Source organism: Pseudomonas sp. TE12234 (assembly GCF_054061835.1).
In genome coordinates this window covers 1-55510 of the sequence record NZ_JBSSEP010000020.1, presented here as the reverse complement: position 1 = coordinate 55510, position 55510 = coordinate 1, and the positions used below count along the sequence as shown (strand labels likewise).

Annotated in this window: 55 protein-coding genes and 3 pseudogenes (1 of these 58 cut by a window edge); 23 read left to right on the top strand and 35 right to left on the bottom strand. The window is 61.5% G+C overall.

Going from position 1 to position 55510, the window contains the following annotated elements:
• From ACVWYU_RS25275 to ACVWYU_RS25260, 4 genes are all read left to right on the top strand, one after another.
• A protein-coding gene (locus ACVWYU_RS25275) for an SDR family oxidoreductase (protein ID WP_457373972.1) crosses the window boundary here: on the top strand, window positions 1-510 show its 3' portion. Its footprint begins 279 nt before the window's first position; only the last 510 of its 789 coding nucleotides appear in the window; its start codon lies beyond the left edge, outside the window; the stop codon is at window positions 508-510.
• Window positions 511-749: 239 nt separating this feature from the next.
• On the top strand, window positions 750-1271 hold the full coding sequence (locus ACVWYU_RS25270) for a cupin domain-containing protein (RefSeq protein ID WP_248915107.1): 522 nt from the start codon (window positions 750-752) through the stop codon (window positions 1269-1271).
• A 160-nt stretch (window positions 1272-1431) separates the two neighbouring features.
• Complete coding sequence (locus tag ACVWYU_RS25265) at window positions 1432-2103, top strand: class I SAM-dependent methyltransferase (protein WP_457373971.1); 672 nt, start codon at window positions 1432-1434, stop codon at window positions 2101-2103.
• Window positions 2104-2270: 167 nt separating this feature from the next.
• On the top strand, window positions 2271-2468 hold the full coding sequence (locus ACVWYU_RS25260) for a hypothetical protein (RefSeq protein WP_247256793.1): 198 nt from the start codon (window positions 2271-2273) through the stop codon (window positions 2466-2468).
• 49 nt (window positions 2469-2517) lie between these two features.
• Here the strand turns inward: ACVWYU_RS25260 and ACVWYU_RS25255 are convergent, their stop codons facing one another.
• From ACVWYU_RS25255 to ACVWYU_RS25245, 3 genes are all read right to left on the bottom strand, one after another.
• On the bottom strand, window positions 2518-3576 hold the full coding sequence (locus tag ACVWYU_RS25255) for an NAD(P)H-dependent flavin oxidoreductase (RefSeq protein WP_457373970.1): 1059 nt from the start codon (window positions 3574-3576) through the stop codon (window positions 2518-2520).
• Window positions 3577-3681: 105 nt separating this feature from the next.
• Window positions 3682-5199 (bottom strand): CoA-acylating methylmalonate-semialdehyde dehydrogenase, encoded by a 1518-nt coding sequence (locus tag ACVWYU_RS25250; protein ID WP_457373969.1) that lies wholly within the window; start codon window positions 5197-5199, stop codon window positions 3682-3684.
• A gap of 139 nt (window positions 5200-5338) precedes the next feature.
• Complete coding sequence (locus ACVWYU_RS25245) at window positions 5339-6016, bottom strand: MOSC domain-containing protein (protein WP_457373968.1); 678 nt, start codon at window positions 6014-6016, stop codon at window positions 5339-5341.
• 113 nt (window positions 6017-6129) lie between these two features.
• Here ACVWYU_RS25245 and ACVWYU_RS25240 point away from each other — a divergent pair, with 113 nt between their 5' ends.
• A complete protein-coding gene (locus ACVWYU_RS25240) occupies window positions 6130-7017 on the top strand; it encodes a LysR family transcriptional regulator (RefSeq protein WP_090323195.1) in 888 nt (295 codons plus the stop codon).
• A 156-nt stretch (window positions 7018-7173) separates the two neighbouring features.
• Here ACVWYU_RS25240 and ACVWYU_RS25235 read toward each other — a convergent pair whose 3' ends face one another.
• The 5 genes from ACVWYU_RS25235 to ACVWYU_RS25215 form a co-directional block, all read right to left on the bottom strand.
• Window positions 7174-8166, bottom strand: a complete 993-nt coding sequence (locus tag ACVWYU_RS25235; protein ID WP_457373967.1) for an NAD(P)H-dependent flavin oxidoreductase — start codon at window positions 8164-8166, stop codon at window positions 7174-7176.
• A gap of 3 nt (window positions 8167-8169) precedes the next feature.
• Window positions 8170-8724, bottom strand: a complete 555-nt coding sequence (locus ACVWYU_RS25230; RefSeq protein WP_248915113.1) for a cytochrome b — start codon at window positions 8722-8724, stop codon at window positions 8170-8172.
• 59 nt (window positions 8725-8783) lie between these two features.
• Complete coding sequence (locus ACVWYU_RS25225; protein ID WP_090323199.1) at window positions 8784-10457, bottom strand: cation acetate symporter; 1674 nt, start codon at window positions 10455-10457, stop codon at window positions 8784-8786.
• Window positions 10454-10768: a DUF485 domain-containing protein gene (locus ACVWYU_RS25220; protein ID WP_457373966.1), complete on the bottom strand. Its 315-nt coding sequence runs from the start codon at window positions 10766-10768 to the stop codon at window positions 10454-10456. Before ACVWYU_RS25220 ends, ACVWYU_RS25225 begins: the two co-directional genes overlap by 4 nt.
• 215 nt (window positions 10769-10983) lie before the next feature.
• Window positions 10984-12219, bottom strand: coding sequence for an MFS transporter (locus ACVWYU_RS25215; protein WP_390955593.1), 1236 nt, complete (start codon window positions 12217-12219; stop codon window positions 10984-10986).
• Window positions 12220-12469: 250 nt separating this feature from the next.
• Here ACVWYU_RS25215 and ACVWYU_RS25210 point away from each other — a divergent pair, with 250 nt between their 5' ends.
• From ACVWYU_RS25210 to ACVWYU_RS25190, 5 genes are all read left to right on the top strand, one after another.
• Window positions 12470-13498, top strand: coding sequence for a D-cysteine desulfhydrase family protein (locus ACVWYU_RS25210; RefSeq protein WP_457373965.1), 1029 nt, complete (start codon window positions 12470-12472; stop codon window positions 13496-13498).
• A gap of 242 nt (window positions 13499-13740) precedes the next feature.
• Window positions 13741-14403, top strand: a complete 663-nt coding sequence (locus tag ACVWYU_RS25205; RefSeq protein ID WP_457373964.1) for a glutathione S-transferase family protein — start codon at window positions 13741-13743, stop codon at window positions 14401-14403.
• Window positions 14404-14639: 236 nt separating this feature from the next.
• Window positions 14640-16016: a pyridoxal-phosphate dependent enzyme gene (locus tag ACVWYU_RS25200; RefSeq protein ID WP_457373963.1), complete on the top strand. Its 1377-nt coding sequence runs from the start codon at window positions 14640-14642 to the stop codon at window positions 16014-16016.
• A complete protein-coding gene (locus tag ACVWYU_RS25195; protein WP_247256782.1) occupies window positions 16013-17191 on the top strand; it encodes a trans-sulfuration enzyme family protein in 1179 nt (392 codons plus the stop codon). Before ACVWYU_RS25200 ends, ACVWYU_RS25195 begins: the two co-directional genes overlap by 4 nt.
• Window positions 17192-17341: 150 nt before the next feature.
• Window positions 17342-17848 (top strand): PaaI family thioesterase, encoded by a 507-nt coding sequence (locus ACVWYU_RS25190; RefSeq protein ID WP_457373962.1) that lies wholly within the window; start codon window positions 17342-17344, stop codon window positions 17846-17848.
• Window positions 17849-17884: 36 nt separating this feature from the next.
• Here ACVWYU_RS25190 and ACVWYU_RS25185 read toward each other — a convergent pair whose 3' ends face one another.
• Together ACVWYU_RS25185 and ACVWYU_RS25180 are read right to left on the bottom strand one after the other, a co-directional pair.
• Window positions 17885-18454 (bottom strand): nucleotidyltransferase family protein, encoded by a 570-nt coding sequence (locus ACVWYU_RS25185; protein ID WP_457373961.1) that lies wholly within the window; start codon window positions 18452-18454, stop codon window positions 17885-17887.
• A gap of 80 nt (window positions 18455-18534) precedes the next feature.
• A complete protein-coding gene (locus ACVWYU_RS25180; RefSeq protein ID WP_457373960.1) occupies window positions 18535-19200 on the bottom strand; it encodes a M24 family metallopeptidase in 666 nt (221 codons plus the stop codon).
• A 621-nt stretch (window positions 19201-19821) separates the two neighbouring features.
• Here ACVWYU_RS25180 and ACVWYU_RS25175 point away from each other — a divergent pair.
• On the top strand, window positions 19822-20142 hold the full coding sequence (locus ACVWYU_RS25175) for a DUF2388 domain-containing protein (RefSeq protein ID WP_390955586.1): 321 nt from the start codon (window positions 19822-19824) through the stop codon (window positions 20140-20142).
• A 76-nt stretch (window positions 20143-20218) separates the two neighbouring features.
• Here the strand turns inward: ACVWYU_RS25175 and ACVWYU_RS25170 are convergent, their stop codons facing one another.
• Complete coding sequence (locus ACVWYU_RS25170) at window positions 20219-21133, bottom strand: pyridoxal-phosphate dependent enzyme (RefSeq protein WP_090323214.1); 915 nt, start codon at window positions 21131-21133, stop codon at window positions 20219-20221.
• A gap of 269 nt (window positions 21134-21402) precedes the next feature.
• Between ACVWYU_RS25170 and ACVWYU_RS25165 the strand changes: the two genes are divergently transcribed.
• The gene (locus ACVWYU_RS25165) at window positions 21403-22062 is read left to right on the top strand and encodes a methyltransferase family protein (protein WP_457373959.1); all 660 of its coding nucleotides are present in this window, start codon (window positions 21403-21405) and stop codon (window positions 22060-22062) included.
• A gap of 200 nt (window positions 22063-22262) precedes the next feature.
• Here ACVWYU_RS25165 and ACVWYU_RS25160 read toward each other — a convergent pair whose 3' ends face one another.
• Window positions 22263-23198: a Ppx/GppA family phosphatase gene (locus ACVWYU_RS25160; protein ID WP_247254954.1), complete on the bottom strand. Its 936-nt coding sequence runs from the start codon at window positions 23196-23198 to the stop codon at window positions 22263-22265.
• Between the two features lie 403 nt (window positions 23199-23601).
• Here ACVWYU_RS25160 and ACVWYU_RS25155 point away from each other — a divergent pair, with 403 nt between their 5' ends.
• Window positions 23602-25314: an amidase gene (locus ACVWYU_RS25155; RefSeq protein WP_457373958.1), complete on the top strand. Its 1713-nt coding sequence runs from the start codon at window positions 23602-23604 to the stop codon at window positions 25312-25314.
• 148 nt (window positions 25315-25462) lie between these two features.
• Here ACVWYU_RS25155 and ACVWYU_RS25150 read toward each other — a convergent pair whose 3' ends face one another.
• The 7 genes from ACVWYU_RS25150 to ACVWYU_RS25120 form a co-directional block, all read right to left on the bottom strand.
• Window positions 25463-26365 carry a SphA family protein gene (locus tag ACVWYU_RS25150; RefSeq protein ID WP_247254960.1) on the bottom strand — a complete coding sequence of 301 codons (903 nt, stop codon included), beginning with the start codon at window positions 26363-26365 and terminating at the stop codon, window positions 25463-25465.
• Between the two features lie 123 nt (window positions 26366-26488).
• A complete protein-coding gene (locus ACVWYU_RS25145) occupies window positions 26489-27550 on the bottom strand; it encodes an NADH:ubiquinone reductase (Na(+)-transporting) subunit F (protein WP_247254961.1) in 1062 nt (353 codons plus the stop codon).
• A gap of 10 nt (window positions 27551-27560) precedes the next feature.
• The gene (locus tag ACVWYU_RS25140; protein ID WP_248916428.1) at window positions 27561-27920 is read right to left on the bottom strand and encodes a phenol hydroxylase subunit P4; all 360 of its coding nucleotides are present in this window, start codon (window positions 27918-27920) and stop codon (window positions 27561-27563) included.
• A gap of 121 nt (window positions 27921-28041) precedes the next feature.
• Window positions 28042-29577 (bottom strand): aromatic/alkene/methane monooxygenase hydroxylase/oxygenase subunit alpha, encoded by a 1536-nt coding sequence (locus tag ACVWYU_RS25135; protein WP_090323224.1) that lies wholly within the window; start codon window positions 29575-29577, stop codon window positions 28042-28044.
• 50 nt (window positions 29578-29627) lie between these two features.
• Window positions 29628-29900 (bottom strand): MmoB/DmpM family protein, encoded by a 273-nt coding sequence (locus tag ACVWYU_RS25130; protein WP_457373957.1) that lies wholly within the window; start codon window positions 29898-29900, stop codon window positions 29628-29630.
• Window positions 29897-30892: an aromatic/alkene monooxygenase hydroxylase subunit beta gene (locus ACVWYU_RS25125; RefSeq protein WP_457373956.1), complete on the bottom strand. Its 996-nt coding sequence runs from the start codon at window positions 30890-30892 to the stop codon at window positions 29897-29899. The genes ACVWYU_RS25130 and ACVWYU_RS25125 overlap by 4 nt, the downstream gene beginning before the upstream one ends.
• On the bottom strand, window positions 30889-31191 hold the full coding sequence (locus ACVWYU_RS25120) for a phenol hydroxylase subunit (RefSeq protein WP_247254965.1): 303 nt from the start codon (window positions 31189-31191) through the stop codon (window positions 30889-30891). The genes ACVWYU_RS25125 and ACVWYU_RS25120 overlap by 4 nt, the downstream gene beginning before the upstream one ends.
• 384 nt (window positions 31192-31575) lie before the next feature.
• Between ACVWYU_RS25120 and ACVWYU_RS25115 the strand changes: the two genes are divergently transcribed.
• Entirely contained in the window at window positions 31576-33255 is a 1680-nt protein-coding gene (locus tag ACVWYU_RS25115; protein WP_247254966.1) for a sigma-54-dependent Fis family transcriptional regulator, read from the top strand.
• 274 nt (window positions 33256-33529) lie between these two features.
• On the opposite strand, the gene ACVWYU_RS25110 is transcribed toward ACVWYU_RS25115, so the two are convergent.
• Window positions 33530-33991, bottom strand: coding sequence for an HvfA family oxazolone/thioamide-modified RiPP metallophore (locus tag ACVWYU_RS25110; RefSeq protein ID WP_090323233.1), 462 nt, complete (start codon window positions 33989-33991; stop codon window positions 33530-33532).
• Between the two features lie 275 nt (window positions 33992-34266).
• Window positions 34267-35238 (bottom strand): metallophosphoesterase, encoded by a 972-nt coding sequence (locus ACVWYU_RS25105; RefSeq protein WP_457373955.1) that lies wholly within the window; start codon window positions 35236-35238, stop codon window positions 34267-34269.
• Between the two features lie 474 nt (window positions 35239-35712).
• Here ACVWYU_RS25105 and ACVWYU_RS25100 point away from each other — a divergent pair, with 474 nt between their 5' ends.
• Complete coding sequence (locus tag ACVWYU_RS25100) at window positions 35713-36273, top strand: lipid-binding SYLF domain-containing protein (protein WP_090323235.1); 561 nt, start codon at window positions 35713-35715, stop codon at window positions 36271-36273.
• A gap of 51 nt (window positions 36274-36324) precedes the next feature.
• Here ACVWYU_RS25100 and ACVWYU_RS25095 read toward each other — a convergent pair whose 3' ends face one another.
• The 3 genes from ACVWYU_RS25095 to ACVWYU_RS25085 all read right to left on the bottom strand — a co-directional run bounded on the left by ACVWYU_RS25095 (window position 36325) and on the right by ACVWYU_RS25085 (window position 38265).
• Window positions 36325-37038 (bottom strand): tRNA (adenine(22)-N(1))-methyltransferase, encoded by a 714-nt coding sequence (locus ACVWYU_RS25095; RefSeq protein ID WP_457373954.1) that lies wholly within the window; start codon window positions 37036-37038, stop codon window positions 36325-36327.
• A 206-nt stretch (window positions 37039-37244) separates the two neighbouring features.
• A complete protein-coding gene (locus tag ACVWYU_RS25090; RefSeq protein ID WP_457373953.1) occupies window positions 37245-37913 on the bottom strand; it encodes a DUF3313 domain-containing protein in 669 nt (222 codons plus the stop codon).
• 40 nt (window positions 37914-37953) lie between these two features.
• Complete coding sequence (locus ACVWYU_RS25085; protein ID WP_457373952.1) at window positions 37954-38265, bottom strand: hypothetical protein; 312 nt, start codon at window positions 38263-38265, stop codon at window positions 37954-37956.
• A 152-nt stretch (window positions 38266-38417) separates the two neighbouring features.
• Between ACVWYU_RS25085 and ACVWYU_RS25080 the strand changes: the two genes are divergently transcribed.
• A complete protein-coding gene (locus ACVWYU_RS25080) occupies window positions 38418-39143 on the top strand; it encodes a response regulator (RefSeq protein ID WP_457373951.1) in 726 nt (241 codons plus the stop codon).
• The gene (locus tag ACVWYU_RS25075) at window positions 39140-40474 is read left to right on the top strand and encodes an ATP-binding protein (RefSeq protein WP_247254973.1); all 1335 of its coding nucleotides are present in this window, start codon (window positions 39140-39142) and stop codon (window positions 40472-40474) included. Before ACVWYU_RS25080 ends, ACVWYU_RS25075 begins: the two co-directional genes overlap by 4 nt.
• 26 nt (window positions 40475-40500) lie before the next feature.
• Here ACVWYU_RS25075 and ACVWYU_RS25070 read toward each other — a convergent pair.
• The 4 genes and pseudogenes from ACVWYU_RS25070 to ACVWYU_RS25055 form a co-directional block, all read right to left on the bottom strand.
• Window positions 40501-41037: pseudogene (locus tag ACVWYU_RS25070) on the bottom strand (methyl-accepting chemotaxis protein); the annotation flags it as partial.
• 324 nt (window positions 41038-41361) lie between these two features.
• Window positions 41362-42255, bottom strand: a pseudogene (locus ACVWYU_RS25065) (PDC sensor domain-containing protein); the annotation flags it as partial.
• A 480-nt stretch (window positions 42256-42735) separates the two neighbouring features.
• A complete protein-coding gene (locus ACVWYU_RS25060) occupies window positions 42736-43080 on the bottom strand; it encodes a hypothetical protein (RefSeq protein WP_247254979.1) in 345 nt (114 codons plus the stop codon).
• A 124-nt stretch (window positions 43081-43204) separates the two neighbouring features.
• On the bottom strand, window positions 43205-43738 hold the full coding sequence (locus ACVWYU_RS25055) for a winged helix-turn-helix transcriptional regulator (RefSeq protein WP_457373950.1): 534 nt from the start codon (window positions 43736-43738) through the stop codon (window positions 43205-43207).
• 99 nt (window positions 43739-43837) lie between these two features.
• Between ACVWYU_RS25055 and ACVWYU_RS25050 the strand changes: the two genes are divergently transcribed.
• Together ACVWYU_RS25050 and ACVWYU_RS25045 are read left to right on the top strand one after the other, a co-directional pair.
• A complete protein-coding gene (locus tag ACVWYU_RS25050) occupies window positions 43838-44461 on the top strand; it encodes an isochorismatase family cysteine hydrolase (protein WP_457373949.1) in 624 nt (207 codons plus the stop codon).
• 10 nt (window positions 44462-44471) lie between these two features.
• The gene (locus ACVWYU_RS25045; protein ID WP_457373948.1) at window positions 44472-46037 is read left to right on the top strand and encodes an aldehyde dehydrogenase (NADP(+)); all 1566 of its coding nucleotides are present in this window, start codon (window positions 44472-44474) and stop codon (window positions 46035-46037) included.
• A gap of 7 nt (window positions 46038-46044) precedes the next feature.
• Here the strand turns inward: ACVWYU_RS25045 and ACVWYU_RS25040 are convergent, their stop codons facing one another.
• From ACVWYU_RS25040 to ACVWYU_RS25025, 4 genes are all read right to left on the bottom strand, one after another.
• Window positions 46045-47133 (bottom strand): GGDEF domain-containing protein, encoded by a 1089-nt coding sequence (locus ACVWYU_RS25040; RefSeq protein ID WP_457373947.1) that lies wholly within the window; start codon window positions 47131-47133, stop codon window positions 46045-46047.
• A gap of 82 nt (window positions 47134-47215) precedes the next feature.
• Complete coding sequence (locus tag ACVWYU_RS25035; protein WP_457373946.1) at window positions 47216-48121, bottom strand: hypothetical protein; 906 nt, start codon at window positions 48119-48121, stop codon at window positions 47216-47218.
• 222 nt (window positions 48122-48343) lie between these two features.
• Window positions 48344-48541: a YbdD/YjiX family protein gene (locus tag ACVWYU_RS25030; protein WP_247254983.1), complete on the bottom strand. Its 198-nt coding sequence runs from the start codon at window positions 48539-48541 to the stop codon at window positions 48344-48346.
• Between the two features lie 14 nt (window positions 48542-48555).
• The gene (locus tag ACVWYU_RS25025) at window positions 48556-50613 is read right to left on the bottom strand and encodes a carbon starvation CstA family protein (RefSeq protein WP_247254984.1); all 2058 of its coding nucleotides are present in this window, start codon (window positions 50611-50613) and stop codon (window positions 48556-48558) included.
• 341 nt (window positions 50614-50954) lie between these two features.
• On the opposite strand from ACVWYU_RS25025, the gene ACVWYU_RS25020 reads away from it, so the two are divergent.
• Both ACVWYU_RS25020 and ACVWYU_RS25015 read left to right on the top strand, forming a co-directional pair.
• The gene (locus ACVWYU_RS25020; protein WP_090323257.1) at window positions 50955-52316 is read left to right on the top strand and encodes a cache domain-containing protein; all 1362 of its coding nucleotides are present in this window, start codon (window positions 50955-50957) and stop codon (window positions 52314-52316) included.
• 34 nt (window positions 52317-52350) lie between these two features.
• Window positions 52351-52983 (top strand): response regulator, encoded by a 633-nt coding sequence (locus ACVWYU_RS25015; protein WP_457373945.1) that lies wholly within the window; start codon window positions 52351-52353, stop codon window positions 52981-52983.
• Between the two features lie 345 nt (window positions 52984-53328).
• On the opposite strand, the pseudogene ACVWYU_RS25010 reads toward ACVWYU_RS25015, so the two are convergent.
• From ACVWYU_RS25010 to ACVWYU_RS25000, 3 genes and pseudogenes are all read right to left on the bottom strand, one after another.
• A pseudogene (locus ACVWYU_RS25010) lies at window positions 53329-53811 on the bottom strand (FAD-dependent oxidoreductase); the annotation flags it as partial.
• A 105-nt stretch (window positions 53812-53916) separates the two neighbouring features.
• Window positions 53917-54258, bottom strand: a complete 342-nt coding sequence (locus tag ACVWYU_RS25005) for a hypothetical protein (RefSeq protein ID WP_390955566.1) — start codon at window positions 54256-54258, stop codon at window positions 53917-53919.
• A gap of 86 nt (window positions 54259-54344) precedes the next feature.
• Entirely contained in the window at window positions 54345-54563 is a 219-nt protein-coding gene (locus ACVWYU_RS25000; RefSeq protein WP_090323265.1) for a hypothetical protein, read from the bottom strand.
• A 165-nt stretch (window positions 54564-54728) separates the two neighbouring features.
• On the opposite strand from ACVWYU_RS25000, the gene ACVWYU_RS24995 reads away from it, so the two are divergent.
• Window positions 54729-54971: a hypothetical protein gene (locus tag ACVWYU_RS24995; protein ID WP_390955564.1), complete on the top strand. Its 243-nt coding sequence runs from the start codon at window positions 54729-54731 to the stop codon at window positions 54969-54971.
• A 13-nt stretch (window positions 54972-54984) separates the two neighbouring features.
• Window positions 54985-55335, top strand: a complete 351-nt coding sequence (gene osmE, locus ACVWYU_RS24990; RefSeq protein ID WP_390955563.1) for an osmotically-inducible lipoprotein OsmE — start codon at window positions 54985-54987, stop codon at window positions 55333-55335.
• Window positions 55336-55510: the final 175 nt, after the last annotated feature.

Below are 55510 nucleotides of genomic sequence, written 5' to 3'. Positions count from 1 at the left end.
CCTCCCGGGGATTTCCGCGACTGGAACCGTGACGTCTGGCTCAAGGCGCTGGATGCCAACATGCTGACCCCTATCGAGTTGATCAAGGCTACGGTAGACGGTATGGCCGCACGCGGGTTTGGCCGCATCGTCAACATCACCTCGAGCGCGGTGAAGTCCCCCATCGAAAGCCTGGGTCTGTCCAATGGCGCACGCAGTGGCCTGACCGGGTTCATCGCAGGACTGGCCCGACAGGACACCATTGCCAGTCGCAATGTGACGATCAACAACCTGCAACCGGGCTCATTCGACACCGATCGGCTGCGTGACAACCTGGTCGCGGCGGCCGATGAGTCGGGGCAGGACAGTGAGGCATTCCTCGATGAATGCCGCAGCGAAATCCCTGCCAGGCGCTTTGGCTCACCCGAGGAGTTCGGCGCGCTGTGCGCCTTCGTCTGCAGCAGCCATGCCGGCTACCTGACGGGGCAGAACCTGTTGATTGACGGCGGGGCCGTTCGTTCCAGCCAGTAATAATGGCCGACAACACAGCGATGCCGGCGAAGGACTTGATCACGCCGGCATCGACTGCGTAGCGGCATGCTTGACACCGTTGTTGACACAACGCCTTCGCCGGCAAGCCGGTTCCTCAAGAGATCCAGGGGTTTCTGCACCTTTTCAGAGTATTTGTTGAACGACCCGAGAGCCCTGGATGTCACTCCTGAATGGTGACTCTAAATAAAAAGGGCTCTTGAAGTCGCGGAGGATCTCCGATGGACAGGTCGCAAGCTGTCGATACTCCCTTGCAAACCCTGCTGCTGCAACGCAACGGTTGGGTGCCGAACAACCCTCGCCTGCCGGTGCTGATTTACATCAAGGCGATTGCCGCTGAAGGCAGTGACCCGGCGGCCTTGTTCGAGGAAATATTCAACGCCAATGGCTGGCCGCCGCAATGGCGCGACGGAATTTACGATTATCACCACTACCACACTCAGGGCCATGAAGTGCTGGGCATCGCCAGCGGCTACGCTCACGTGATGCTCGGCGGCCCGGAAGGTCGGGTATTGGAAGTCAGCGCCGGCGATGTCTTGCTGTTGCCCGCCGGCACCGGCCACTGCAATCTGAGGGCCAGTGATGACTTTCTGGTGGTTGGAGCTTACCCACCGGGCCAGCACGCCGATATCTGTCGCAAAGCACCGAGCCCCGAGCAACTGCGAAACATTGAGCAGTTGACGTTTCCGGAGCAGGATCCAGTGCCGGGCCAACCGGGCGCGGTCAGGCGTTATTGGATGTGAGCTGCGCGCACAGGTAATCCCCTTGCTTGTGCGCGTCATTGAAGAGGCGACTACAGTTTCAACGGACGCTGCGCCGTCGGCTCAGACGCCGCCAGCCCGACGCGGACAGGGCAACGTCGCCTCACCCGCCCTTTCACCATCAACTGCTTCGGACAACGAAATGCCCGCCCCGGAATCCACTCTGCTGCAAAGCTGGAACCACAACGCCCAGGCCTGGATCGAAGCGATCCGCACCGGCGCCATCGAAAGCCGCCTGAATGTCACCAACCAGGCCATCGTGCTGGCGGTGCTCGGCCGCCAACCCGAACGCGTGCTCGACCTGGGCTGCGGTGAGGGCTGGCTGTTGCGCGAGCTGGAAAAACGCGGCATCGACGCGGTCGGCGTGGACGGTGATGCGACGCTGGTCGAGGCGGCACGAGCGGCGGGCACTTCGCAGGTGCATCGGGCGACCTATGAAGAATTGGTGCAAGCCAGGGTAGACATCGGTCGCGACTACGACCTGATCTGCGCCAACTTCGCCCTGCTGCATCAGGACATTATTCCCCTGCTGGCCGCCATGAACGCCCTGCTCGCCCCTGGCGGCGCGCTGGTGATCCAGACGCTACACCCCTGGGCCGTGGCCGCCGGCGACTATCAGGACGGCTGGCGGGAAGAGACTTTCGCCAGTTTCAAAGGGCCGTGGCAACCCATGCCGTGGTACTTCCGCACCCTGTCCAGCTGGCTCAATGCACTGGATATGGCCGGCTATCGCCTGGCCAGCCTGCAGGAGCCGCAGCACCCACAAAGTCCGGTGCCGCAGTCGTTGCTATTGGTGGCCGAACAGCGGCAGTGAGCTGCCTTATCACATCCCGGAACAGTGACTGTCCCGACAAGTCACCGAGGGCCTGCCAACCGCTGGCTTACTTGTCATAAATTGTCTCAGTTAAGCCAAATGAAAGGATTGAATTAGTTACAACCTGGCGTTATTGATTAGTTTCAAACAACTACAAGGAAGTCATCATGTCAGGCGCAAAACCAAAGGCACTCACCGCTGGCCGGGCCCTGAACGCCAAGGCTGGCAAACGTTTTGTCGCGGTATCCGCGGACATCGAATTGATTGCGGCGCGTGGCCCGAGTCCGGCAGATCTGTACCTTGAAGAAGAATTCAACAACCTTTCGAAATACAATTCCCAGAACCGTGCAACCGGCAGTCAGTAATTCAGGCGGCGTTCCGCCGATGGTCGTTAAGGATAACGCGTGCTGACCGCTAAACAACGCAGCACTTCATCTGCGCCACCAGCCAATTCACCAATGCCGCCGCGGGCATTTCCCGAGCCAGTGGCGCGCCCTGCCCGGCCCATTGCACGGCAAACTCCGTGTTGCCCATGGCGTTTGCCGCCGCATTGAGGGCTTTGTTGGCGTCGTAGGTCAGCGGATAGTCCGGCAGCACCGTGGCACTGGCCTCCAGCGAGGTGAAGTTGCGATTGACCATCCCCCGGGCAGGTCGGCCGGAAATGACGCTGGTGACCCGAGTCTGATGGGCCCGCGGGCCTTTCAAGGCCTCTCGATAAGCGCTGTTGGCGGCAGACTCGGGGCAGAGAATGAACGCCGTCCCCAACTGCGCGGCACTGGCACCCAATTGCATCACCGCGTTGATGCCAGCGCCGTCCATGATGCCGCCCGCGGCGATGATCGGCAGTTCGCAGGCGCCACTCAGCAGCCGCACCAGGGCAAATGTGCCCATCTCGCTGTCCTCCCGCGGGTCGAACACCCCGCGATGCCCGCCGGCTTCGTAGCCTTGCGCCACCAGCGCATGCACACCGGCGCGCTCTGCCATCTGCGCCTCGGCCAGACAGGTCACGGAGCACAGCAGAATGATGCCGGCCTCCTTGAGCGCGTCGATGGCCGGTTGCGGCGGCAAGCCGAAATGGAAGCTGACCACCCCCGGTTTTTCTTCCAGCAGCATCTGCAACATGGCCGGGTCTTCGACGAACGAGGTGTAGATCTCACGCAGCGCCGTCGGCGCAGTCGCATCGAATTCGCTGAAAAAAGGCGCAAGAACGCCCAGCCACTGCGACTCCCGAACAGGGTCATGCTCGGCAGGTCGATGGCAGAACAGGTTCACGTTAAACGGCTTATCCGTCAGAGCAGCCGTCTCGCGCAACATGTCGCGTGCCTGCCCGACGCTGCTTGCCCCGATACCAATGGAACCCAATCCACCCGCATTCGATACTGCCGCCGCGAGCCTGGGCGTGGAGACACCGACCATGGGCGACTGGAGGATGGGCCGTTCAATGTTCAGCAGGGACAACAGTGAATTGGACATAGTGCGTACCTTGGAAAAAATCGGGAGCGAGGAGTTCGCCCCCCGGGACAACGGACGGCGTGCAAGCCCGCGCCTACACGCCCTCCAACCCAAAAACGTCAATCCTTACCTGGAGGTCGGCATGGCGAACTCGGCGCCCTTGGCGATGCTGTTCGGCCAGCGCTGCATGATTGATTTCTGCTTGGTGTAGAAGCGCACCCCCTCTTCGCCATAGGCATGGGTATCGCCGAACAGCGAGCGCTTCCAGCCGCCGAAACCGTGCCAGGCCATGGGCACGGGGATCGGCACGTTGATGCCGACCATGCCCACCTGAATGCGGCTGGCGAATTCACGGGCGATGTGGCCGTCACGGGTGTAACACGCGGTGCCGTTGCCGAATTCGTGGGCATTGACCAGGTCGATCGCTTCGGCAAAGTCCTTGACGCGCATGCAGGCCAGCACCGGGCCAAAGATTTCCTCCTGGTAGATCTTCATGTCGGCGGTGACATGGTCGAACACCGTGCCGCCGAGCCAGAACCCTTCGGCACAATTCGCACCGGCCTGCCCGCCGTCAAAACCACGACCGTCGACCAGCAACTCGGCCCCTTCCCGAATACCCTGCTCGATGTAGCCGGTAATGCGCTGGTGCGCCGCTTTCGAGACAATCGGGCCCATCTCGGCCGCGAGGTTCATGCCCTCGAGGATCTTCAGCGTGCGGGTTCGCTCCACCAGTTTCGGCATGACTTTGTCGGCAACGTCACCGACGAACACCGCCACCGAGATCGCCATGCAACGTTCGCCAGCGGAGCCGAAAGCCGCGCCGATCAGTGCATCGACCACCTGGTCGATATCGGCGTCGGGCATCACCACCATGTGGTTCTTCGCCCCGCCCAGCGCCTGCACGCGCTTGCCGTGGCGGGCACCGGTCTCGTAGATGTGGTTGGCGATCGGCGTCGATCCGACAAAGCTCACGGCCTTCACATCCGGATGTTCGAGCAGCGCGTCGACTGCTTCTTTATCGCCCTGCACCACGTTGAACACGCCATCGGGTAACCCGGCCTCCTTGAACAGCTCGGCGATCAACAGCGAGGGCGAAGGGTCGATCGGACTCGGCTTGAGCACGAAGGTGTTGCCGCAGGCGATGGCCACCGGGAACATCCACATCGGCACCATCACCGGGAAGTTGAACGGGGTGATGCCGGCGACCACCCCCAGCGCCTGGCGCATGGTCCAGTTGTCGATGTTGGTCGAGACCTGCTCGGTGTAGTCACCCTTGAGCAACTGCGGAATGCCGCAGGCGAATTCGACCACTTCGATACCGCGCGTCACTTCGCCCTGGGCGTCAGTGAAAACCTTGCCGTGTTCGCGGGTGATCATCCGCGCCAGGGTGTCGCGATGCTCGTTGAGCAACGCCAGGAACTTGAACAGGATGCGGGCGCGGCGTAGCGGCGGCGTTGCCGACCAGGCCGCAAATGCAGCCGCTGCCGACTGTACCGCGGCGTCGACTTCCGAGACATTGGCCAGGGCCACCTTGCCGATGACCGAACCGGTGGCGGGGTTGGTGACGTCCTGGGTGCGACCGGAGTGACCTGGTGTCGTGCGGCCGTGAATGTAGTGGGCGATCTCTGCTGGCTGGTTGCTCATGGCGGGTGTCCCCTGGTGATGGATAAAAGCCATCTCTTGTTGTTGTCAGGTGCCAGGCGGGCGGTCTGCGTGTCTGGCAGGGCCAAGGTAGGCCCGCCAGTGAATCATGTAAAATGATGATTAATGATCTTATGGATCACTAATCGTGAGAGCTTTTCCGCAGCCAGTTCGCCCGTTGTGTCAGGCGCCGCTGCCAGTCGTCCGCCAGGCCAAGGGTTGCCGCCAATGCCAGCAGATCGTCGATCACCGGCCGATGCGACAACTGCACTTGCCAGAACTGGTCGATGGAAAAGCGTTCGGTGTGCCTTTCCAGCAGTTCGAACCGGTCCCCCGCTTCGATGAAACCCGGCTGGAGAACCCGGTAATACCACCCGGTGATTCGCTCCCTGGCGACAAACATCGACATGTGCTCGGCATCGAAACGGTGATTGATCTTCCAGCACGGACTGCGCGGCTGGGACACCTGCACCAGGCTGCTGCCGATCCGGAATACGTCACCGATATGCACGCTGTATTCGCTGAGCCCAAGGGCCGAAATATTCTCGCCCAGACTGCCCGCCACCAGTTGCCCGGCGCTGTGGGCAAAGGCTTGCGCCAGTCGCTCGTAATGCTGCGCCGCATAGTGATGCAGCGCTTTTTCCGGGCCGCCGTGCACCCTCGTATCACCGTGCTGGTCGCCGACAATGCCGTGCAACTCCACACGGGCCGGGCCTGTGATTCGGCGTTTGAACAGGCCTGTGCGTTGACCTTCGGGCTGCAACACTTCCAGCCCTCCGGCAAAGACATGGTCGATTCTGGAAGTCAGTGTCATTGTCATCGTCGAATCGGGCTCATCAGTTGGTTTCGCGCACTTTACTAACCGTCGTAAACGGCCGTAAAGTGATCGATAAGCATGCACTCAATCACTTTTTATGATGCCTGGAGACGTTCATGGAAATGCGCCAACTGAAAATTTTCTGCGCCGTGGCTGAACTGGGCAGCTTCACCGCCGCTGCGGTGCAGGTGAATACGGTGCAGTCCAACGTCACCATGCGCGTGAAAGAGCTGGAGGCCGAACTGAACCGGGAACTGTTCATCCGCAAGAAGTCCGGGGTGGTGCTGACCTCGGCGGGTGAGACGTTTCTCGGCTATGCGCGGCGCATCCTGCAACTGACCGATGAAAGTCGCAGCGCGCTGATGGACACCGGCAGCCCGACCGGTTTGCTGCGCCTGGGCTCGATGGAAACCACCGCCGCCATCCGTTTGCCGCAAGTGCTGACCAAGTACCGCGAGCAATATCCTGACGTCCAGTTGTCGCTGCTGACCGGTACGACAGTGGAGCTGATCAAGGCGATTGAAGCCCATCGCCTCGACGGCGCCTTCGTCGGCGGCTTCCACCAGAATTCGGCGCTGGCCCAGGAAGAAGTGTTTTCAGAGGAACTGGTGCTGGTCAGCAGCAATCACTTCGAAACGCTACCCGCGCTGATCGAGAAAATGCCCCAGCAAACCGTGCTGGTGTTCCGCACGGGCTGCTTCTATCGCTCGACCCTGGAAAACTGGTTCTATCAGGTCGGCCTGGTGCCAAACCAGATCATGGAGCTGGGCACCCTCGACGGCATCCTCTCCTGTGTCGCCGCCGGCATGGGCGTCACCCTGTTGCCCAAGGCCATCGCGGAAAGTTGCAGCGTACGGCATGCGATTCGCTGCCACACGCTGCCGCCAGAGTTCGCCAAGGTCTCCACCGTATTCATCCGCCGCAACGATTCGATGATCACCTCGGCCATGAGCGCCTTCATCGGCCTGGCACAACAGCAAATAGCCCGCCCGGCTGTGGTGTAAATCGGCCCTGTATAGCGGCCTCAACAAATACCCCCGGCAGGAGCCAGCCTGCTGGCGATGAACTCCAGTGCGCCGCGCTTATCCAGATCACACGCGTTATCGTTGACGACCATCGCTGCGATGCGCCGACCCGACAAGCCGGCGCCCACAGTGGGATCAGCTATGCATCCGGAGTTCCGGCTCGACCAATGACCAGGGATGCACCGGGTTTGTCGTCACCGGCAATCCGAGCACCAGCTCCGCCACGCGCTCGGCAGCGGGCACGACACTGTGGATCTTGCCCACCCCCTGCCCCGCGTACAACGACAGCTTTTTTGCCATTCGCGGCTTGTCGATGGCGCGGGCGCCGCCACCGATGAAGCGCAGCAGGTTCCACTTGTCGCGGTTGGGTATTACCCGGTGCGGCGTGCCCCAGGTCCAGCCGAACGAGTAGCCGGTTCGGTACTCGGTGTCATCGGTGGTCGCCTCGACGATCTTCTGTTTGTACAGCGGATGGGCATTTGACTCCTCGGTGGCGATGAACGCCGTGCCCACCACCACCCCGCCAGCGCCGAGCGACATCAATGCGCTTACATCCTCGCCGTTGACGATACCGCCAGCCGCCAGCACCGGCCGGCCCTCGCAGACGGCCAGGATCGACGTCAACAACGGCATGATGCCAATCGTGCCGCGATTCAAATGCCCGCCACTCTCACTGCCCTGGGCCACGATGATGTCTGCGCCCTGAGCGATGGCAATTTGGGCCAGCTCCACCGACCCCGCTTGCACCATGACCACCAGCCCGGCGTCTTTGGCCCGGGCAATCATGTCGGCGGCATACTTCTCGGCGTAGAACAGGGACAGCAGTTTGGGCTTCTCCTTGAGGATCACCTGAAACTGCGCCTCGAACACATCCGGCCCGCCAAACTGCGGCACCAGGTTGACGCCAAAGGGCTGATCGGTAAGCCCGCGGGTTTCCTGGATCCAGCGGCGCAAGGCCAACGGTGGCAAGCGCAAACCGCCAATCACGCCCATGCCCCCGGCATTGGCCACCGCAGCGACCAGTGGCGGGCCGGAAATCGCCGCCATCCCGCCGAGGAAAATCGGGTACTTCACGCCGCAGAGCCGGGTGATGGCGTTACCGGCAAAATCGAATCTGGCTTCGTTCATGACTCACAGCTCCACATGTTTTCCAAGCATCCGCTTGAGCGTGTTGTTCTTCAGGAGAAAGTGATTCTTGACCGCACCGAACACATGCAGGGCAAGGCCGGCGAGGAAGGCTGACGCACCGATGTTGAACAGCAGGTCGACGACGTCCTTCAACACCGCGTTGACCGGCAGCAATGTCGGCATCGACCATCCGCCCGGCAGCGTCACCCCCTCGCCGGCAGCGGCCCGCGAAGCCCACACGGCCACCGGCAGCAGCACCATGGCCAGGGCGAGTGCCACCGCCACCGAGCGGCTGATGATCACTTCGATGGGATTGGGCGTGCCCACGGGCAGTGGATGGTAAGAGGTGATCCGGGCCCAGAAGCGGTAGATCGAGACGAGGAACAACATCAGGCCCAACAGGTTTTGCACCCTGCCGAGCTCTGTCCGCAGTGCCTCGCCGGAGGCGTGACCGATGGCCAGTTGCAGGCCGAAAATCCCCAGCAGCGCGAACGCGACGACCCAGTGCAGGGCGACGGTGACAGGGGAAAATCTCAGGCCATTGTCTTTTAGTTGCATGGCTGACTCCGTTTGCAAAATGCGCAAAACAGCAAAGGTATGGGTTGGGCGAATACGCCTCAGTGGCTGACCGCTTGCGATGCACCGAGCCCGGTCCGGGCGCGGATCAACTGATCATCGAAACGCGCTCGCTCAAGCGCTGCGCCGTGACTGCGATCGGTCACCGACCCCAGCCAGGTGAAGAAGAACGCCACGTTCATCGAGATGATGGCCGGGTAGTCGTACGGGAAAATCGCCTCGGGATTGCCCAGTACCTTGACCCATACAGCGGGCGAGAGAATGACCAGACTGACCGCGCTCACCAGGCCGGCGACGCCGCCGATCAATGCGCCGCGTGTGGTGAGCCCTTTCCAGTACATCGAGAGCACGAGGATCGGAAAGTTGACCGAAGCCGCCACGCCAAAGGTCAGCGCCACCAGAAAGGCGATGTTCTGATCCTTGAACAGAATCCCCAGCACCACGGCGACGATGCCGATGCCCACCGAAGCGATGCGCGACACACGACGTTCATCCCCGGCATCGGCACGGCCCTTTCTGATGACCATCACATAGAGGTCATGGGAAATCGCCGAAGTGCCCGCCATGGTCAATCCGGACACCACCGCCAGAATTGTCGCGAAGGCGACGGCGGAGATGAAACCGAGCAACAGATCCCCGCCCACGGCTTTGGCCAGGTGCATCACCGGCATATTGCCGCCGCCGATCAGCTTGCCGCCGACAATCCCCGACTCGTAGAAGGCCGGGTCCTGGCCGACGATGACGATGGCGGCCAGGCCCAGCACGGCCACGATCAGGTAGAAAAAACCGATGAAGCCCGTGGCGACGAATACCGACTTGCGCGCCTGTTTGGCGTCCGGAACGGTGAAGAAACGCATGAGGATGTGTGGCAGCCCCGCCGTGCCGAAGACCAGGCCCAAGGACAGCGAGATCAGCGACAGCGGGTCGGCCACCAGTTTGCTCGGCAGCAGAATCCGCTCGCCGTCGTGGTGCGCGGCCACCGCTTTCTCGAACAACAGATCGAAGGAAAAGCCGAACTTGCTCAACGCCAGAAACGCCAGCAAGGTGCCGCCCAATAACAGCAAGCCGGCCTTGATGATCTGCACCCAGGTGGTCGCGACCATGCCGCCAAAGGTCACATAGACCGCCATCAACAGCCCCACCGCGATGACCGCATAGTTGTAGGGCAGGCCGAACAACAGCTGGATCAACTGCCCTGCCCCGACCATCTGCACCACCAGGTAGAAGCACACCACCGTCAAGGAACCAAAGGCTGTCATGGTGCGAATGCGGTTCTGATCGAGGCGGAACGAGGCGATGTCCGAAATGGTGATGCGCCCCAGATTGCGGATGCGTTCGGCAAACAGAAACAGCAGCAACGGCCAGGCCACAAAGAAGCTGATCGAATACAGCACCCCATCGAAGCCATTGAAGAAGATCATGCTGGTAACACCCAGCAGTGCCGCTGCCGACATGTAGTCGCCCGCCAGCGCCAGACCATTCTGGAACCCGGTGATGCCACCGCCCGCGTTGTAGAAATCATCCATCGATTTGGTCTTGGAGGCGGCCCAGTAGGTGATGCCCAGGGTCGTCACGACGAAGACCAGGAACATGCTGATCGCCGTGATGTTGATCGGTTGCTTTTCGACGTTCTGCAAAACGTCGGCGGCCATGGCGCGAGCCGCGAATGCGCTGAGCAGGACTGGAAGGACGAGGTTGCGAAGGAGGTGTTTCATACGATCACCCCCGCGCGGATTTCTGCGGTCAGTTCATCGAACTCACCATTGGCCCGAAGGATGTAGAGCCCGGTGAACAACCAGGCTCCGATGATGAACGCCATTCCCAGCGGCCAACCGATGTTGATGATGCTGGTGGCGGAAAGCTTCGTCGCCAGAAGGCTGGGCGCAAAGGCCGCGACGAGGATAAACGTGAAGTACGGCACAAGGGTGGCGGCGGTCAGGCCAGCGACGAACCGTCGCTGCCTTGAGACCAAATCCTTGTACCGGGGGTGGTTACGGATTCTGGCTGATTCAGATGCATGGTTCACGTTGACTCCGTGGAGCAGTGGTTGCGTTATTGTTGTTCCACAGCCTCAGATTCGAAGACTCGATCCGCCACTGGCTGCGGTGTCTGTGCACCCTCAACCTATGCCCGCACAATGATCATGTAAAATGATCAATTGTGAATCTCGTGATCGCTTTTGGTGAACCAACTAAACCGCGATGCCTCCTGCTTCAGGCCTTCGCACAGCGCCTGTCCAGGCTACCTTTGAGCGGGCGTTTGTTGCGTGACAGCAGGCGAAGCCTTCACCCAGCCGTTGATCCCGGCACACAGCACCAACAGGGCGCCCGTCACCAGAAACACGTGATGCAAACCGAAATGCGCGCCGATCTGGCCACCGATCAGGGGCCCGATGACCTGTCCAGAGAACTGTGCCGACTGCAGATAACCCAGGACTTTGCCGGTGTTGTGCTCCGCCACCGAATGCCGGATCAGCTTGGCAATGGCCGGCAGCAGCCCGGCAATGCTCATGCCCATCACGCCGCGCAAAATCGCCAGTTGCCACCATTGCGTGACGAACGCCTGGGGCACCATGACCACGCCCGTCACCAGCAAACAGCCGATGATGACGTTCCAGCTGCCGACGCGGTCGGCCAGCGCCCCCAGGCGAGCGGCGGTCAAGATGCTGCCCAGTGCGGAACAGGCCATGATCACGCCGGCAATCCGCGCCTGGTCATCCAGTGCGACGCCAAGGTGACCGATATAGACCGTGATGATCGGCTCGATCGACATGTTGGCCAGCAGCACCATCATCGCGGTGATCAGCAGTGCAGCGATGATCGGCCAGCGTGAACTGACACCTGGCGTCTGGGTTTCTTTGCCCCGGCGAGCACCGTCCGTGGCGCGATCGAAGTCTTCGCGAATGAGCACAATCGTGGTGATCGCCGCCACCGCGATCATCGCGCCACCGACGAAAAACGTGCCGCGGATGCCGACCAACCCAGGCAGGAATCCCCCCACCAGCGGCCCGATCAGGTTGCCCGACAGCGCCCCCGTCGACAGCACGCCCAAGGCCCAGCCGGCCTTTTCCTTTGGCACCTGGGAGCCGATCATCACGATGGAAGCCGAGGCGTAGCCACCGATGAGCCCCGCGATCAGGCGCAGCAGCACCAGATCGGTCACGTTGCGCGCCAGCCCGATCATCGACATCACCACCGCCATGCCAATGGCCGCCCGGATCAGCATCGGTTTTCGCCCATACCGATCGGCCAGTCGTCCCCAGAGAGGCGCGGTGATCGCCGTGCCGAAAAACGTCGCCCCGAATGCCACGGCCGACCATTGCACCACGTCGGCCTGGGAAGTGACGCCCAGCTGTTGCACATAAAGCGGCAGGAACGGCAGCAACATGCTCAGACTGACCAGCGTGGTAAAGGAGCCAAAGACACAGACGGCCAGGTTGCGACGCCAATATGAAAGGTTGCGATCGGCATAGTTCACGAAGGGCACTCCGGTGTCGTACTTGAATTGAAATTTCGGTTCAAGCGGACACTACCCGCGCCCAAGCATCTTCAAAAACGAATTAATTTGATCGGAGCTATCGGTATGAGTGATATGCAGAGCCGGCGTGGGCTGCAGCGCTAATTACACGGTGTATCAACTGAAATTCCACGGCACGCATTTATCTTCGCAGGAGGGCTTAATACAGTGACAGACCCCCTCCGTTCCTTCATTTCACGAGCGAACCCGCATGCCCCATGACTTGAGCCACCTCGACACCGCACTCGCGGCCTACCCCCGGGCGACGCTGCTCGAAGGTCCGACACCGATTCAGAAACTGTCTCGATTGAGCCGTCTGCCCGAGATGAACGGCTGCAATATCTACGTCAAGCGAGATGACCTGACAGGCCTCGGCGGCGGCGGAAACAAGCTGCGCAAACTGGAGTTTCTGCTCGGCGAAGCACTGGCCGAAGGGGCCGACACGCTCGTGACCTGGGGCGGTTTTCAGTCCAATCATGCGCGGCTGACCGCTGCCGTCGCCGCCCAGCAGGGACTGGCCTGCGAACTGATCCTGACGCCGTCGGCGGTGCGCAGCGACGAGGACTTTTGCCACAACGGCAATGTCGTGCTGGACGCTCTGTTTGGCGCGACGGTTCACCGACTTGCCCCCGGCGCCGCGCCCGATGTCTTTGCGGCGCAGCGGGTCGAAAAGCTCAGGCAACAGGGGAAAAAACCCTTTGTCATGCCATTGGGCGGGTCCAGTCCCAGAGGGAGCCTGGGTTACAGCGCCTGCGCGGCCGAGATCCTGCGCCAGGCCGATGCGCTCGATGTGCATTTCGACCGGATCATCGTGCCCAATGGCAGCGCCGGAACCCATTCGGGCCTGTTGGCCGGCGTCACCCTCGCCCACTCATCAACACAAATCGCCGGCTATACCGTGCTCGCTGGCGAAGACCAGGCGGCGACCACAACCCTGGAAAAAACCCGCCAGGTTCTGCAACTGCTTGACCCCGGCGCCACGCTGGCCGAAAGCTCGGTCAGCGTGGACGGCAGCCAGCGCGGCGACGCGTATGGCGCACCCACCGAAGCCATGCTGGAGGCAGTGCGGCTGCTCGCATCCCACGAAGGCCTGCTCGCTGATCCCGTGTACGGTGGCAAGGCCTTCGCCGGCTTGCTGGCGGCGGTTCGCGCCGGCGAGTATCCGGCAGGAAGCAACCTGCTATTTGTGATGACCGGTGGCCTGCCCGGCATTTTCGCCTACCGCAGCGCCTTCGAATAACCGGGCGTCTGTAGGCGCCAGCTTGCTGACGATGGACTCATGTGCGTCGCATTCAACCGGTCTGAACGCGTTTACGTTAACGACCATTGCCAGCAAGGCGCTGCCGAGAGGGATGCTGAATTGGCTGACGCCTTCGCTGGCCGGGCGGTTGTTGATCGTCCGAGCTGTTCGTCAGCCAGCCGCGCGAGTTTGCCGACCCTGGCCAATACTGCAGGGGTCGCCCTGCAAGCCGGAGCTCAAAGATGCCGCTGACTCTTTACTACCATCCGCTGTCGTCCTACTGCCACAAAGTGCTGGTCGCGCTCTACGAACAGGCCATCGAATTCGAAAAGAAGATCATCGATCTCACCAGCGAGGCAGATCGATCAGTGCTCCAGGCGCTCTGGCCCCCGTGCAAATTCCCGGTCATCCGCGATCGCGCGCGCCAGCGCAACCTGGCGGAGTCGAGTGTCATCATCGAGTACCTGGACCACTTCCATGCAGGCCCACACCCGCTGATTCCCGGTGATTGGGACACGGCGCTGGAGGTGCGCCTGTGGGACCGTTTCTTCGACCTTCATGTGCAGACCCCGATGCAGCAGATCGTTGCCGATCGCCTGCGTGCGGCCCATGGAGACCTGACCCGCGAGCGCGCTGCGCTGATGACCGCCTACGGCATGCTCGAACGCCAGTTGGCTGGACGCACCTGGGTCGCCAGCCCGGACTTCAGCCTGGCCGATTGCGCTGCCTGCCCGGCCCTTTTTTATGCCAGCACCCTGCTGCCGTTTCCCGAGGATTGCCGGCACTTGCAAGCGTATTTCGAACGATTGACCCAGCGACCATCGTTCCAGCGGGTCATCGACGAAGCCCGGCCTTACTTTTCGCTCTATCCGTTTGAGAAGGCCATACCGCAGCGATTTCGTTAGGCGCTGACGCCCGCCCGCGCGATGATCCTCCTCTCCCAAAAAGCCGCCCAAACACAGGGAATTCCCCCACCGTCGGGGGCCTTCGGTATTGGCAGACGGCATGACCGACTGGCCGTCTCAGGTTGCGGCTCAGGCAATCCCGGCCTAAGGTCCAAACGAAGATTTGCCGCGAATGGCGCGATGGCGCGCCACTGGTTTCTGTCTTTCCAGTGCGAATTTCCACAGGAGGTGACGACATGCCAAACGACTCCCGCCCCGCCGTACTCGAACTGATCGGTAATACGCCCCTGGTGCGTGTCAGCCGTTTCGATACAGGCCCGTGCACCCTGTTCCTCAAGCTTGAATCGCAGAACCCCGGTGGGTCGATCAAGGACCGTATCGGCCTGGCGATGATCGATACCGCCGAGCGCGATGGCCGCCTGCGGCCCGGGGGCACCATCGTTGAAGCCACCGCCGGCAATACCGGCCTCGGCCTGGCCCTGGTCGGTCGCGCCAAGGGTTACCGGGTGGTGCTGGTGGTACCGGACAAAATGTCTACGGAAAAAGTCCTGCACCTCAAGGCCATGGGCGCCGAAGTGCACATCACCCGCTCCGATGTCGGCAAGGGCCATCCCGAGTACTACCAGGACGTCGCCGCGCGGCTGGCAAAGGACATTCCCGACGCGTTCTTCGCCGACCAGTTCAACAACCCGGCCAACCCGCTGGCCCACGAATGCAGCACCGCCCCGGAGATCTGGGCACAGACCCAGCATGATCTGGACGCCATCGTGGTCGGCGTCGGTTCGGCCGGCACCCTGACCGGGCTGACGCGTTTTTTCAAACGGGTGCAGCCCGAGCTGGAGATGGTACTGGCTGACCCGGTCGGCTCAGTGATGGCCCAATACAGCCGCGACGGCACCCTGCCGACGCCCGGGTCATGGGCGGTGGAAGGCATCGGCGAAGACTTCATTCCATCGATTTCCGACCTTTCCAGCGTGCGCCACGCCTATTCGATCAGCGACGAGGAAAGCTTCGATCATGCCCGGCAACTGCTGCGCGCCGAAGGCATCCTCGGTGGCTCCTCGACCGGCACCTTGCTGGCCGCGGCGCTGCGTTACTGCCGCGAGCAGACCAAGCCGAAACGGGTGGTCAGCTTCGTCTGTGACACCGGCACCCGCTACCTGTCGAAGATCTACAACGACCAGTGGATGTCCGATCAGGGCCTGCTGCAGAGCAAGCGCTACGGCGACCTGCGCGACGTGATCGCGCGGCGTTTCGAAGATGGCCGGGTGATCAGCGTCGGTCCCGATGACACCCTGCTCACCGCCTTCCAGCGCATGCGCCTGGCGGATGTGTCGCAACTGCCGGTGCTGGTCGATGGCCAGCGGCTGATCGGGGTGATCGACGAGTCCGACATTCTGCTGCGTGTGCACCAGGACGCTTCGCACTTTCGCGTGACCGTGGCCAGCGCGATGACCGACAAACTGCAAACCCTGCCACCCGACGCCAGCCTGGCCGAACTGCAGGCCGAGCTCGACCGCGGCCTGGTGGCCATCATCGCCGACGCCTCGGGCTTTCATGGCCTGATTACCCGGTTCGACATGCTCAATCACTTACGGAGATCCCTTGCATGAGTCAGCACGATAAAGACGCCGCACCACAGGGCTTCGCCACCCGGGTGATCCACGCGGGGCAGGCGCCGGACCCTTCCACCGGGGCGCTGATGCCGCCCATTTATGCCAACTCCACCTATTTGCAGCAAAGCCCCGGCGTCCACAAAGGCCTCGACTACGGACGCTCGCACAACCCGACGCGCTGGGCACTGGAGCGTTGCGTGGCCGATCTCGAAGGAGGCACCCAGGCCTTCGCCTTCGCTTCCGGGCTGGCGACGATCTCCACCGTGCTGGAGCTGCTCGATGCCGGCTCGCACGTGGTCTCGGGCAATGACTTGTACGGCGGGACGTTCCGCCTGTTCGACAAGGTGCGCCAGCGCAGCGCCGGGCATCGTTTCAGCTTCGTCGACTTGACCGACCTGGCGGCGTTCGAGGCGGCACTGCAAGACGACACCCGGATGGTCATGGTCGAGACACCGAGCAATCCCCTGCTGCGCCTGTCCGACCTCGCCGCCATCGCCCGCATCTGCCGTGCACGCGGCATCATCTGCGTGGCCGACAACACCTTTGCCAGCCCCTATATCCAGCGCCCGCTGGAGCTGGGCTTCGACATCGTGCTGCACTCGACGACCAAGTACCTCAACGGCCACTCCGACGTGATCGGCGGCATCGCGGTGGTCGGGCACAACCCTGAACTGGCCGAGCGCCTGGGCTTCTTGCAAAACGCGGTGGGTGCGATTGCCGGCCCGTTCGACGCCTTCCTCACCCTGCGCGGGGTCAAGACCCTGGCGCTGCGCATGGAGCGTCACTGCAGCAATGCGCTGGAACTGGCGCAATGGCTGGAACGCCAGCCGCAGGTCGCGCGCGTTTACTATCCGGGCCTGGCGTCGCACCCGCAGCACGAACTGGCGCGGCAGCAAATGCGCGGTTACGGCGGAATGATCTCCCTCGACCTCAACACCGACCTGGCCGGTTCCAGGCGTTTCCTCGAAAACGTCCGGATCTTTGCCTTGGCCGAAAGCCTGGGGGGTGTGGAAAGCCTGATCGAGCACCCGGCGATCATGACCCACGCCACCATCCCCGCTGACACCCGTGCGCAGTTGGGTATCGGTGATGCGCTGGTGCGCTTGTCCGTGGGGGTCGAGGATGTCGAGGACCTGCGCGCGGACCTGGCCCAGGCACTGGCGCGGATCTGACCGATATGAAATAACAGGCACCACTTTTGTGGGAGCGAGCCTGCTCGCGATAGCCGGTGCGAGTCATGCGCTGAGCGCCGGCACAACCCGCTATCGCGAGTACGCTCACTCCCGCAGGTTTTACCGTTTTCATTTCCGGAAGATCGATCCATGCCCAAGCTCGACCTCTCACTGCAAGACACCGCCGCGCCCGAAGGCGTTTGTTTCGGTTGCGGCAGCAGCAATCCCCACGGGCTGCACATCAAGAGCCATTGGCATGAGGATGGCGTGCATGTGATGGCCGAACACCTGCCCGATGCCATGCATTGCGGCTGGCCGGATCTGGTCTATGGCGGCCTGATCGCGATGCTGGTGGACTGCCATTCAAACTGGACGGTGATGGCTTATCACTACCGTGAGGAACAGCGTGAAGTGGCCAGCCTGCCGCGCATCAATTGCGTCACGGGCAACCTGGGCATCAAGTTCATCAAACCGACGCCCATGGGTGTACCGCTGACCCTGCGGGCCAAAGTGGATGGTGAAGTCGGGCGCAAGACCCGGGTTATCTGTGAGGTCTATGCCGGGGACGTGCTCACCGCCATTGGCGATTCGATTTTTGTTCGGGTCGATACCGGGCAACTGGCCGCCGCTGCCCACGGGCAACAGACAAGCCAATAGACGCACTCCCCCGCGCTAGCGCCCTGTTGCAGTCGCTCAGGACGGCTCAGGCGCAACGATCTTCAGCCAGGGCCAGCGAGTCTGATAACTCTTGGCCTTCTGCACGAACAACTCTGGCTGGGGATTCTTGGGATTGATGCGCAGCAGGCCGTGCTCGGTGTCGGCCAGGCCATGGGGCGCATAGACCTCGCCGGTTTCAACATCCAGGCCGATACAGGTCCCGGCGACCAGGTAGCGATCAACCCCGTCCCTGGCCGATTGAAGCTGCGGATAAGCCCCGCCAAACCGCTGGCTGTACCAAAGATGGACCCGCGCCTGATTCTTCATCTCGACGTTGGCTTCCAGGTCGCGGAACAGATGCTGCGCAGCAAGGATGACCTCATTTTCGGCCTCCCACGACAGGTCCTCATCGAAGTAAAAAACGTCGTAGTCTTTCACTCCCCACGCGGCAGGACGCTGCGCCTGCCGGTTCCACACGGCCTGGAACAGGCAGCCGGCGGTAAGCAGGCATTGATTCAAACCCAGTGCAGGCAAACGCGAGGTGATTTCAGCGTTGATCGGATTGGTCATGGCGATGCTGACCAGGCTTTCGACAGTCAATGTCATGTGCTTCGTCCCTTGGAAATCGCTTCAGTGGCGGCCAGCGACAATAGCGCAATTTCCCGGGACGCAGGTTCACTCGACGGTCAAATCAGCAAATCCTCGTAGAACGCGCCGAAGGGACGCTCGGGGTGGGCGATCTGAATCTCCAGAATCCACAGGCCAGTGGTCGGGCATTGATCCAGATCTCCCAGATCACCGCCCCGGTATATCGCATGGGGAAAATCGCTGACCCGATGACCCTTGATGTCCAGATTGAGCGTCCAGCCCATGGCCTTGGCTTGAGCGGTGGCATAGTCATACAGCGCCACGCCGGACACCCGCTCGCTGCGCCAAAAGCTCTCGACCCGGTCAAACAGGTCCTTGGCGGCCGAAGCACAGGCGATCATTTGCGGGTCGGAGCCGGTGGTGAATGTCGCGCCGGCATCCCCTTCGTGGCCCTGCCAGACCACCCCAATGTCGATGAAGAAAATGTCCTCTTCACCCAGCTGCGGGTCGCCGTCGGAGCGTTGCTTGAACGTCTTGAGCGTATTGGCGCCGAAGCGCACCAGCAGTGGATGCCAGATTCGATCCATACCCATTTCGGACAGGACCTGCTTGCCGCGCAACTGCGCCTCGGACTCGCGCATGCCCGGCGTGATGACACTGGCAATCTGCTCAATGGCCTTCCAGGTCATCTGCTGCGCATGGCGCATCGATTCCAGTTCGTAACGTTCGCCTACTGCTTCTTTACCGTTCAGGGCCATGGTCATGAGTCATTCCTTGTTTAAGACCGCGCATGTGATCGCTGTATATCTTTTTATATTGCGATATTCAAGATCAAACAGGCAGGCATGGCTCGGGCGATCCCCGACCACACCTTGCAGCCCTCAATGCGGGGTCATGACATTGACGTGCCTCAGGCCGGTGAAATCGTTGCCAGCACGCCGATCAGGATAGTCAGCACCAGAAAACCACCGAGAAAAATCGCCATCTTGCCCATAAGGTCACCTCCGTTTCGAATAAGCGGTGCAACCACTGCTGCGACTGCGGACCGTGCCGTTATTGTGGGGCGCAGGCCGAGTGCATTACAGAGGCAGAAAGCGCAGAAAAATACGGATCAGATCAAGGAGCCCCGCAAACGCACAACCTGAGCCCGCTTGCTGTCGATCGGCGCCAGTACGCCGCGTTTAACCAGGCTACACGCGCCATCGTTGACGACCATCGCTGGCAAGCCGGTTGCTACCGCGCTTGAGGTGAACACACGCCCCGGAAAACGATTATCCGCACCACACCGGCGTGAATGGTCATCCTCAGGGAACTCCTGACAACCGCCGTGCATCCTAAAATATGAGGGACTTCCTTTTTGCTTCACGCTTTGAGAGGACACCGTCATGCGCCGTCTGATTATCGTTTCGTCTCTGTTGCTGTGTTTACCCTTCGGCTCTGCAATGGCCAAGGTGGACGCAGGCGATGTCGCCACCTCAGCCGGGGTTTCCGCATCGCTGTACTCGACGTTCAAGGACCACAAACTCATGATTCCTGCCCGGGATGACGCCTCCAGCTTCGTGGCCAGTGGTGGTGCGATTCGCGGCGCTTATCTGGAATCGGTTCTCAAACAGCTCCGGCAGGAGCACCCCGACCTCAACAACGCAAGCGACGAAGACCTGGCTCGCGCCATTCTCGTCCAGGAAGGCGTTCCAGCCGGTCAATAACGACGGCCAACCTTAGCGGTGGGGCTTGTGAAACCTGGACAGCGTTTCCGGCCCTGCCTTGCTTTCAAGGCTGAGCTCAAGAGAGCCGCGCCCAGCCGGCCACCAGTGCCGCGCTGATGCTGACCCCGCCGCACACCACAACCACCACGTCCCGGGCTTCGGCAATTGCCGGATGATCCAGGTAGGCAATGGCCAGCGACACGCCACACGCCGGTTCAACCAACTGCCGCAAATCACTGGCGTAACGCACCACGCCCATGATCGCTTCCTCGTCTTCCAGCACCACGCACTCATGGGGGAAAGCGAGGATGTGCTGCACCGGCCACGCCGCCACTTGAGCGGCGCCGAGCGAGGTGGCGACCGTGTCGATCCGTGGCAAACGCACGGGATGCCCCGCCGCCATGGCCGCGGCGAACGATGCCGCGCCCCGGGTTTCGCAGGCGATGATCCGGCAATCGGTGCGCCGATGGCGGATCAACCCGGTGAGAATGCCCGCGAGCAAACCGCCGCCGCCCACCGAGGTCACCACGGCGTCGACCTGCGGACAGTCTTCGAGGATTTCATCGATCATCGTGCTGTGCCCTTGCCACAACACCGGATGATCGAATGCCGGCACGTATTCGCTGTCCGCACCCTGAGCGAGTTCCTTGGCCCGTTGATTGGCCTCGTCCCAGACTTTGCCGTGGACGATCACCTCGGCACCGGTTTTACGGATCCGTGCGCGGGTGCTTTCAGGAGTCGTATGCGGCACCACGATGCAGGCTTTCAACCCCAGGCTGGCGGCGGCCACGGCAGTGGCGAATCCGGCGTTGCCCCCGGACGGGCACACGACTCTGGTTTTGCCCTGGGCCGCGGCCTGACTGCACAACAGCCCCATGCCGCGTAGTTTGAATGAACCACTCGGTTGAAGGTTTTCCAGTTTGAGCCAGATGCGGCGGGTCGTGGTCGAGAGGCCAGGATGCAGAATCAACGGCGTTCTGATGTGAAGCATGGCGGCTCCTGTTACGCGCCGCCCACTCGTCGAAGGGTCCACGGGGCAGCGGTGAACGATCCTTATCCAAGCTTAGTTCACCCTGACCCGAGGCTGGCTTTTCAGCGATAACGTGGCGCCGCCCTGACGTTGCCGAACAACCCGGAAAAGACCTGGCGCTGGCGATGGTCGAAAAGGACCATGCGAGGCGCATCGATGCCGCAGATGCTATCGCCGGCAAGCCAGCTCCTACACTGAAAGAAAGGACGTTACCCTCAGTGGAGTTGCCAATGAAAATTTCCGCCAGACTGGCGTTTTTCGCCATCGCGTCCACCCTTGCCTACCTCGGGCTGGCAATAGGCGGGCTGGGTGGTTTCGCCGCGTTTTTCTCCCATCCCTCGCTGGTGCTGGTGGCGCTTGCCACGCTGGTCATGGTCATCGCTTCGCTGTTCACCGAGGTCAACCTGAGCTCCGGCGAACGCGAGGACCGGGCCAACCGCTGGGTACTCCCGGCATTCGGGGTCATTGGCTTGTTGAGTGGTTATCTGCCGGCCTACAGCGACCGCATCGACTTCTGGACGTTCGGTGGCGAGGGCGTGCGCTGGCTGGGGGCCTTGCTGTTCATCCTCGGCGGCGCCCTGCGAATGTGGCCGGTATTCGTGCTCGGCAAACGCTTCAGTGGGCTGGTGGCGATTCAGCCAGGGCATCGGCTGGTCACCGACGGAATTTATCGCAACCTGCGCAACCCCAGTTACCTGGGCATGTTGATCATTGCCGTGGGCTGGGCACTGGCGTTCCGTTCGGGGCTGGGCCTGCTCCTGGCGGCGCTGACGCTGATCCCGTTGATTGCGCGGATACAGGCGGAAGAGGCCCTGCTGCGGGCGCAATTCGGGGCTGAATACGAGGCTTATTGCGCGCGCAGCTGGCGGTTGATACCAGGGGTCTACTGAAGCGACTTGCGAAACCACCTTCGCTGGCAAGCCCGCGCACAAGGGACCGTGCCCGGACATTGGCAACGCAACACCGTCAGGAGCGAGCTTGCTGGCGATGTTCCCGAGCACGCCGCGTTGACCCAGATCATGCGCGTTATCGTTAACGACCATCGCTGCGATACGGCGACCCGACAAGCCAGCTCAGGGGACCGAGGTGATCAGTGTCTGGACATCAACCCATGCAGCACACCAAACCTCAACCCGGGTTCGGACGGCGTCATGTGGGAGACACCAAACACCTTGAACGCCGCCAACATGAGCACCAGGCCGCCCGGCAGGATGCTCAGGCGATGAGCCTGCAAGCCGGCCAGCTTGAGCTGTTTGACATGCCCCACTTCCAGCAGGCGCACCGACAGGCGCAAGAGGCCGCCATAGGTCACGCCGCTTTGACCGTAGTCGTTCAACCCGTTGGCCTTGAGCACCTTGGCCAGCATCCGCGCCGTGCCTGATGAGCCGATGACCTGCTGCCAGCCCTGGGCACGATAACGGCGCGCAACCCTTTCGAACTGCAGCGTGGCGACTCGCTCGGCTTCCAGCAGCGCCTTCGCGCTGATGGTGCCGCCCGGAAAGTAATGCGCCCCCACGGTGCCGCTGCCCACGGCAATGCTCTCGGTGAGTAAAGGCTGTGCGCCCTTGCCCAGGATCAGCTCGGTCGAACCGCCACCGATATCCACCACCAGGCGCATGCGCTGGGTATCAGGAAGGGTATGGGCGACGCCGGCGTACACCAGTCGGGCCTCTTCTTGCCCGGAAATGACATCGATGCGAAACCCCAGGTGCCGCTCGGCACTGGCCAGAAACAAGGGTGCGTTGTCCGCCTGGCGAACCGCGCTGGTCGCCACCGCCCGCACTCGCCCCGCCTCGAAGCCACGCAATTTTTTGCCGAAGCGCGCAAGCGCCTGCCAGCCTCGATCCAGCGCCAGTTCGTCCAGCGCCCCGCCCTGAAAACCCTCGGCCAAACGGACGGGTTCACGCAGGGTTTTCACTTCCTGGATCATGAACTGCTGATTGCGCTTGACCGACTGGCCGATCATCAGGCGAAACGCATTGGAGCCCAGATCAATAGCGGCAAAGAGTGAGGCGTCGCCTTTCATGGTGGGGATTCCTGGCAAATCCGACAGCCCTTGGACCGCTCAACGCGGACCGCGAGGATGTTGCCACGGGCTCGGTGACAGCCAGATGACACCGGGATTATTTTCTGCTGAATGTCATTGTCACCAGGCCGTCACCTCTTCGGGGCAAGCGATCAGCCACGGAGGGCGTTACCGATCCTCGTTCAGCCCCCTGAATCAGCACACCCCCCATCACAGCGATTGCCCTCCCCCCGACTTGGTGCAAAATACAGCGCTCAGCCACAAAAACAGACCGCGTCGCGGAACGCCGTGCAACGAGAACCGATATGAACACCCATTTTCAGAAAAGCGATGTCGCTGTGCCCAAGACCTGGTGTGATGGCCATCATCACTGTGTCGCCCATCAGCAAGCGGCGGTGGCAGCATGATCGAGGTCACTGAAGTTTCCATCGCCCAACTGCGCGCTGCGCTGGAGTCCGGCCAGACCACGGCGGTTGAGCTGGTCCAGGCTTACCTCGCCCGGATTGATGCATACGACGGCACCGACACGCCCACCGCCCTCAATGCGGTCGTGGTGCGCAACCCCGAAGCGCTCGCTGAAGCGCAGGCCTCCGACGCCCGTCGAGCCAAAGGCCAGACGCTGGGGCCGCTCGACGGCATTCCCTACACGGCCAAGGACAGTTATCTGGTCAAGGGACTGACGGCGGCTTCGGGCAGCCCGGCCTTCAAGGACCTGATTGCCTATCGCGACGCGTTCACCATCGAGCGTCTGCGCGCTGCCGGGGCGATCTGCCTGGGCAAGACCAACATGCCACCGATGGCCAATGGCGGCATGCAGCGTGGCGTCTATGGCCGTGCCGAGAGCCCGTACAACGCCGACTACCTCACGGCCCCTTTCGCCTCGGGCTCGTCGAACGGCGCCGGCACCGCCACCGCGGCCAGCTTCGCAGCCTTCGGCCTCGCCGAAGAAACCTGGTCGAGTGGCCGTGGTCCTGCGTCGAACAACGGTTTGTGTGCCTATACGCCTTCACGCGGGATGATTTCGGTGCGCGGCAACTGGCCGTTGACGCCGACCATGGACGTGGTCGTGCCGTTCGCCAGAACCATGGCCGACCTGCTTGAGGTCCTCGACGTGGTGGTGGCGGAAGATCCCGACACCCGTGGCGACCTGTGGCGCCTGCAACCCTGGGTGCCGATTCCGAGCGTTGCCTCGGTGCGTCCGGTCTCCTATCAGGAACTTGCCGTGAAGTCCGACACACTGGCAGGCAAGCGTTTCGGCGTTCCGCGCATGTACATCAATGCCGATGCCGAAGCCGGCACCAGCGATGCACCGGGTATCGGCGGGCCGACCGGGCAACGCATCATCACCCGTGACTCGGTCATCGAGCTGTGGCAACAAGCGCGCAAGGCCCTCGAAGCCGCTGGCGCCGAAGTGCTCGAAGTCGATTTTCCGCTGGTCTCCAATTGCGAAGGTGATCGTCCCGGTGCGCCGACCGTGTTCAACCGTGGCATCGTCTCCAAGGAGTTCCTGCACCACGAGCTGTGGGACCTGACGGCCTGGGCCTTCGATGATTTCCTGCAAGCCAACGGCGATCCGAAACTCAACCGGCTGGTCGACGTCGACGGGCCGCTGATTTTCCCGCACGACCCGGGCACACTGCCCAATCGTGAGGGCGACCTGGCCGCCGGCATGGACGAATACGTGAGGATGGCCGAGCGTGGCATTACCCCATGGGACCAGATCAGCACGGTGCCTGACGGCCTGCGGGGTCTTGAACAGACCCGCCGCATCGACCTCGAAGAATGGATGGATCGCCTGGGCCTCGACGCGGTGCTGTTCCCGACCGTCGCCGACGTGGCGCCGGCCAATGCCGATGTCGACCCGCAGTCAGCGGATATCGCCTGGAGCAACGGCATCTGGGTGGCCAACGGCAACCTCGCCATCCGGCACCTGGGCGTGCCGACGGTCACCGTACCGATGGGTGTGATGCCCGACATCGGCATGCCGGTCGGCCTGACCTTCGCCGGTCGCGCCTATGACGATTCGGCCCTGCTGCGTTTTGCGTCGGCGTTCGAGTCGACCGGGTCCAAGCGCCTGATCCCGCCGCGCACCCCGCCGCTGTCCGCAGAAAAATAAAGTATGGGATCGTTCACCACATGTGTGAACACCCAGGATCCAAATGTGGGAGCGAGCCTGCTCGCGATGGCGTAACGTCAGTCGATGATGTCTGTCGGCCATGCAAGCGTCATCGCGAGCGGGCTCGCTCCCACAGGGATGTGACCAGTCAGAACGGCACGGTCAGCTTCATCCAGTACGCATTGCCCTGCGCCCGGTTGCGCACTTCGGTTTCCTGCTCCCATTTCCCCGTGACAAACCAGCCCTCCTTGCTGGTGTATTTGATCGACGGCCCGATGGCCAGCGCCCGGCCCTTGTTGTCTTCAATCGTCTCGCCGTTCTGGCGGTCATCGGTGGTCTGTCGGTAGTAGTAGCCACCCACGCCCAACACCCAACCATTACCCAGGCCCCAGCCGACGGCATAGTCGACGTGAAACTCCTGCCCCGAACGGTAGTTGGTCGCCGGGTTCTCGCGGTTGAAGTCGTACATCACCTTGGCATCGAGGTTGAGCCCGCTCGGGTCGACGTAGGACATGGCATAGACCGGTTCAATCACCCAGTAGTTACGCCCGGTGTTGGCCAGGTCACCACGGTCATAGCTCCCGGTGGGGGCGATCATGTCCAGGGCGAGGATGCTGTGGAATTTATCGCTGTGGTGAAAGCCCAGTGCCGGCCCGAAGATCACGTCCCCCAGGCCTTTTTTGCTTTGCGACTGACCGTTGAGATCGACCTTGAGGTCCACCAGCGGGACGATCGCGTGCAGCGCCACGCTGGCACCGAACAAGGTGTAATCGCTGACCCAGATCAGCCGTGGCGTGATGGCGTTGGCGCGCACGCGAAAATCCACCGGGAGTTTCTTGCCGTCGTTGCCACGCAGGTTATCGGCCTCATAGTGATTGACGAAAAGTTGTCCGTAGAAGCCCGGTGGCGGCATCGCCCCGGACATGTAGTTTTCCGCGCCCAAAGGGTAGGACGTGCCTCCGCCTTCAGTGGCGTGCACCGGGACAGAGAGCGCCGCGCTGACGCTGGCCAGGGTGGAGATCACGAGCAGCTTGTTTGTTCTGCGAGTCATTCGTTTCAACCTTATTGTTGTTATCGGTCGGGCACGCCCTGCCCGCTCGTAGTGTCGAGAAGGCAGGTTCCATTACTGGTTGGAGCGAGCAGGCTCGCTCCCACAGTGGATCGGGGGGCGGTTTCAGATGCGTTTGAACAACGCCGAACGCTGGCTTTGTTCACTGCCGTCGGCGGCGCTGTAGAAGCGCTCCATGAAGATGTCGCGTTCGAACAACCGCCCCTGCATCAGGCAGGTGATGGCCGAGTCGATCATCACCGGCGGCCCGCACAGGTAAGCCTTGCGGTTGTTGAAGCGTCCGTCGAAATGCTGCTTCGCCGCGTCATGCACGTAGCCCTTGAACCCCGTCCAGTCGGAGTCCTCGTCCGCCTGGCTGAGCGCCGGCACATAGGTGAAGTTGGCGTATTCCCGTGCCAGCGCCTCGAACAGTTCGCGGTTGTAGAGTTCGGCGCGGTTGCGCGCGCCCTGGAACAGCACGATCTGGCGGCTGTCGCCGGCTTCCAGCAGGTCGAGGATCATCGACTGCGGGCTCGATAAACCGGAGCCGCCGGCGATGAAGATCAGGTCGCCACTTTGCGAGGTGCGCACAAAAAACTGGCCGTACGGCCCGGACAGATCCACCGTATCGCCGACCTTCAAGTCGTCGTGAATCTTGCCCGTGGCCAGGCCACCGTCGACCCGCCGAATATGAAGTTCAACTTCATCGGCACGGCTCGGTGGATTGGCCAGGGAAAAGGCCCGCGTGCCTTCGATGCCGGGCAATTGCAGGTTGATGTACTGCCCCGCCTGAAAGGCCATGGGCCGGTCCAGCTTGAGGTGCACGCCCTTGATGGTCGGCGACAGGTCGACCAGCGCGCTGACCACCGCGCGGTAGTCCTCGACCGGATGCCCGAGGAAATCCGGGTCGGCATCGATATCGGCCTCGATCACCATGTCGCTTTGCGGGATGGCACAGCACGCCAATACCTTGCCCTCATCGCGCTCCATATCCATCAGCGCAAAAGACGAAGCCGCGCCGAGGTCCGCCTCGCCTTCCAGCACCTGGACCTTGCAGGTGGCGCAAGTGCCATGACCGCAGGCAAACGGCAACCAGACGCCCTGGCGCAAGGCGGCCTGCAGGATGGTCTGGCCCTCTTCCACTTCGATCTGCTCACCGGTGGGTTCGATGGTTACTTGGTAGCTCATCGCCGTGTCCTCAGTTAAAGCTGCCGGCAAGGCCGTTCAAGCCAGGGGTATCGAGGTGCAGCAGGCTCTTGTGATCGATGCCGTTGGCGATCAGGCTCGCCCCAAGGTCCGGCGTGAACGGCCGGTCGTTGAGGCGCCACAGGGCCTGGGCGAAATCGACCCGAGGCGCATCCGGGTGCCGGGCAATCGAAGGCTTGACCACCTGCTCGAGGAAGTCGCTGAACGGCATCGCCGGGGGCAGCGGAAAGGTAAACGGGGCGCAGAACATCAGGTGTCTTTCCCAGCACAGGTACACCAGTTGCAGGCCATGGAAATTTTCCTGGCGGTCCAGGGGTTGGGCGTCGTAGGCGCCGATGGCAGTCACAGGCATGATCTTGTCCTTTTTGTTATCGGTTAACTGCAGGAGCCGGCTTGCCGGCGAAGCGATCTAACGGCCACCGAAACAGGTGAATGCTCCGGCGCCATCGCGAGCAGGCTCGCTCCCACAAGGGTTAGGGTTTCGAGGTGGCCGGCGCGCTATTGCGATCGTTCGGGTGCCAGTCCTGCCAACGCCGATGCTCGGTGGAACCCAGGTATTCGAAGTTGTCCTGGCCGGGATTGATGTTGTAGTAATCGCGCACCACCGATTCGACGTCGGCGCCACCGCAGTTGCCCTGCAGAATCTGATGCACCGGCAACCAGGCCTGGATGTACTTGGTCGGCTCGTATTCGAAGATGTCGCAGCAACCCTGGGAGCAGAAGTGATAGCGCTCGCCTTCGTGCACGGCACTGCGGTGGCTGAGGGTGGTCTGGTCATCCGGCTCGCCGAACGACAGCGGGATCTGGCAGATCTGGCAGAGCATCGGCAAGGTCGGGTTGTAGAAGCGCTCGCCCTTTTCCTGCAGCGCGCGCCAGTGTTCAAAGCGTGGGCGGTAGATCTTGTCGAAGGTGTCCGGGTACTTTTCCGAGAGCCAGTCCAGTTCCTCGTCGGTCGGCATCCAGGTGTGGAAGTTGGTTGCCTGGCTGTACTGGTAGAAGATCGACCAGGCCTGATGGCTGACGTGATCCTTGGCGATGTTGGCCTCTTCGACGTGCTTGGGAGGACGGATGCCATAACGCTCCAGGTCCTTGAACAGCGCGCCGCCGGCCTCTTCGAAATACACGCCCCAGGCTTCGGACCAGGACATGACTTTGTTCGGCAACATGTAGTCCATCATCATCCCCACCAGTGTCAGCAGGCGGTAGCCACGCCAGAACCACTTGTCGATCCAGCGCTGGATGATCGGCACGTTGTCTTCGTGTTGCTCGAGCAGGAACTTGATCACTTCCAGGCCCAGGGTCATGTGCCGGGCTTCGTCGGACTGCGCGGAGAAGCCGAAGGTCACCGTGGCCATGTCGCCGTTGAACGCCGCGCCGGACATGAACGGCACGAACAGCAGGTTGGTCAGCACGTACTCGAACGAAAACGAAATCGCCGTGAGGAACTCGAACGGCCCGGCGGTGCGTGCATCTTCGAAGAACGATTTGGGCACCGAGAGGAACCACACGCGGTCGTGCATGTGCGCGAAGTCATGCAGGCCGTTGAAGTGCTTGTTGTAGTGGCTCATGGCGTGGATCTGGGTCTGCACGTGGCGCAGTTCGTCGATGGCCTGCATCTGGCAGGCAATCCGTGCACCGGCGCCGCTGAACTGCCGGCCGACCCGGGCGAAACCTTGATAGGCCTGGTACTCCAGCGGCGTGACACCGGACAGGAACAGCTTCAGCGCGTTGACGTAGCGGGCGTCCGACAGCGTGGTATGGCCGTTGTTTTGCGAGAACGCATCGAAGATCGCGTAGAGCTTTTTCTCTTTTTCGGCCTGGTACTTCCAGTAGGTGTCCATGGTCAGGCGGAACGGGTCTTCCCACTTGTCCCAGTCGGTGATCTTGATTCCTTCGAAACGCTCATGGGGGTAGATGTCCTCGTGGGTCTGGTAGCTCGGCTCCCAGTCCAGGTCACGAGTCATGCAGCGGTATTTTTCTTTGGCATTAAGACGTTTTTTCACGGCCATGATGGCGCTCCCGAATTCTTGTGATGGATCAAACGGCTGTCGACGATGGATCAGCTGTTCCAGTACAGGGAAAAACTGTCGTCCTCTTCCACGACGTTGCCGCCCAGGGTGATCACGTACATCAGCATTTCCTGGATGTCCCAGACGCTGCCGGTCAGCGCCTCGACCGTCTCGCGGCGGATATCCAGCCGGCCCTGGGCCTCGATGCGGATCATCGAAGGCTGGTGCTGGACCTCGGCATGGGGGTTGTCCTGGACGATGGCGTCGACGATCGAGCGCGCGTAGTCGGTGTCCTGCAGGTTCATGTAAACGAGGGAAGTCATGCTTGGGCTCCTGTCAGGCCAAGTTTTTTCAGGCGCGAGTCGAATTCGCTGCACACCGCATCCAGCGCCGATTGATCGAGTCCCAGGGCCGCCAGCGCTTGCAGCGCCTCGACCACGCGCGGGCTCCAGCGATCGATCCAGCCTTGCACCAGCGCCTTGTTGGCCGCGCTTTCGTTGACCACGGTCTTGAGCAGCGCATCGACCCAGCGCTGGCTTTCGGCGAACCACAGGCGCATGAATTCGGTCAGCATGCCGACCTGGCCGGCGCCGTTGGCCGTCAGTTGTTCGTCGAGTTTGTGGAACAGCAGCGGGTACACCAGGCCGTCGCTGACCAGGTTTTGCGCCACGGTCAATTCGAACCAGTCGCGCACCACCAGGGTGTCTTCGACGTAGCGGCGCATGCCCTGCCATGCCGGGTCGTTCAGCCATTGCTGCTTGGCCTGGGCCAGCAGCTGGACATCGCCGCCATCGAGCATCAGGCCGATGCGCGACAGGTACTGGGCGATGCCCAGGCGGTCCATGGCCTGGAACATGTGCATCTGCGTCACACTGGTGCCAAAGCCATCGGCGGCGATGTTGCTGTTGTTCATGTTGGCGCCCATCTCGGCGTGGCGCAGCGGCAACAACAGCTTGCTGATCAGCTCGACATGGGTGCTGGACAGGCCGGCGAGCATGTCGCGCTTTTCGCAGAACGCGTAATCGTGCTCGGCGTTTTCCTGCATCTTGGCCCGGGCCTGGACGTAGGCACCGTAGTAGTACTGGCGCGGGTCGCTGACGGCGTACCAGTCGGCCATGACCACTGCCGTGCGGGTGGCGTCGTTGAGCAACTTGTCCGGCTGCCACAGCGGCCGATAATGGAAATTGGTCGCCGACTCCAGGTCGAAACTGGCTTCCTGATACCGGCTGGCCACCTTGTCGCCAAAGCGGCGACGGGTGTGGCTGAAGGTGTTGCGGATCGTCTCGACGGTCGTCGTCTTGATCTCGACACTCATGGAGTGGACTCCTGTGGTTTTTGTTGTGTTGGATAGTCGGCGACCGGCTCAGCGTCGCGGGTTTCGCCGTAGCGCCACTTCTGCGCATCGGCGTCGAGGGCCTCGGACATCTGCGCGTCCATGTGCTGCACCCGGTTGTTTTCGCAAAACTGCCGGAACGCCTGACGCGGCAGCACCAACTCGACGAACAGGTCGGGAAAACCGATGGCGAAATCGAATTCGACGAAGGTGGCGTCAGGCTCGCTGCGTACACGGATGTAACGCGGCATCTGATCGAAGGTACTGCCAGGTTGGCTCATGCTCGGGTACTCCCTTGTTATGGTCGGGGTACGGAGCAACAAGGGTGCCAGCGACGAAAAAACGCTCGAAATTGATTTTTTATTTGTTTAAAAACAAATAGTTATCATCAACCACTCACCAACGAACAGCGTTCAAGACCGGCTGCCGGGCAAGACTTCGGCAGCGGCAAATTGATCATTTGATCAATCGTCGCCGCCCCCTTCGAGCAAATGAGCAATCATCTGGCGATTGACTTTTGGTCCGCTTTCAGGCCGCTTAGAAAAAGAAAAAACGACCTTGCCTTGCCTGAAAAACCAAGGTCGCTACGATGCCTGGAACAATCCGCCAATAGCCTGAGCGGAACGCATCACCACCCCAATAACTACAAATCAGGGGCGCACTGAATGATCACCACGTACAAGGCTTCCCAGCACCCGCCGTCGCTCAAGGATCTGAGCGACCAGGTTCGATTTCTCGGAAGCGAAGGGAAAATCTGGCTGGATGAACAACGCATGTTGTTGATCCAGGTGTCGATGATGGCGTCGTGCAGACGCGAGTTGATCGAGATGCTCGGCGTCGAGCGCGCCAAGGGATTTTTCATGCGCCTGGGCTATCAGTCCGGGCTCAAGGACGCTGAACTGGCGCGCAAGTTGCGGCCCCAGGGCAGTGATGTGGAAATGTTCTTCACCGGCCCGCAACTGCACTCGCTCAAGGGCATGGTCAACGTGCGCCCGCAGACCATCGACATTGATCTGGAAAACGGCCAGTTTTATGCCGATATCGAATGGCAGGACTCCTTCGAAGTGGAAAACTGCCAGACCGAAAACCTCCACTCCGATCAGCCGGTGTGCTGGATGCTGCTCGGTTATGCCATCAGCTACAGCTCGTTTTTCCTCGGTCGGCAGATCATCTACAAGGAGGTCAGTTGCCGCGGTTGCGGCGACGCGCACTGCCGGATCATCGGCAAGCCCGCCGAACAGTGGGACGACGCCGAAGAGGTCATGCGCTACTTTCAGAGCGACCCGATCATTGATGAACTGCAAGCGCTGCAGGTGCAAGTGGCCAATATGCGCCAGCGCTTGCAGATCGAGGCCGGCAAGTTCTACGGCATCGGCCAGTCGGCGGTGTACCGCAGAACCTGTGCACTGATCGACAAGGTTGCCTTGGGCAAGGCCTCGGTATTGCTGCTGGGCGAGACCGGCGTGGGCAAGGAAGTGATCGCCCGGAGCCTGCACCTGCGCAGCGAACGGGCCGGCGGGCCCTTTGTCGCGCTGAACTGCGCCGCCATCCCGCCAGACCTGATCGAAGCGGAGCTGTTCGGCGTGGAAAAAGGCGCCTACACCGGTGCCCAGCAATCGCGCATGGGCCGTTTCGAGCGGGCCAATGGCGGTTCGTTGTTCCTCGATGAAATCGTCGAGTTGACCCCGCGCGCGCAAGCCACGCTGCTGCGGGTCTTGCAGGAAGAGGAACTGGAGCGAGTCGGCGACTCGCAGACCCGCAAGGTCGACGTGCGGGTCATCACCGCGACCCACGAAGACCTGGAAAACGCGGTCAAGCAAGGGCGTTTCCGGGCAGACCTGTTCTACCGTCTGAATGTGTTTCCGGTGCGCATTCCGGCCTTGCGCGAACGCCGCGAAGACATCCCGCTGCTGATCGAACACTTCCTGGAAAAACTGCACGCCAGCTACAAGAAAAAAACCCTGGGCCTGTCGGACCGGGCGCTGCAGGTGTGCCTGCACTACGACTGGCCCGGCAATATCCGCGAGCTGGAAAACCTGATGGAGCGCGGCGTGATCATCACCGATGAGAACCAGAGCATCACCGTCGACGCCCTCTTCCCGCATTCACCGCAACTGGCTGAAAGCATTGGCCTGGCCAGCGATGGACGCCTGGTCAAATCAACGCCCGCCAGTGGCCAGGACTGGATCGACACCATCATCGATAGCGGTATTGGCCTGGATGGCGTGGAAGATGCGTTGATTCAGGCGGCCATGGAACGCAGCCAGCAAAACGTCTCGGAGGCGGCACGCCTGCTGGGGATGACCCGACCCGCGCTGGCCTACCGCCTGAAAAAATCTCCCTAGCCGGTGATCGGGTCTGTGAGCCTTGCGCCACTGACAAGATCGCCTTCGCTGCGTTGCGGCTATCGGACAGCATAGTTCACGCAATACTTGTAGGAGCCAGCCTGCTGGCGATGGACTCCAGTACGCCGCGTATATCCAGGTCACACGCGTTATCGTTGACGACCATCGCTGCAATGCGGCGACCCGACAAGCCAGCCCCTGCAAAAGCTCCTACCTGCAAACCAGAAAACCTCCCTCGGGGCGACCCCGGGGAGGTTGAAACGGCGCGATGAAATCAGTCCCGGGCCTGGCTCATTTTGGTGAACAGTTCGGTCGGCACTTTCTTGCCATTGGAGACGTACTGGTTTGTACGGTACTTGTAGACCTCGGCCTCGGAGAGGTATCCGTCGTGGTTGGTGTCCATCGCCTTGAACTCTTCACCACCGTTCGGCGCAACGGCCAGCAGTTCCTTGAGCGACACGCGGCCGTCGTGATCGGTGTCGGTGCGCGCGAAGGAGGCGTCACCGCACTTGCCTTCACCGCATTTGCCTTCGCCGGCCTTGGTCACTTTGGCGCCGGTTTCGCTGGCACCACATTTACCTTCGCCACACTTGCCTTCGCCGCTCTTTTGCGCCGCAGCGACTTGGTAGCCTTGCGGCAACGCTTCAGCGGCAAAGGCGGACGATGCGAGGTTCAGGCTGCCGGCCAGTGCAACAGCGATCAGGCCAATACGGGATTTGTTCGACATACGGGACATGGTGATTCTCCGGGTACGGTGTGCGGCCAAGCCGCTTGGGTCATTGCCACCAGGGCGATAAGCCGTTGTGCGAGAGCGTTCTGCTTTCTCGCTAAGGCAGGGCTATTTGACGGCAACCGTGTATCCCGGATGTATCAGGATCGAGGGGCATTTGTAAGCCAGTCTGCGTACACCGGGTTCGGATACACAGCGATACACAGCCCCCTCAGGCCTGATGTCACTTTTCAAACATCTGGCCGGCGACGCTCCGGCCTTCATCGCTGCGAAACCGCCCGTCAATGGTCCGACTGGGCGATATTTTTTGGATCGGTGCCTGGAAGCAAACAGCCCTTGGCCATCCACGGGCAGTTTCTGGCCCACCGATAGTCGGACTCCAGTTCACCCTGATCGTTGTAATACGCCAGCCGCAGCTGATCGGCTTTCAGGTCGAGCTTGGCAAAGCCTGCCCGCGAGGCAGCGAACGCACTGTCTTCCGGGGAGATACTCAGGGTGTCGAGCGTCTGGCCCCCACCGCCGGAGATGACCCACGCGGGTTCCCCGGCACGCAGCAGCAGTTGCTGATTGTGATCATGTCCCGACAGGAGCATATCGACCTTGTTGCGTTGCAACACAGGCAGGAGCCGGGTGACCAGATCCGACTCTTCACCATGACCGCCCTGATTGCGCACCGGATGATGGGACGCTGCGATTCGCCACACCGGAGCCGGGCCGGGTGCCTGGAACGCCTGGTCGATCCAGTCGATCTGCTGTTGCAGGCTTTCACGTGGCGCAGCAGTGTCGAGGAACACCATTCGCACCAAGGGACGTCCATCGACGCTGCCGAAATCCCTGGTGTAGAAGTTCATCGGCATTTGCCAGCGTCCCGAACCCACGTGTTGTTGGCCGTATTCGATTTCAAACGGTTGTGACACCGGGTAATCGTGATTGCCCAGCACCGCGTAGAACGGCACGTGACTGAGCCATTGCCCCGAGTACACCTTTTCGAATCGGGTTTGCCAGCTCAGGTCGCGGGTACTGGTCAATGGCCTGCCGTAGAAGTTGTCGCCCAGCAGCACGACCATGTCCAGGCGCCCTTCCCTGGCCGCGACCTTTTCCATCGCTTGCCCTACGCGCCACTGCTGCATGTTGGCGCTGCCCTGATCGCCCAGCGCAATCATCGACACAGTGGAAGGCTCCAGACCTGACACCGGAACAAAGGGCGGTGGCGGCGTGTACAGCCAATAACCGCCCCACGCCAGCAAAGGCATGGCGACGATGCCTGCGCAGTGCACAATTCTTCGGAGTAGCAAGCGTTTCGCAGACAGCGACGGGGTCATTGTGCCTTTCAATCAGGAACTCACTGGCCAGGGTCAATCGGGGGGTTGGTGAAACTCGAACCGCCGTACTAATAAATCACAGCAATTGTTCATACTTTGTTAAAAAGTGGTTGCTCTACACCCTTCCAATGGCCTTTTTTTCACGCCTCCCCCCTTAAATAGTTGAAGGCTGAGCCCGCAATCGCACGAAAGTGCCGGTTAACGACGAACCCGGCCCCTGTACGGTGGTCACAACAAGTGATGGCATCGCGACTGGTCAAGGCCTGGGCCCCTGCTACGCTCAGCCGCGACGCTTGCAATTCACACACTTTAGGGTGCGCCGGATACTTTCAGTGGGTGCTGTTCCTGTCTGAGGCAGGGGCTGGCCGCTGCTCCCGTCCATTGCTCCCTTTTCGGAGTAAGGAAATGACTCAATCTATGCGTTTCTTCCTGTCGATGGTCCTGGTGACAGCCTCATTAGCCTCGGCGAGTTTTCTGAACACTGCAGGAGCGGCCACCGCCGAAGATCTCAACGCCGACTCCCGGCAAGCCTTGCAATCGCTGTACAAGTCCCATCCGTTAGCTGAAACCATGTCGCACAACGCCAAGGCAGTGCTGGTCTTCCCGAAAATCATCAAGGCAGGCCTGGTGTTCGGCGGCAGCTATGGCGAAGGCGTGTTAATGAAAGGCTCGAAAGTCGTGGATTACTACAACTCCGTCGGCGGCTCGTGGGGGCTACAGGCGGGCGCACAATCCTATGGCTATGCGGTTTTTCTGATGACCGACAAAGCCCTGAAATATGTCACTGAAACCAAGGGCTGGGAAATCGGTGTAGGCCCGACCGTGGTGGTCGTTGACGAAGGGGCGGCGAAGAACCTGTCCAGCTCGACGCTGAAGGACGATGCCTATGCGTTCATCTTCAACCAGCAAGGTTTAATGGCCGGGGTCAGCATTGAAGGAACGAAGATTTCCCTGATCAAACGCTAGAAAAACCTGCCTGATTGGGCACCCGACCGGTGAAGCCGATGGGGTGCCCAATCACGTCAGGCACTGCGTTCCATCGAGCAATTCGCTGATCCACCGGGCCTGTCGGGCGATGTCCCGCACCTTTTCCTCGGGCACCGACTGGCCCGCCCGGGCGACGTGTTCCAGGGTCTTGTGCTTGAGGCGCAGCAGGCGCTGCCACTTGAGCAGGAACGCCGGGCTGCGGGCCTGCATCTGCAGCGGGCCAAAGTACAGCTCCTCGGCGCTATACATCACCGGCCCGTCGCGCTCGGCGACGATGATTTCGTAGTCAAAGCGGTTTTCCCGCAACACTTCCTCGTACAGGATGCGGTAATCATGGTTCATCAGCCATTCACGCAATGGTTGCTCGCCGCCATTGGGTTGCAGGATCAGGCGCTCCTGGCCATTCAGACGCGCCTTGCCACTGTCGAGGATGTCGCGGATCGTCTCGCCGCCCATGCCGCAGAGACTGATTGCCGTGATCCGGTCTCCGGGCTCGATCGCCGCCAGGCCATCGGCCAGGCGCACGGTGATCCGTTGCTCCAGGCCGCTCTCGCGCACCGTGCGTTCGGCCGAACAGAACGGCGTCAGTGCCACCTCGCCGGCCACCGCCGCCGTGATGACGCCACGGCGCATCAACGCCACCGGCAGGTAGCCGTGATCCGAGCCGATGTCGGCCAGGCGCGCACCGGCCGGTACCTGCGCGGCCACGCGTTCCAGGCGCATGGACAATGTCTGTTCGTTCAACGGCAACCCCTTTTCAGCACAAACGTCCGGCACCTGTGGCCGGGTCGGGACGCATTCTGTCGAGCTATGCCGTGCATTTCAAATTCCGGCGACCACGACCATGGTTCGCCTCGCCCTCGCGCGCGTGAATCTGGCCGTGGCGGACCGACAAACAGCACGGCTGTGACGGGGCGAACGCTCAGCCAACAGCAGACATCCGCCCGGGTTTACCGGCCAACCGCAACGTAAGATTGACGCAGGTCGCTGGCCCAACCATCGAGCACGGCCTTGAGGTTGTCGGCGGTCATGACCTGCTTGTCGTCGTCCAGTGGCACGCCTGTGCCCTTGCGGACCACCTCAGCCACGACAAACCCGGTCACACCATCCTCGAATGACACTTCGGTGGCGATCTGGCTGTCCTGATCGCGGATGCCGGTGGCGGTGCTCACCCCGGCCGCGACCAGGGTGACCGGCAGCCATTCATAAAACCGCAAGCCCTGGGTGCTGCTGGCGACCAGGGTAATGGCAGGCTTCACCACCAGCGTATTCGGTCCCGGTTGCGAGACCACGGGTACCACCTTTTCCAGTTCGTGCCTGAGGGCGGCATCGTAGTATCGGGTCACCTCGGAGAGGGTACTTTGCGGGATCCGCTCGGTCGGTTGCGACCGCGGGTAAAACTGGCTCGGCGCCAGGTAGACCTGGGTGTACCGGCCTTTCGCCAAGGCGGGGCTGACCCAGCTGAGGACAGTCTGCCCCGAGGGCGACTGGCGCTCCGTCAGCACGCTGTAGTCGTTCAAAAACCCCGAATACATCTCGGGTTCGACTTTTTTGCTGCTGCAGGCCGACAGGCCCAGGGTGGCGGCCAGCAACAACGGCAGCGAGTGCTTGCTTTTCATCAATGCGATATTCCTTGTACGGCTTGATGGTCCGCGCCGTTCAGGCGTGGACGCGGGTTTGCGGGGTATTTTCCGAGCACTCGATGCGCAGCCGGCCCTGGGTCATGATCCAGTGGATGAACTCGGCAGTCGAAACGCTGTGGATGTACTCCACCCAGTGGTCACTGGTCGGGCTGTAACGCTCGAAGTAGCGGCGCATGATGATCTGGCTCTGATCGCTTGCCAGCTCCAGGCACGTCTGCTGGAAAAGGATCGACGTATCGTGTCCCGGTGCGGTGCTGCGCTGGGTGAGGATCAGGGAACGCGTGGCGTCGTCGCCCTCGGCGCTATAGCTGCTGTTCGTAACCTTCATGGAAGCCCCCCTCTGGAATGGAATGCTCGCAGGGTGCCCGAGGTTTTTTGCCCGACGATGTCCGATTGATGTCCGACGGGAAGAAATATTGCTCGATTGAAATAAATGACCCCGGCATCGAAATGGTTTTAGATGCCTTCTTTTTTTGGCCCATGGATCCTGTGAACGTGAGCAAACTGCTGATCGTCGACGATGATGCGGAAATTCTGTCCTTGCTGAAGAAATTCTTCGTTCAGCATGGCTATGAGGTGGACGTCGCCGCGGATGGCCAGGCCATGTGGGCGGCGATCGCGCGCGGGCGACCGGACACCATCATCCTCGACCTGATGCTGCCCGGTGAGGGTGGCCTGAGCCTGTGTCAGAAAGTGCGGGCGCAGATGGGCGTCCCGATCATCATGCTGACGGCCATGGCCGAGCTGAGCGATCGCATCGTCGGCCTGGAACTGGGGGCCGACGACTACCTCACCAAGCCTTTCGCGCCCCAGGAATTGCTGGCTCGCGTACGCGCCCTGCAACGTCGCGCAGGCGAACAGAAAAGCCACCGCAGCGAACCATCGAGGCCGGTGATTGCCTTCGCCGGTTGGCACCTGGACATCACCTGCCGCGAGCTGCGCTCGCCCGAAGACGTGATGATTCCGCTGTCCGGCGGTGAATTCGACTTGCTGGTGGTGTTCCTCGAGCACCCGCAGCGCATCCTCACCCGCGAGCAACTGATCGACCTGACGCACGGCCAGGGCCACGAGGCCTTCGACCGCAGCATCGATGTGCAGGTCAGCCGGCTGCGACGCAAGATCGAACCGGACAGCAAGCGCCCGGATCTGATCCGTACCGTACGCAATGGGGGTTATATGTTCACGGCCAAGGTCAACCGCTCATGATCTTCCGGATCTTGCACCGCGACACCCTCAGGCGCCGGATTGCCCTGACCATAGTCGCCGCAATGCTGGCTTCGCTAACCCTCAATGCCCTGTTCGTCCAGGTCGCGGGCACCTGGGCGCGTCCGCCGATCGAACGGACCGGTCTGCTGGAACAGATTGCCGCGACCACGCGAGTGATCGAGGCGGCACCGGCGCCGCTGCGCCCACAGTTGGCGAACGCGGCGAGCAACCCGATGCTGGATGTCTCGTGGAGCGCGAACCGCGATTCCTTCGATCTGCCTGCCCGAGGCGCGCAGGTCGAAGCCGGCAAGGTGCCGGTGCTGCAGCAATTGCTCGGTGATGACCGAGGGATGGAAGTGTTCCACCCCGATGACTGGCCGAAGGACAGTTCGCAGGCGCGTTATGTCGCACTGGTGCATCTGGGCGATGGCAGCTGGCTGTCGTTCACGCCCCCCGAACGCAGCTGGGGCCTGAACACCGGTACGCGGATTGCGGTGATCATCGCTTTGGGGCTGGTCGCCACCTTGCTGGTCGCCTGGATTGCCACGCGCCAACTGGCCAATCCACTCCAGCGCTTCGCCAGCGCCGCGAGGCGCTTTGGCGGCGACCTGAGCGCACCGCCGATCAACATCGAAGGCCCCCACGAGATACGCCAGGCCATCATCGCGTTCAACACCATGCAGGCGCAGATCCAGCATTTCATCGGCGAACGCACGCACATGCTCGCGGCCATCTCCCATGACTTGCGCGCCCCGCTGACCCGGATGCGCTTGCGCAGCGAATTCATGGAAGATCTGGACCATCAACGCAAACTGATTCGCGATGTCGAAGAGATGCAATCGATGATCAACGCCGCCCTGGCGTTTTTCCGCGATGACACTCACCTGGAGCAATCCACCGCGTTCGATCTGTCGGAGCTGCTGCAAACCATCATCGACGACTACCGCGACCAGGGCATCGCCATCGGTTTCACCGGACCGGCGCACCTGGTGTATGTCGGCCGGCCGCTGGGGATCAAGCGGGTGATCGTCAACTTGCTGGAAAATGCCGTGAAGTACGGGCAGCGCCCGCGCGCCACACTGAGCCGGGACGACGATTCGGTGTGCATCGACGTCAGCGACAGGGGGCCGGGTATCCCCGACGCGGCCTTGCAACGGGTATTCGATCCGTTCTTCCGCCTCGAAACCTCGCGCAACCGAGACACCGGCGGGGTTGGCCTGGGGCTCTCGGCTGCCCGTGCGATCGTTCGCGAACAGGGCGGGGAACTGTCGTTGAGCAATCGCGAGGGTGGAGGATTGCTGGCGAGGGTGGAGTTGCCGGTGAATGGTTAGGGTCCGCTGGGAGCGAACCCCGTATTTCAATCCCTGAATTGCGTCAGTTGCTGACTCAGGGAGCCGGCCTGATCGCGCAATTGCACTGACTGTTCAAGCAAGCTGCGAATCGCATGATCGTTCTGCTCGGAGATGCGGCTGACGCCCTGGATGGCAACGGACAGTTGCTCGCCGGTGGCGGCCTGGCTTTGAGTCTGACGTGCCACTTCGCTGATGCGCGTCAGAATGTCCTGGGCGTGCTGGCGGATCTGATCGACACCCTGGGCCGAGGTCGTCAATTGCGTGACGCCTTGACGCACGGCCTCGCCGACCTGCTGGACGTTGGCCACGGTGTTGCGCACGTCCGAACCGATGGCACCAATCATCTCGCCGATTTCACCGGTCGAACGGCTGGTCCGTTCCGCCAGTTGCCGCACTTCGTCGGCCACCACGGCAAAGCCACGTCCCTGCTCCCCTGCCCGCGCCGCTTCAATCGCCGCGTTCAGTGCCAACAGGTTGGTCTGATCGGCAATGCTGCGGATCACCGCGATGATCCCGGCGATCTGTTGCGAGCGTTTTTCCAGATCACCCACCGCGCCGGCCACCACGTCCATGGTCTGGTCGATGTGGGTGATGCCGGCCAGGGTCTGGCTCATGTCCCCGGAAATATGCTTGGTCAATACCTCGGTGTTGCGCGCCAGTTGCTCCACGTCCTCGGCTTGCTGGGACATCTCGGTCACCGAATGCGCCAGCGCCGTGACACCGCTGGCCATTTCCTCGGTCGCCGTGTGCTGGGAAGTCGCCCGCTCGGCGACGGCCTGGGTGGTATCGCCCAGGTGATTGGAGATCTGCATCAGCGTGGTGCTGCTATGGCGAATCGACCCCACCAGATCCCCCAGGCGCTGGATGAACTGGTTGAACGCGCCGGCCAGTTTGCCGGTTTCATCGCCGCTGCGTTGTTCGAAACGCAGACCCAGCTCGCCTTCCCAGGCCTGGATTCCGACGGTCAAACCCGACAACGGACGAATCTGCCACGCCAGCAAATGCCACAGCACGATGGCCAGGACCAGCAGCGCCACCAGACCGATAACCACGGCGGTGTAGAGGAAATGATTGATCCCGGCCATGGCTTCGGCGAGCGGGTACGCGACCATCAGCGCCCAATTGTTCGGCGCCTTGCCGATGTGCACCGGTTGCAGCACATAGCCCCAGCCATCGCGCTGGAAGCTGTAGGGTTGGCCCGCCTTGATGGCGTCCCTGGCTGCGGCCGGCAATTCATCCGCCGGTTTGCTCAAGCGCCTGGCATCGGGGTGGCTGGCGTACAGGCCGTCGCTGGAAACCAGCGCGCCGTAGCCTTTGAATGCATCGATGGTCGAGAGCTGGTGGTTGATTCTTTCCAGCGGGATATCGACCCCCGCCACCCCCAGGGCTTTGCCGCCCTGCAACAGCGGCACCATGATCGACACCATCATCACCGACTGGCCACTGCCAGTGCTGTAGGCGAACGGTTCGGAAGCCCACGGCTGGCGGGTATGCAGCGGTCGGTAGTAATACTGGTTGTCGGCGTTTTCCGGGGTGTAACCGGTCAACACCTCGGACTTGAGCGTGCCACCGGCACGGTTCCAGTACGTCAGGTAGCGACCACTGGCATCGTGATTCGGCTGGTTGGCGTAGTCGCTGTCCTTGCCGTCGAATGCGTTCGCTTCCCAGTACTGCCCAAGCCCCAGCAAGTTCGGATTGGCCTCGAACAATTGGCGGGTCATGGCATCGGCCGTCTTGCGGTCGACCTGCTGTTGCTGCATCGCGGTGGCGACACTGGCCAGGGATTCGGCCACGGTAAAACCGGCGCCGAGTTCGACTTCCACTTCCTTGGCATTGGCCTTGACGATGGTGTCGACCAGGGCAAAGGTTTCCTTGATGGATGAGCCATAGGCGATATAGGCAATGGAACCCAGGAGCAGCGCCATGACGACGACGGTTCCGGTCAGCGCCGTCCAGAACAGCTTGAAGTGCAGTGAGCGATTAGGCATTGAGCATTCTCGAAGGAGCGATACGTCAGCCAGCACAGCCCGCGCAAAAATGAGAGTGCAGCAGCCCTGCTGGCAAGTGATTTATAGTTGATATTATTAGGCCACTATATCGAGGCGCGAGGGGCTGATGCAACCTAAATGAACAACTGCTCAGCAAGAAAAAAAGGCCTGAAAAGTCTGGCCGATCACTGCGCTCAGACGCGCCGGGCAGAGCGCGCCGAGGTCATGGAATCCGAACGACCGGGATGTCGTTCAAAGGCATTCCTGCGCGGCGCGTTCAAGCCGCGAAGGCCCGAAGGTCGACGCCAAAAACGCACGCTCATACAAAAACACTTTGCCACCATTGGAAGCCTTGTCCTTGTAGGCCTCGAGCACATCGTCCGCCGCGACTTTGCTGGACACGACAATCCGGTAGCTGCGCTGAGTCTCGGTCACGGTGGTTTTCAGCGAGCCATCCTGCAGTTTCGGCAGCACGCAATGGGCGTAGTCGGCGGGAGCCTTGCGGGTCTGCAAGGTCAGCGTCGGGTCGTTCGGGGCTGAAGCACAGCCCGACAACAGCAAGGATGCGACAAGCGCCTGCCGGGTCAACATTTTCATCGCGCAAGTTCCTTGGAAAGCATGTTGGATGCGCGGGATTTTCCTTGTTTACCGCCAACAACAGAACTTGAGATCAATGATGATCACTATTGCCAGAAGCAATAGTCATCTGCAGCGCCGGTGCTTACCCGGCCTTGTCGCCCACCGCTTCGGGCGTTGCGCGATGGCCCTTGAACGCATCACGCCGCGCCTGTCGCTCCAGGGCATAGGCGGCACTCGGCTCGCTGATCAGTTCTTCGCGGCGCAACAGCTCGCCGCAATGCTCACACAGCGGCCCCAGGCCGGCCGGCTGACCGCAGGTCTGGTGGGTATAACGCACGGCCAACGTCTCCCCTTCTGACTTGCACCAGGTTTCGCCCCAGGCACGCAGGGCGAGAATCACCGGGTAAAAGGCCTGGCCTTTTTCCGTGAGGTGGTACTCATGGCGCAGCGGCCGCTCACTGTAGGCCCGACGCTCGATCAGCCCGTCGGTCTCCAGGCTTTTCAGGCGTGCCGCGACCATCTGCGGGGTGCCTCCGGTCTGCGCCTGGATCTCGTCGAATCGATGGCTGCGCATGAACAATTCGCGCAATACCAGCACGGTCCAGCGATCTCCGACGACTGACTCGGCCCGTGAAATCGGGCACAAGGTTTCAGGACTATTCTGTTTAACCGCCATACGGTCTTGCCTCTTTCATACTTACTATGATTATCATATCTACACCGTGCCACAGCAAGCCCAATGCACAGCTCCACCTACATGCGAGGAAAATCCGTCATGTCAAACACTGCCTACCCCCTTGATCGGACCGCTTACCTGCTGGTCGATCCTTACAACGACTTTCTGTCCGAGGGCGGCAAAGTCTTCCCGTTGATCAAGCCGATCGCCGAGCAAGTCGGCCTTCTCGATAACCTGCGCGCCCTCGATCGCACGGTCCGTGGCCTCGACATTCCGGTGGTTATCGTACCGCACCGTCGCTGGGAAAAAGGCGACTACGAAAACTGGGATCACCCAAGCCCGTCCCAATGCAAGATCCAGCACATGCACCACTTCGCCCGCGGTGAATGGGGCGGGGAATGGCACCCGGATTTCGCGCCGAAAGCCGGTGACGTCGTGATTTCCGAGCACTGGGGCTCGAGCGGTTTTGCCAACACCGACCTGGATTTTCGCCTCAAGCAACGGGGCATCACCCACGTGATCATCGTCGGTCTGCTGGCCAATACCTGCATCGAGGCCACCGCCCGGTACGCCCAGGAACTCGGCTACCACGTCACCCTGGTGCGAGATGCCACCGCGGCATTCAAGCCGGAAATGATGCACGCCGCCCACGAACTGAACGGCCCGACTTTCGCCCACGCGATTGTCACGACAGATGAACTCATCGCCACTCTGGCGCAGTGAGGCGCACACCATGAAACTGACCGGAAACCTGCTGATCGGCGCCCATGAAATCCCTGCCACCGAAGGGACCCTGAAGGCGCTCAACCCCGCGACCAACCAGTTCATCGAGCCGGATTTCGCCCTGGGCGGCGTCGCGCAAGTGGACCAGGCCGCAATCCTGGCCGACGAGGCGTTTGACGCCTACAGCCATACTTCGCTCGCCGAGCGTTCGGCCTTCCTGGAACGCATCGCCGACAATCTCGACGCGGCCAGCACAGCGCTGGCGGCACGGGCATCGCTGGAAACCGGCCTGCCCGAGGCGCAACTGCAAGGTGAAGCCGCAAAGGCCGCCACCCAGTTCCGCCAGTTCGCCGCTGTCGTGCGCAAAGGACGTTTCCTGCAACTGGCCATCGATCCGGCACAGCCTGAGCGTCAGCCACGCCCCCGCATGGATCATCGCTTGCAGAAAATCGCCATCGGCCCGGTGGCGATCTTCGGCGCGAGCAACTTCCCCATCAGTTATTCAGTGGCCGGCGGCGACACCGCCTCGGCCCTGGCGGCGGGCGCAACGGTGGTGCTCAAGGCCCATAACGCCCATCCAGGCGCCTCGGAAATTCAGGCCCGGGCCATTCGCCAAGCGGTGCAGGACAGTGGTTTGCCTGAAGGGGTGTTCTCGATGGTGCGCGGCAGCGGCAATTCAATTGGCGAAGCCCTGGTCGACCATCCGTTGATCAAGGCCGTGACCTTCACCGGCTCGGAACAGGGTGGCATGGCGCTCTATCGGCGTGCGCAACTGCGCCCGGAACCGATTCCGGTGTTTACCGAGATGACCAGCGTCAACCCCACCTTCATCCTGCCCCTGGCGCTGGCCGAACGGGGTGCGTCAATCGGTGACGGTTTTGCCGAACGCATGTTGGTCAATGTCGGCCAGGCCTGCCTCAAACCGGCCATCCTGATCGCCATCGAAGGGCCAGGCTTTACCGCCTTGCGCGCCGGCATGATCAAGCGCGTCACCGAGGCGGCAGCACGTCCGATGCTGACGCCGGGGATTCACGCCGCCTACGTCAGCGGTCTGGATCACTTGCAAAGTGTCGGCGCCACACAGGTGGCCGCAGGCCTGGCCGCCCATGGCGACCTGGACGGTCAATCCGCGTTGCTGGAAGTCGACGGCCAGCGTTTCCTCAGCGAGACCGCACTGGCCCACGAAGTGTTCGGGCCGGCGGCGCTGCTGGTCAAGGTCAGGGATGAGGCGGAAATGCTGGCGGTCGCACGGGCGCTTCGCGGTCAGCTCAGCGCGGCCATGCACCTTGAAGCGGGTGATCTGGGACTGGCGCAACGTTTGTTGCCGGTACTGGAGCGGCGCACCGGGCGGATTGTGGTCAATGCCTTTGCCCATCCGCAGGAGGTGTCCTTCGCCACCATCCATGGCGGACCGTTTCCGGCGTCCTCGGACAGCCGCTTCACCTCGGTGGGCATGACGTCTATCGAGCGCTTCTTGCGCCCGGTGTCGTATCAGGGCTTTCCCGATGCGCTGTTGCCCGAGGCCCTGCGCGAGAGCAATCCCCTGGGCGTTCCGCGTAGCGTGGACGGCCAGTAAGCGTCAATCATGACCCGGCATTCAGGGGGTCACTGCTCGAATGCCGGTTCTTTTCCATGGCTTGCACCTGGTTGCGCCCATTGCGCTTGGCCTGGTACAGCCCGTCATCGGCGCGGGTCAGCAGGCTTTCCAGGGTGTCACCGGGCTCAGCGAAGGCGACCCCGAAGGACGCGGTAATGGTATCGAGCACGGTGTCGGTGCCGCGCGCCTTGATCCGCAATGCCTGGACTTTCAGTCGCAGCTGCTCGGCGTAGGCCTTGGCCGCGGTGAGATCGGCGCATTGTTCGAGCACCACGCAGAATTCCTCACCGCCATAGCGGGCGGCAAACCCGTTGGCTGGAAGCGCACCGCGCAGTACCTGGCCCACGTGCTGAAGCACCCGGTCGCCCAGCGGATGGCCGTACAGATCGTTGAATTGCTTGAAATGGTCGATATCCAGCATGACCAGGGCCACGCCCCGGGAAGCCTTGCCCAGTGCCTGTTCGAGCAAGCGTGTGAAGGCCGAACGGTTGAGCAGTTCGGTCAGGCCATCCATTGTCGCGGCCCGTTGCGCACGCTCCAGTTTGTCGCGCAGGCTTTTGATTTCGCTTTGCGCCGACTGCAACTGGGCGAGGAAGTGTTCCTGCTGGCTCTGCATCAGCCGGGTGCTCTGCTGCAATTCGCTCAAGATGTCCGGCAGACGCGCGTCGACCGGTTCTTCGAGCATCTCCATGCACTGGCCAAGACGGTTCTGAAACGTCAGATTGCCCTTTACGCTGCGCGAGACGTCCCGCTCCATGCCATCGACCAGGCTGATGACCTGCTGCTGCTCGGCGCGGGCATCCTCCAGTTCGTCACGGATGATGTACTCGCGAAACAGCTTGGTGGCGGATTCCGGCGGAAAGTAGTCGAAGTCTCTGAGCACCCGGTCCAGGTGGCGATTGAGCTCCGGGTCCTGGCCCTTGCTGTAGGTGTACCAGAGTGCGTAATGCACAGGATTGGGCGGAATGTTGTGGCGGACCATCAGGGGCACGGCCTGCTTGAGCAAAGCCGCCGCCTCCCGAGTGTCTTCCGGGTACAGCGCTAAAACATTCGCACGCGATTCTGATTGGCTCATGGCATCACTGTGGTTGTTTATCTTTGGCATTCGGACAGTGCGGGGGAGCATACCGATACGCCCGACAAACGGCTATCCAAAACTAGCGGATTTCTGCCAGTGAACAGGGTTCGATGAACCCGCAACCAAGGATTTCGTCCAGGCGTTTACGATCGCTCACTCGACGAAACAGCCCTGGCGTGCGCCACGGCGCGTGACCGTCAACGTTGGGCGCGCCCACCCCGGCCCGTACGTCGTCGATCAGCAGGGAGCGGGTTTCAAACGAAATGCGCGTCAATCCGGTGCAGTTACCCACGCCGGCATGGGCATGCGCCCCGGAAAAAGCAATCAGGCTCCCCGGTGCGAGTTCAACGGCAATCCCCTGCTGCGGGTCAATGGCTTCCAGCAGATGCGGGATGGCCTCGTCGGCATCCACTGCATTACGACCGTCGCGATGGGAGCGATCAAGGATCGCCCGCATATCGAAATCGGCGCTGGAATTGCGCAGCGATCGCTGCCACAGGTGCGGATACAAGGCAAAAGTCCGCCCCGCCGTGATCGGATAAATCGGCGCCCACCAGTTGGTTTGCGCATAGAGATTGGAGCCCCAGGTATCGCGGTGAAAGGCGATGGTAGCCGTGGTTCGGGCGCGCGGCGTCGATTGCCGGGGTTCTCGGTGGGGCTGAAAACGCAGGTGCAAACGGTCACAGGCCAGGGCATCGGCGGCCATCCCCAGGCTTTCCAGCACGGCCTGCCAACGCTGGCGGATCTCGGTCGCGCCGGCGAAAGCGCTCTGACATTGGGCAAAACGTAGCGTCTGCTCGCGGTGGCACAGATAACGATGGATCTCCTGCGGCGCCCAGGGATGCAGCGCGTCTTCCAGCAACGCTCGGGTCAATGCCACCAGCGCTGACATGGCTGGCAACTCAGTGACGCGAATGATCTCGCCGGCATAGATCCGATCATGAAACTGCCGGGCGCTGCCCGGTATTGCCAGCGAGCTGTACATGAGCTGATCTCCCCTGACGTTGCGCGCTTGACTGTAGCGGCAAGCCGATTGCGCCGGGAAGCACCAGATGGGGTGGAAAAAGGCGGATCAGTTCAAAGGCAACCCGTCCGGCACAGCCTGCCGAGTGAAACGAAAAAAGCCCTGCACGCGCAAACATGCAGGGCTTGCTGGTCAGGCTGACCTTCTCGTTCAACCGGCCTGAGCGGCCGGTTTTTCATTCGCTCAACAACACTTCGGTCCAGCCTTGCTGCCGTAACGGGCTTCCTGGCGTTCGCGGAAGAACGCCTCGTAGTCCATCACCGGTTGGTCCGGGTGTTTGTTTTGCATGTGCTCGACGTAGTTGTCGTAGTCGGGCATGCCGACCATCAGGCGTGCGGCCTGACCGAGGTATTTACCAAGGCGACTCAGGTCATTGAACATGGTGCAATCCTCGTTTACGCCTCCGGCAGGGCCTGGAATGGCGCTTCTTTGTCCGTACGCTCTTTTGTACCCCAGGCCGCGACACCGACCTTGAGCGCAAAGAACAGGATGCTGAACACCACGAACAGGAACAGCGCGGTCAGTGTGGCGTTGGTGTAGGCGTTGAATATCACATGCTGCATCTGGTCAATGTTCTTGGCCGGAGCCAGCACCTGACCGTTGGCCAGCGCATCGCTGTATTTTTTCGCCAGCGACAGGAAGCCGATCGCCGGGTTGGCGTCGAACAGCTTGATGAAACCGGCGGTGGTGGTGCAGATCAGCAACCACACCGCAGGCAACAGCGTGACCCAGACGTAGCGCTGGCGCTTCATCTTGATCAGCACGACGGTGCCAAGCATCAGCGCGATACCGGCCAGCATCTGGTTGGAGATGCCGAACAGCGGCCACAAGGTGTTGATGCCACCCAGTGGATCGATCACGCCCTGGTACAGCAGGTAACCCCACATCGCCACGCACCCGGCGGTCGCGATCAGGTTGGCGGTCCAGGAGTCGGTACGGCGCAGCGCCGGCACGAAGGAACCCAGCAGGTCCTGCAGCATGAACCGCCCGGCACGGGTACCGGCGTCGACCGCCGTCAGGATGAACAGGGCTTCGAACAGGATCGCGAAGTGGTACCAGAACGCCATGGTGTTTTCACCCGGCAGCACGTGGTGCAGGATCTGCGCGATACCGACCGCCAGGGTCGGCGCACCACCGGCACGGGCCAGGATGGTGGTTTCACCGATGTCCCTGGCAACCGCTTGCAGGGCGTCCGGGGTGATGGCGAAGCCCCAGCTACTGACGGTTTGCGCGACGCTCACGGCATCGGCACCGACCACGGCGGCCGGGCTGTTCATGGCGAAATACACGCCTGGATCGATCACCGAGGCGGCGACCATGGCCATGATGGCGACGAAGGATTCCATCAGCATGCCGCCGTAACCGATGTAACGGGCATGACCTTCACTGGCGAGCAGCTTCGGCGTGGTGCCCGAAGCGATCAGCGCGTGGAAACCGGACACCGCGCCACAGGCGATGGTGATGAACAGGAACGGGAACAGCCCGCCCTTCCACACCGGCCCGGTGCCGTCGATGAACTGGGTCAGCGCCGGCATTTTCAGCTCGGGCATGGTCACCAGGATGCCGATGGCCAGGGCGACGATGGTGCCGATCTTGAGGAAGGTCGACAGATAATCCCGTGGCGCCAGGATCAGCCATACCGGCAGAACGGCCGCGACGAAGCCGTAGCCAATCAGCATCCAGGTGATCTGGATACCGGTGAAGGTAAAGACCTTGGCCCACGCCGGATCGGCGGCAATCTGCCCGCCCAGCCAGATCGAACCCAGCAACAGCACCACGCCGATCACCGAGATTTCACCGATGCGGCCCGGACGGATGTAGCGCATGTAGATGCCCATGAACATCGCGATCGGGATGGTCGCCATCACCGTGAACATGCCCCACGGGCTATCCGCCAGGGCCTTGACCACGATCAGCGCCAGCACCGCGAGGATGATGATCATGATCAGGAAGCAGCCGAACAGCGCGATGGTTCCGGGAATGCGGCCCATTTCTTCACGGACCATGTCGCCCAGGGAGCGGCCATTGCGGCGGGTGGACATGAACAGGACCATGAAGTCCTGCACGGCGCCAGCCAGCACCACGCCGGCGATCAGCCACAGCGTGCCGGGCAGGTAGCCCATTTGCGCCGCCAACACCGGACCGACCAGCGGACCCGCGCCGGCGATGGCCGCGAAGTGGTGACCGAAGAGCACGTGTTTGTTGGTCGGTACGTAGTCCAGACCATCGTTGTTGAGCACAGCCGGTGTGGCTCGATTGGGGTCGAGCTGCATCACTTTATTGGCGATGAACAGGCTGTAGTAACGGTAGGCAACCAGATAGATAGCGACGGCTGCGACGACGATCCACAGGGCGTTGATCGCTTCGCCGCGGCGCAGGGCCACGACACTCAGCGCAATCGCTCCCAGGACAGCCACGGCAAACCAGGCGAGGTGTTTAGCCAGACGGGGCATAGAATGTCTCCTGCCGACAGCCGGTGGACTGCGGCGGTAATTTTTATAATTGTGTCCGCATTGCGGAGCTGGCCCAATATCCGCGCATGCCGTCCACAAATAAATCCGCGTTACTACGTATGCGATTTCTACGTAGTTCTACGTAGACGACCGCCAATCCCCTGTAGGAGCGAGCCTGCTCGCGATGGACGTCAGGGCAACGCGGGCATTCAGACAACCCGCGTCATCGTTGAGGACCATCGCGAGCAGGAGATCTGCATCGACCAGCGGACCTTTGGCTATCTCCTACAAGGTGCCTGTTTGGCATATGATCCCGAGCCTTCGCGGGGGCAGGAGTCAAGATGCAGCTCAAACACAAAATCGTCGCGCTCGGAATTCTGCCGCTGGTGCTGGCCATCGCCGTCATCTGCGCGCTGGTGATTTCCCTCAATCGCCAACTGGGTGACCAACAGGCGCAGCTGATCGAAGACAGCATTCTGGCAAGCAAGCGGGCCGAACTGAAAAACTACGTGGAAATGGCGCAAAGTCTGATCGCGCCGCTGTACGACGACGGTCACGGGGACGCGCATGCCCAGCAACAGGTGCTCGAAGAACTGCGCAAGCTGAGCTTTGGCATCAACGGCTACTTCTTCGTCTATGACCACGAGGGCCGCAGCCTGATGCACGCGCGGCAGTCGGAGCTGGTGGGCAAATACCTGTGGGACATGAAAGACCCCCACGGTTTGCCGGTGATCCAGGCGTTGCTCAAAAGCGCGCAATCGGGCGAAGGCTTTCAACGCTACGCCTGGAACAAACCCTCGTCAGGACAGGTGACCGACAAGCTCGCTTATGTGGTGATGCTCGACCGTTGGGGCTGGATGCTCGGCACCGGCATCTACCTCGAAGACGTCGAACGCGCCACCCAGCAGGCCCGCGCCGAAGTCGCCCAGGGCATCCGCAAAACCATGATGGCGATTGCCGTGGTGGCACTGGTGGCGGTGTTGTTCGTGTTCGCCACCGGCATGACCCTCAATGTCAGCGAGCATCGTCTGGCGGATAAAAAACTGCAGCGCCTGACCCAGCGCATTGTCAGCCTGCAGGAAGAAGAACGATCACGGGTTTCCCGCGAACTGCATGACGGCATCAGTCAGGTGCTGGTGTCGATCAAGTTTCAGTTCGAACTGGCCAGCCATGTTCTGGAAAACGGACAGGACAAGGGCCTGGGCATCTTGAGAGACGCCACCGAACGCCTGGGCGAAGCGATTGGCGAAGTGCGCAGCCTCTCCCACGACCTGCGCTCGTCCTTGCTCGACACCCTGGGCCTGCCGGCCGCCATTGGCCAACTGGCCGCCGAATTCGAGCAGCGCAGCGGGCTGACGGTGACTTACAACGACAACGAATTCGACTGCCAGTTAGTCGATGGCGCCGCCGTTTCGCTGTTTCGTATCGTGCAGGAAGGCCTGACCAACATCGAACGCCACGCCCAGGCCAAAAACGTCTCCATCACCTTGCATGGCTCTGAAGAAAACGTGCGCCTGACCGTGGTCGATGACGGCGTCGGTTTCAACGTCGCTCAGGTCGAGCGTCGTCACGCGGGCATTGGCTTGCGTAATATCCGCGAACGGGTCGAACATTTTGGCGGCCGCGTCGAGTTGATTTCGATGCCGGGAAAAAGCTCGCTGGACGTTCTGCTTCCCATGAAACCCTCAGGCAGCCAACGCTGACCGTGCCCAAGAACAACATGAGTGAATGCCTACGATGACCCTGCCCTCCCCGATCCGCGTCGCCCTGGTTGACGATCACTCCCTGGTCCGTGACGGGATCAAGGCGCTGCTGGCCGTGATGGCGCCCCTGGAAGTGGTGGGAGAAGCCGAGAGCGGCGCCGAGGCCATCGAGATGGTCGGGCGCTGTCAGCCGGACCTGTTGCTGGTCGATATCAGCCTGCGGGACATGAACGGCCTTGAACTGACCCGCGTCCTGCGCAGCCAGCACCCTGCACTCAAGGTGCTGGTGCTGAGCATGTACGATAACTATGAGTACGTGAGTGAGTCGGTGCGCTCCGGCGCCAGCGGCTACGTGCTGAAAAACGCGCCGTCACGGGAGATCATCGCCGCCATCGAGGCCATCACCAGCGGCGGCACCTTCTACAGCGCCGAGATTGCCCAGCGGCTCATCGCCGATAAAAACACTGACAATGAGCTGACCCCCCGAGAAAGCCAGGTGCTGTACAAAATGGCCCAGGGCCTGAACAACAAGGAAATGGCGCGAGCGCTGGACATCAGCGTGCGCACGGTGGAAACCCATCGCCTGAGCATCCGTCGCAAGCTCAACATCGACAAGCCCGCGGCGCTGGTCAAATACGCGATCGACCACGGGATCATTTCGCGCTAAGGCATATCGGCCCTGCGTGATCGATCTGGGTTCATTTGCGAGATAAACCTGCAGGAGCCGACAAGCCGGCTCCAGATATCGTGCATGACAACTCAACTCCACCTGCTTAAGCGAGGGGGGAGGCTGAATTGCAGGCAAAAAAAAATCCCAGGCAGCTGATGGACGCCTGGGATTTAAAAATGCATAAACCGTGGTGGTGAACGCGGCGCGGATATTACGGAATATTTCGCCGTGTAACAAGATATTTTAATTAACCATGCAGTTACTAAACGTTCTAACCCTCTAAATATCCTGACATTTTTTAAGGCTAAGGTAGAAAGCACCTTAACTTTGTCTTGCCCGGACTCAGGCAATCGGGATCAGTGGGTCCGCTGCCGCCCATGCTATGGCGCGGTCTGCCGCTGGCGGATAGATCCACAGCGTATTGATCTGGGTTTTGAGCGACTTGCCTTCCTGCTTGATCAGCTTGACCTGACGATCCCAACCTTCGGTGTAAACCGCACCCCAGGCGCCCAGGTCCAGGCAGGTCACGTATTTCGGCTGGCTGTACGGTGTCGGGTCCACGCCGAGGATCTGCGCGGCGACGTTATGACCGGCATGGCGACCCAGGACAATGGCGTGCTGGCAGGTCATCAAGGCGTGGTTGCCGATGTCGTCGGAGGCCGCATAAGCGACGTCACCAGTCGCGTAGATGTCGTCCTGGCCAATGACTTTCAAGTGGGCATCGACGTGCAGGCGGCCGAGGTGATCGCGTTCGGCGGGGATCTGTTCGGTCAGCGAACTGGCACGCACACCGGTCGTCCAGACCACCGTCCTCGCGTCGATGCGCAGGTAGACAGCTGGATGAATGATCGTCGGGAAAAGAAAGGCACCAGCAGTGCCCAAGCCAGCGACGATCAGCTCATCCAGATCACTGATATTTCAAGCTGAACCCTACAGACAGTCACGCATTGCCTTTTGCAGTGCGCCTGACTTTGCCCAAGGCGGCCCCTGATAAAGCGACACGCGGCTGCCATCCTTGTACTTCACGATGTCCAGAATTTCATCGGCGGTGACGATGCTGGGCGCGGTAATCCTGTAGCCGTTGGAAATCGAGGTCTGGGTGGTATGGGATACTTCTTTCTGCCACGCCGGCAACACACACGCTGCCACTTCTTTCGGCACTTTCGTACTGTATTTGCTGACATTCGGCTCGCCTGGAACCAATGAAGCCGGCAACGAGCAACCCGCCAGTAACGCCAACACGGCTCCCCCCATCAACATCCGACTCTGCATTCAAAGTGCCCTTAATCTGAAAACGTGAAATGTAGCGTGTCGCGGTCCTTACATCCATTTCTTACATCCGTTCCTGAAAAAAAATCTCAGCAGTTGGCAGGGTCATCCGTGGTGCCGGGATAGGAACGCGTATTGAGATAGGTCATCCACCGCTCATAGGCCTCATGCTGCCATCGCGTGACCCGCTCCCATTCCGGCCCGCTGAGCTGATGCGCGGAAATCAGACTCATCATTTCGCTGGTAGCCGCGTCCAGGTCGGCGATCAGCGCGTGTGCCTGCGCCCTGAAGTCATCGGTCGTCGTCATTTGAAGGTCCCCCCAGCCGGAAAATCGATACCTCAATACGACCGCGAATTTTCCCGTTCGCGCAAACTTCCCGACCAAAGGAAGCCGCGCAGTATCAGACGAACACAACGCCCGGGCCGGGAAATGGGTCTAAAATTTCCTAGCGCAGACATTCAGGAGGTCATCATGTGGCTTAACGAGTCGGAACAAGAACTTCGCCGCGACTTGCAGAGCGTTGCGTCGGACCTCAGATGGTCCGCCGTCGAACTGCTGCGCATCGCCGAACAGTTGCGTCAGGCCGGCAATGATGTAGACGCGCAGGCCGCCCTCAGGCTTTGCGATGTCTTCCAGAGCGATGAAGGACGATTGGCCGGTTACGCCGAAGAAGTCAAAGCCCGGGCCATCAGTCGAACCACCCGGACAAACTGAGCGGAGCGCTGCCATGAACAGCCCCCTGTGCACGCTGGTCGTACTGCTGACGGCGTTGAGTGGCTGCAATACCGACTCTCAAGTCTTCCGCAATCAACCGCTGGTGGCCAAAGTCGAAACCGGCATGAGCAAGGAGCAAGTCCAGCAAATCGGCGGCCCGCCGCTGTCGATCACGGACCGCAGCGTTGAACCCGGCACCTGTTTTGATTACCGGCTGACCCAGTCTGGCCAACAGCAGCCATACAACGTCAGCTTCGACAGCCGGGGCAAGGTCGACCACACCAGCTTCATGACCTGTGCAGAATGGAGTCGCGCACAGCAAAAAGCCAGGGAGCCTTCCCATTCCAGTGGCGGCGGCTACTGACCACCGCGCCACCATCAAAAAGCCCCGGCATGCCGCAGTGCTGTTCAGATAAGAGATAGAGCGAGCAATCAATAACCTGTGGCGGGGGGGGGGGGGGGCCCCGGGGGGGGGCGCCCCCCCCAAAAAATTGAGGGCTGCGCGCGCCCCCGGGGGCACGCCCCCCCCCCCCCGCACA

Bases quoted from the DNA above. Each gene is read 5' to 3' on its own strand.
- ACVWYU_RS25035 (WP_457373946.1), bottom strand. From the start codon at position 48,121: ATGTACAGCTCGCTGGCAATACCGGGCAGCGCCCGGCAGTTTCATGAT.
- ACVWYU_RS25120 (WP_247254965.1), bottom strand. From the start codon at position 31,191: ATGAGCCAACCTGGCAGTACCTTCGATCAGATGCCGCGTTACATCCGT.
- ACVWYU_RS25270 (WP_248915107.1), top strand. From the start codon at position 750: ATGGACAGGTCGCAAGCTGTCGATACTCCCTTGCAAACCCTGCTGCTG.
- ACVWYU_RS25240 (WP_090323195.1), top strand. From the start codon at position 6,130: ATGGAAATGCGCCAACTGAAAATTTTCTGCGCCGTGGCTGAACTGGGC.
- ACVWYU_RS25015 (WP_457373945.1), top strand. From the start codon at position 52,351: ATGACCCTGCCCTCCCCGATCCGCGTCGCCCTGGTTGACGATCACTCC.
- ACVWYU_RS25265 (WP_457373971.1), top strand. From the start codon at position 1,432: ATGCCCGCCCCGGAATCCACTCTGCTGCAAAGCTGGAACCACAACGCC.
- ACVWYU_RS25075 (WP_247254973.1), top strand. From the start codon at position 39,140: ATGATCTTCCGGATCTTGCACCGCGACACCCTCAGGCGCCGGATTGCC.
- ACVWYU_RS25125 (WP_457373956.1), bottom strand. From the start codon at position 30,892: ATGAGTGTCGAGATCAAGACGACGACCGTCGAGACGATCCGCAACACC.
- ACVWYU_RS25140 (WP_248916428.1), bottom strand. From the start codon at position 27,920: ATGCCTGTGACTGCCATCGGCGCCTACGACGCCCAACCCCTGGACCGC.
- ACVWYU_RS25200 (WP_457373963.1), top strand. From the start codon at position 14,640: ATGCCAAACGACTCCCGCCCCGCCGTACTCGAACTGATCGGTAATACG.
- ACVWYU_RS25175 (WP_390955586.1), top strand. From the start codon at position 19,822: ATGCGCCGTCTGATTATCGTTTCGTCTCTGTTGCTGTGTTTACCCTTC.
- ACVWYU_RS25190 (WP_457373962.1), top strand. From the start codon at position 17,342: ATGCCCAAGCTCGACCTCTCACTGCAAGACACCGCCGCGCCCGAAGGC.
- ACVWYU_RS25045 (WP_457373948.1), top strand. From the start codon at position 44,472: ATGAAACTGACCGGAAACCTGCTGATCGGCGCCCATGAAATCCCTGCC.
- ACVWYU_RS25000 (WP_090323265.1), bottom strand. From the start codon at position 54,563: ATGACGACGACCGATGACTTCAGGGCGCAGGCACACGCGCTGATCGCC.
- ACVWYU_RS25225 (WP_090323199.1), bottom strand. From the start codon at position 10,457: ATGAAACACCTCCTTCGCAACCTCGTCCTTCCAGTCCTGCTCAGCGCA.
- ACVWYU_RS25090 (WP_457373953.1), bottom strand. From the start codon at position 37,913: ATGAAAAGCAAGCACTCGCTGCCGTTGTTGCTGGCCGCCACCCTGGGC.
- ACVWYU_RS25260 (WP_247256793.1), top strand. From the start codon at position 2,271: ATGTCAGGCGCAAAACCAAAGGCACTCACCGCTGGCCGGGCCCTGAAC.
- ACVWYU_RS25110 (WP_090323233.1), bottom strand. From the start codon at position 33,991: ATGTCCCGTATGTCGAACAAATCCCGTATTGGCCTGATCGCTGTTGCA.
- ACVWYU_RS25040 (WP_457373947.1), bottom strand. From the start codon at position 47,133: ATGAGCCAATCAGAATCGCGTGCGAATGTTTTAGCGCTGTACCCGGAA.
- ACVWYU_RS25245 (WP_457373968.1), bottom strand. From the start codon at position 6,016: ATGACAATGACACTGACTTCCAGAATCGACCATGTCTTTGCCGGAGGG.
- ACVWYU_RS25155 (WP_457373958.1), top strand. From the start codon at position 23,602: ATGATCGAGGTCACTGAAGTTTCCATCGCCCAACTGCGCGCTGCGCTG.
- ACVWYU_RS25250 (WP_457373969.1), bottom strand. From the start codon at position 5,199: ATGAGCAACCAGCCAGCAGAGATCGCCCACTACATTCACGGCCGCACG.
- ACVWYU_RS25160 (WP_247254954.1), bottom strand. From the start codon at position 23,198: ATGAAAGGCGACGCCTCACTCTTTGCCGCTATTGATCTGGGCTCCAAT.
- ACVWYU_RS25185 (WP_457373961.1), bottom strand. From the start codon at position 18,454: ATGACATTGACTGTCGAAAGCCTGGTCAGCATCGCCATGACCAATCCG.
- ACVWYU_RS25170 (WP_090323214.1), bottom strand. From the start codon at position 21,133: ATGCTTCACATCAGAACGCCGTTGATTCTGCATCCTGGCCTCTCGACC.
- ACVWYU_RS25055 (WP_457373950.1), bottom strand. From the start codon at position 43,738: ATGGCGGTTAAACAGAATAGTCCTGAAACCTTGTGCCCGATTTCACGG.
- ACVWYU_RS25180 (WP_457373960.1), bottom strand. From the start codon at position 19,200: ATGACCATGGCCCTGAACGGTAAAGAAGCAGTAGGCGAACGTTACGAA.
- ACVWYU_RS24995 (WP_390955564.1), top strand. From the start codon at position 54,729: ATGTGGCTTAACGAGTCGGAACAAGAACTTCGCCGCGACTTGCAGAGC.
- ACVWYU_RS25005 (WP_390955566.1), bottom strand. From the start codon at position 54,258: ATGCAGAGTCGGATGTTGATGGGGGGAGCCGTGTTGGCGTTACTGGCG.
- ACVWYU_RS25255 (WP_457373970.1), bottom strand. From the start codon at position 3,576: ATGTCCAATTCACTGTTGTCCCTGCTGAACATTGAACGGCCCATCCTC.
- ACVWYU_RS25150 (WP_247254960.1), bottom strand. From the start codon at position 26,365: ATGACTCGCAGAACAAACAAGCTGCTCGTGATCTCCACCCTGGCCAGC.
- ACVWYU_RS25085 (WP_457373952.1), bottom strand. From the start codon at position 38,265: ATGAAGGTTACGAACAGCAGCTATAGCGCCGAGGGCGACGACGCCACG.
- ACVWYU_RS25195 (WP_247256782.1), top strand. From the start codon at position 16,013: ATGAGTCAGCACGATAAAGACGCCGCACCACAGGGCTTCGCCACCCGG.
- ACVWYU_RS25130 (WP_457373957.1), bottom strand. From the start codon at position 29,900: ATGACTTCCCTCGTTTACATGAACCTGCAGGACACCGACTACGCGCGC.
- ACVWYU_RS25100 (WP_090323235.1), top strand. From the start codon at position 35,713: ATGACTCAATCTATGCGTTTCTTCCTGTCGATGGTCCTGGTGACAGCC.
- ACVWYU_RS25060 (WP_247254979.1), bottom strand. From the start codon at position 43,080: ATGAAAATGTTGACCCGGCAGGCGCTTGTCGCATCCTTGCTGTTGTCG.
- ACVWYU_RS25205 (WP_457373964.1), top strand. From the start codon at position 13,741: ATGCCGCTGACTCTTTACTACCATCCGCTGTCGTCCTACTGCCACAAA.
- ACVWYU_RS25165 (WP_457373959.1), top strand. From the start codon at position 21,403: ATGAAAATTTCCGCCAGACTGGCGTTTTTCGCCATCGCGTCCACCCTT.
- ACVWYU_RS25050 (WP_457373949.1), top strand. From the start codon at position 43,838: ATGTCAAACACTGCCTACCCCCTTGATCGGACCGCTTACCTGCTGGTC.
- ACVWYU_RS25030 (WP_247254983.1), bottom strand. From the start codon at position 48,541: ATGTTCAATGACCTGAGTCGCCTTGGTAAATACCTCGGTCAGGCCGCA.
- ACVWYU_RS25135 (WP_090323224.1), bottom strand. From the start codon at position 29,577: ATGGCCGTGAAAAAACGTCTTAATGCCAAAGAAAAATACCGCTGCATG.
- ACVWYU_RS25210 (WP_457373965.1), top strand. From the start codon at position 12,470: ATGCCCCATGACTTGAGCCACCTCGACACCGCACTCGCGGCCTACCCC.
- ACVWYU_RS25115 (WP_247254966.1), top strand. From the start codon at position 31,576: ATGATCACCACGTACAAGGCTTCCCAGCACCCGCCGTCGCTCAAGGAT.
- osmE (WP_390955563.1), top strand. From the start codon at position 54,985: ATGAACAGCCCCCTGTGCACGCTGGTCGTACTGCTGACGGCGTTGAGT.
- ACVWYU_RS25230 (WP_248915113.1), bottom strand. From the start codon at position 8,724: ATGCAACTAAAAGACAATGGCCTGAGATTTTCCCCTGTCACCGTCGCC.
- ACVWYU_RS25080 (WP_457373951.1), top strand. From the start codon at position 38,418: ATGGATCCTGTGAACGTGAGCAAACTGCTGATCGTCGACGATGATGCG.
- ACVWYU_RS25105 (WP_457373955.1), bottom strand. From the start codon at position 35,238: ATGCCTTTGCTGGCGTGGGGCGGTTATTGGCTGTACACGCCGCCACCG.
- ACVWYU_RS25025 (WP_247254984.1), bottom strand. From the start codon at position 50,613: ATGCCCCGTCTGGCTAAACACCTCGCCTGGTTTGCCGTGGCTGTCCTG.
- ACVWYU_RS25145 (WP_247254961.1), bottom strand. From the start codon at position 27,550: ATGAGCTACCAAGTAACCATCGAACCCACCGGTGAGCAGATCGAAGTG.
- ACVWYU_RS25235 (WP_457373967.1), bottom strand. From the start codon at position 8,166: ATGAACGAAGCCAGATTCGATTTTGCCGGTAACGCCATCACCCGGCTC.
- ACVWYU_RS25020 (WP_090323257.1), top strand. From the start codon at position 50,955: ATGCAGCTCAAACACAAAATCGTCGCGCTCGGAATTCTGCCGCTGGTG.